Source organism: Roseomonas sp. SRI_022 (assembly GCF_057586215.1).
In genome coordinates, this window is the sequence record NZ_JBYCZL010000030.1 from 1 (window position 1) to 53,438 (window position 53,438).

The window sequence follows — 53,438 nt, forward strand, 5'->3', positions numbered from 1 at the left end:
TGCGCGGCTCGGGTCACGCGCAGCGGCAGGATCATGCCCTCATGCACCGCGGCGGCGATGGGGCGGCGCTCCTCGCCCGTCTCGCGTTCCGGCAGGAAGCCGGTCTCGCCCCCGGCCAGGGCGATGAAGGCCCCGGCCATGGCGGGCGCGACCGCCGAGACCCGGCCGCGATGCAGGTCGCCGACGCCGTCCGGGCGGGCGGGGCGTTCGACCCAGGCCTCGGTCAGCACGCCACCCTGCAGCAGCGCGGTGCGGACCTCGCCGGGCGAAGCGCTGACGATTACGGTCGCAGCCATCCGATGCCGCGCAGCAATTGCGCCGTCTCGAACAGCGGCAGGCCGACCACGTTGGAATGGCTGCCGGAGAGGAAGCGGATGAAGGCCGCGGCCCGGCCCTGGATGGCGTAGCCGCCCGCCTTGCCGCGCCATTCGTCGCCGGCGAGGTAGTCGGCGAGCTGCTGCTCGGTCAGGCGTTGGAAGGTGACAGCGCTTTCCACCATCCGCTTCAGCCGCCGCCCATCGGGCAGGGCGAGCACCACGGCGGTGGTCACGCGATGCCGCCGCCCGGACAGAAGCTCAAGGCAGTCGCGCGCCTGCTGCGCCGTCTCCGCCTTTGGGAGGATGCGGCGACCGACGCCAACGACCGTATCGGCCGCAAGCACCAGCGCATCGGGCGCAGCTGTTGCCGCCGCTTCGGCCTTGCCGAGGGCGAGGCGTGCCGCATGCGGGCGCGGCGTCTCGCCCCGCGTCGGGGTTTCGTCGATGTTGGTGGCGATGACCCGATCGGGCACGATGCCGAGTTGGGCAAGCAGATCGAGGCGCCGCGGACTGGCGCTCGCCAGCACCAGCGGCGGGCGCGGGTCGGGCACCGGCGCTTACTTGAATCGGAACGTGATGCGGCCCTTGGTCAGGTCGTAGGGCGTCATCTCGACATTCACGCGGTCGCCGGCGAGCACGCGGATGCGGTTCTTGCGCATCTTCCCGGAGGTGTGCGCGAGGACCATGTGGTCATTGTCCAGCTTCACGCGGAACATGGCATTCGGGAGGAGTTCAACGACCTGGCCGCTGAACTCGATCATGTCTTCCTTCGACATCGGGCCTCATTCATGGCGCGCAACGCGCGCAGGGGGTAACGCGGCGCGCAGCCGCGCCGCCGGAAATCGGCGGGAAAATGGTCCGCGAACCCCGCCGGGTCAAGCCGCGCGTCAGCCGCCGAGCCGCAAGGCGACGCTGCGGGCATGCGCGGTGAGGCCCTCCGCCTCCGCCAGCGCCACCGCGGAGGGGCCGACGGAGGCGAGCGCGGCCTCATCCGCCTCGACCCATGTGGTGCGCTTCAGGAAGTCGAACACCGACAGGCCGGAGGCGAAGCGCGCCGTTCGCCCGGTCGGCAGCACATGGTTCGGGCCAGCGACGTAGTCGCCCACCGCCTCCGGGCAGAAGCGACCCAGGAATGCAGCACCCGCATGGCGTACCTGGGCGAGAAGGGCGCGAGGTTTGGCCACCATGAGTTGCAGGTGCTCCGGCGCCAGCCGGTTGGTCAGCGCCGCGGCCTCCGCCAGGTCCCGCACCAGGATGACCGCGCCATGGCGGCGCCAAGATTCGCCGGCGATGGCGCTGCGCGGCAGGTGGCGCAACTCGGCATCAACCGCGGCAATGACGGCATCGGCCAGCGCCGCGTCAGGGGTGATCAGGATCGCCTGCGCGCTCTCGTCATGTTCGGCCTGGGCGAGCAGGTCCACGGCGACGTGGCGGGCATCGTTGCCGGCTTCGGCGATGACCACGACCTCGGATGGGCCGGCGATGGAATCGATGCCGACGCGGCCGAAGACCTGGCGCTTGGCCTCCGCGACATAGGCATTGCCCGGGCCGACGATGCGGTCCACCGCGCCGATCGACGCCGTGCCCCAGGCCATGGCCGCCACCGCCTGGGCGCCGCCGATGCGGAAGATCTCGGTGACCCCGGCGCGCTTGGCCGCCGCCAGCACCAGCGGGTTCAGCACGCCGTCCGGGGTGGGCACGCACATGGCGATGCGCGGCACCGCGGCCGCGCGCGCCGGGATCGCGTTCATCAGCACGGAGGACGGATAGGCCGCCTTGCCGCCGGGGACGTAGATGCCGACCGCGTCGATCGCGCCCCAGCGCATGCCGAGCGTCAGCCCGGCGGCATCCGTGGTCTCAAGGTCGCGCGGCAACTGTGCGCGATGGAACGCCTCGATCCGCTCGGCGGCGAGGTTCAGCGCGGCGCGCAGGTCCGGTCGGATGGAGGCGTCGGCGGCTTCGATTTCCGCTGGCGTGACGCACAGCGCGGCGGCATTGGCGGGCGTCCAACGGTCGAAGCGGGCGGTGAAGTCGATCAGCGCGGCATCGCCACGGGCGCGGATGGCGGCGATGATCTCGGCCACCGCGGCATCGACGCGGCTCGTCGTCTCGCGTGCCTCGTCGAGCAGGGCGGCGAAGGCCGGTTCGAAAGCCTGGTCGGCGGTGTTCAGGCGCTTCACCGCGCGTCGCGCCCCGCCAGCGCGGTGCGGAAGCGCGCGATCCAGGTGCCGATCGCCTCGGGCCGTGTCTTCAGCGCCGTGCGGTTGACGACGAGGCGGGAGGTGACGTGCGCGATCACCTCGCTCTCTCGCAGTCCATTGGCCTTCAGCGTCGATCCGGTCTGCACCAGGTCCACGATCAGCCGCGACAGGCCCATCGACGGGGCGAGTTCCATCGCGCCGTTCAGGTGCACGATCTCCGCCTGCACGCCGCGGGTGGCGAAGTGGCGCTGGGCGATGTTGGGATACTTCGTCGCCACCGTAACGCGCGACCAGCGGGTCGGGTCGTCCGGCTGCGTCACGACCGGCTCTGCGATCGACACCCGGCAGCGGCCGATGCCGAGATCGAGTGGCGCGTAGATCTCTGGGTAGTCGAATTCCATCAGCACATCGGCGCCACAGATGCCGATCTGCGCCGCGCCATGGGCTACGAATGTGGCGACATCGAAGGACCGCACGCGGATCACGTCCAGCGCTGGATCCTCGGTCGGGAAGCGCAGCCGGCGGCTGCTTTCGTCCGCGTAGTCGTCCGCCGGGACGATGCCCGCCCGCGCCAGCACGGGCCCGAGCTCCGACAGGATTCGCCCCTTCGGCAGCGCCAGCACGATCGGGCCGGCATCCTCGGGCGTGGCGGGGCTGATCGGGGTGGGAAGCGCGTGATCCATGGCGGAGCCTACAGCAAAGGGCGCCGAGTCGGCGTCATCGTGATTCCGTTTCAGCCCGGCAAACGTTCGATGTCGGCACCGACCGCGGCGAGCTTCGCCTCCACCCGCTCATAGCCGCGGTCGAGGTGATAGACGCGGTTGACGATCGTCTCGCCTTCCGCGGCAAGGCCCGCAAGGATCAGCGAAACCGACGCGCGCAGGTCGGTCGCCATGACCGGCGCGCCGGCAAGCCGGGCCACGCCGCGCACGATGGCGGAATGGCCGTGGTAGTTGATGCGCGCGCCCATGCGCAGCAATTCAGGCACATGCATGAAACGGTTCTCGAAAATCGTCTCGGTGATCATCGAGGCGCCCTCGGCCACGCACATCAGCGCCATGAACTGCGCCTGCATGTCGGTGGCGAAGCCGGGGAAGGGTTCGGTCACCACGTCGGTGCCGCGCAGCCCGTTCAGCCGCGACACCTTCAGCCCGCCATCCGTCTCCGCCACATCGACGCCGGCGTCGCGCAGGATGCGCACCACAGCGCCGAGATGGTCGAGCCGCGCGCCGCCCAGCACCACCGACCCGCCGGTGATGGCGGCGGCGCAGGCGAAGGTGCCGGCCTCGATCCGGTCGGGAATGATGGGATGCACGGCCGACCCCAGCGCATCGACGCCTTCGACCAGCAGGCGATCCGTGCCGAGGCCCTCGATCCGCGCGCCCATGCGCATCAGGCAGGCGGCGAGGTCGGAGATCTCTGGCTCACGCGCCGCGTTGACGATCTCGGTGGTGCCTTTCGCCAGGGTCGCGGCCATCAGGATGTTCTCGGTGGCACCGACCGAGACCTGCGGGAAGATGATGCGCGCGGCCTTGAGGCCGCCGGGCGCCTTCGCCTCGATATAGCCCGAGGTGATCTCGATCTCCGCACCCATCTGCTCGAGCGCCTTGAGATGCAGGTCCACCGGGCGGGTGCCGATGGCGCAGCCGCCGGGCAGCGACACGCGCGCCTGGCCGAAGCGGGCGACCAGCGGGCCGAGCACGAGGACCGAGGCGCGCATCTTACGCACCAGGTCGTAGGGCGCTTCGAGGTTCGTCGCCGCGCCGGACATGGTGATGGTCCGCGCGGACTTGTCCCGTTCCACCGCAAGCCCGTGCTGCGCGAGCAGCCCGGCCATGGTGGTGACATCGGCGAGGTCCGGCGCGTTGGTCAGCGTCAGCGGCCCGTCGGTCAGCAGCGCGGTCGCCATCAACGGCAGGGCGGCATTCTTCGCCCCGGAGATCGGGATGGTGCCGGACAGCGAGCGGCCGCCGCGGATGCGGATGCGGTCCATCTAGGAATTCAACCTTCTACAGACGGGGCAGCGCGACGCCGCGCTGTCCCATGTATTTGCCGCGGCGGTCGGCGTAGCTGACCTCGGGCGGTGCAGCGCCCTGCAGGAACAGGAACTGGCAAACGCCTTCGTTCGCATAGACCTTGGCGGGCAGCGGGGTGGTGTTGCTGATCTCGATCGTCACCTGGCCTTCCCATTCGGGTTCCAGCGGCGTGACGTTCACGATCAGCCCGCAGCGGGCATAGGTCGATTTGCCGAGGCAGATGACCAGCACATCGCGCGGGATTCGGAAGTATTCCACCGTGTGCGTCAGCACGAAGGAATTGGGCGGGATGATGCAGACCGGGCCTTTGCGGGTGACGAAGCCGTCCTCGCTGAAGGCCTTGGGGTCCACCACGGCGTTGTCGACGTTGGTGAAAATCTTGAACTCATCGGCCGCGCGCGCGTCGTAGCCGTAGGAGGACAGGCCGTAGGAGATCACGCCTTCGCGGCGCTGCGCCTCGACGAAGGGGTCGATCATGCCGTGTTCCGCCGCCATGCGGCGGATCCAGCTGTCGGGCATGATGGGCATGGGTTGTCGCCTGGCCTGCGGCGCGCTGCGCCGTGAAGGGGAGGGGGCGGGGGCCGTGGCGGCCCCCGGCGCTCCGGGGCCGTGGGATTAGCCCAAGGGCTTTTCGCCGGCAACCTTGGCGGGGGCAGCGGGCTCGTCCGCGGCGGCGTCACGGGCGCGGGCCTGGGCCTTGCGGCGCTTCAGGTTCTCCCGCAGGGCAGCGGCGAGGCGGGCGGCGCGATCGGCCGCCGGTTGCGGCTGGCGGGGCTGGTCGGGACGGTGGGCCATGGCGCCGGAAAAGTGGCGCCCGGCGGGGCCGGCCGCAAGAGCCGGGCGGCGCAGCGTGAGGGGCGCGCGCGCATCGGGGTTGCGCGGCGCAGGCCATCCGCTTAAGGAGGGCGCCGCGTTCGCGCCGGCGCTGTTGTAGCTCAGTGGTAGAGCACTCCCTTGGTAAGGGAGAGGTCGAGAGTTCAATCCTCTCCAACAGCACCATCCGAAGCCTCAATCAGCACACATTCCACGAGAAGCAGCACCCTGCCGGGCCGTGGCCGCGCCGCACCATTGACCGCAGGGCATCCGGAACGCACCATGAACCTCCGACTGGACGGAGGCGATTCATGACCTTCCCGCGGCTGGGCGGATGCCAATGCGGCGCCATTCGGTTCAAGGTGGACGCCCCTCCATCCGTCGTCTTCGCCTGCCATTGCACGGCCTGTCAGCGGCGCAGTGGGAGCGCCTTCGTCGTTTCCATGGTCGTCCGGGGCCGTGACTTCCGTCTGACACGCGGCACGCTGAAGCCCCAGACCCGGACCGGCGACAGCGGCGTGCAACTGACGCACTGGTTCTGCGGCGATTGCGGCACGTCGGTCCTCGGCGTGGAACGCGGCACCGCGCCGGACATCTACCAGACCATCCGGCTCGGCACGCTGGACAGCGTCTCCGGCCTGCGTCCCACCGTGCATGTGTGGACGCGCAGCGCCCAGGACTGGGTGGGGGTGCCAGGGGGGCCGCTGTCCTTCGCGCAGAACCCGCCGGTGCCGATCATCAGCCTGGCGGAGGACCCGTCCCCGTAGCCGCCGCAACGTGGGCGTCGGCGAATACCGGCCCCGCCGGACCGCCGCTCACGCCCCGCGGAACACCGGCGCCCGCTTCTCTCGGAACGCTGCGAGGCCTTCCTGGATATCCGCGCTGTCCTTGCAGGCCTTGGCCCGTGCCTCGCAGGCGGCGACGTCCAGCGCACCGTGGCCGATCTCGTTCAGCGCCTGCTTCATGCCCTGCACAGCGAGTGGTGCCATGACCTCCAGCGTCCCGGCCAACCGGTCCACCGCCGCATCCAGCGCCTCCGGCGCCACCAACTGCGTCAGGTAGCCAATGCGCAGCAATTCCTCCGCGCCGAGCTTCTCCGCCGTCAGGAACAGCCGCTTCGCAGTGTTCATGCCCAGGCGCGAGACGTAGCGCTGCAGCCCGCCCGGATAGTAGTGCACGCCCAGCCGCCCGGCCGGCATGAACATCTCCATCCCCGTGACACCGATGCGGAAATCCGCGGCCAGCGCGAGGTCGGTGGACCCGCCATAGACGCCACCCTGCACCCGGCAGATGGTCGGCACGCGCAGCTTTTCGAAGCGATCGACCATTACCTCGAAGCTCGGCGCGCGGGCGGCTGCCGCGCGATCCTCGGCGAAGCCGCCAAGGTGGAAGCCGGCGCTGAAGGCCGGTCCGCTCGCCGCCAGCACCAGCACGCGCAGGTCGCGGTTCGCATCCACCGTCTCGAAATGCTCGAGGATGCGGACGATGTCGCCCGGCTCGATGCGATTGCGATGCCGGGCGCGATGCAGGCGGATGGTGGCGCGGCGGCCCGCGATCTCAAGGCTCGGCGGGTCCAGGCGGGTGTCTTCGGTCATGGCGTCCCTCTCATCGGCGCCATGCTTCCCCAAAGCGGTGCGTCTGACCATGCCTGGCGGTGTATCGTCGCCGCGAGCGGCAGGGTCGATTGGCGCCGCACGTCACTCGCCGGCGCTTCCTACCGAGGTAGCAATCTAGGACAGATAGGCCCAGGGGCCCGCCGGGGCCCCGCCGAACACGGCCAGTGCGCCGGCACCGGCTGCCGCCAAGGCGAAGAAGCCGCCCGTCATCGCCACATGCGACAGGAACTGGTTGATGTCGCTTCTATGCGCGATGAGGGCCGTTATCAGGCACCAGATGCCCAGCAGGACGCTGGCCAAGCGTACCGGATAGCGGCCTCAGCGACGGCATCGGCCCAGCCATTGCGTTTCCTGACAGGGAGCGGTCGCGCGTGCGCATGCGGCGCCGCTCACCAGCCGCAGAGCTGCCGCCCCGTCATGTTGTGTGCCAGGATGGCACGCGCCGTCGCCTCCTCCAGCGGGTCCTCTGCCGAGACCAGGATCGGCCGCCAGGGCCCGCAGCCCTCACCGCCGCTGCCAATCCCGGCGCAGCCGCTCAGCAGCATCGCCAGACCGATCCAGGTCGCGTTCCACCGCATCGCGAATCTCCCGCGCGCGCGTCGCGCGCTCCAGCGTTGTTGTCCTTGATGCCAGGTGGCCGTCGCGCCGCCCGGTCGCATAGGCGGCAAGCAGCACCGTCAGTGCCGCGCCCGTCACCGCGATCCAACCCGCCGCCCGGGACCAGGCGGCGGCCAGCAGACCGGCAATCGCGCTCATGCCGACCGCCTGCCGCGCTGCCAGACGAACCAGGCGGCTGCCGCGACGATCGTCGCCGCAATCACCCAGGGACCAAGTGCGCGGGCCAGTTCCGCCAGGCCGCCGAGATGCGGGGCGGCCTGGGCCAGCACTTCCGTCACCGCGACGCCGCCGACGCCGGCTGCGGCGGTGCCTGCCGCGGCGCGGGCGGTGCCGCTGCGCGCGACGGCCGCGCGCCCCCCCGGCACCACGCCAGCCAAGCGGAGCCCGGCGTCGATCGTGGCGCGACCGTAGGGATTGCCGCCGAGCTCATGGGCAATGATCGCCTCCACCAGCGGGTGAAGATCCTCATGGCGATGCAGGTCGAGCTCGCCGCGCGGATGGCGCCCGGTCCGCCGCGCGACGGCGGCGATATAGGCCTCGGTGTCGTTCTCGGCACCCGGCGCCCAGCGGGTGACGATGCCGCGGATGGTCCGCAGCCCGTGCCGGTCCTGGTAGGTCGTCAGCAGCAGCGCCAGCGCCCGGATCCCGTATTCGTGGGAGACGAAGCGCGCGAAGCGGGCGCGGCCGCCAGGCGGGGCGGCTTCGATGGGTGGATCGTCCAGCCCCTGCCAGCGATTGGCCGGCTGGTGGTCGATATTGCCCGGGTTGCGGTTGCGGTAGCCGCGGGATTGGCGGGGGTCCATGGAGGCTCCTCGGGATGCGGAAGGCTGGCCCCGGGCTGTGCTTCCGGGGCATCCTCGTGTGACGGTCAGGGGGTGCGGATGGCGGCGAGGCGCGTGATGGCGGCGGCGATGCTGGGGCTGGTGGCCTCGGCCGGCAGTGCCGCGGCGTCCTGCATCCACGTCGTCCGCCATGCCGATGCGCGCGACGACGCGATCGCCTTCATCGGCGGGCTTCAGCGCGCGGTGCGCATGCAGATCGAGCGCAACGACAGTTGCACGCCCGACCTGCACATCAGCTTCATGGTGGTGGAGTTGGCGGTGATCGCCGGGCGGGCCGGGCGCGGCTACCTCGTCACCTACGCGGTCACGGATGAACGCGAAGGCGATATGCGCCCGCATATGGGTGCCACCTGGGCGATGGACCGCACCCAGGCGCTGCTGGATGCGGGCCGGTCGGCCGGGGCGGGGATCCGGTCGCGGTCGCCCGGTTATTAGTCGGCCAGCACGGTCAGGCTCTCCGCCGGGATGGTGACGCTGCCGGCCGCGCCCAGCGTCGCGGGGGAACCGAGTGCGGCCCAGGCCAGCGCATTGCCGCCGGCCAGGGCATCGAAGATCCCGACATGGGTCAGGGTGCCGGCCGTGGTCGTGAAGCCGAAGCGCAGCGCGGCGGCGTTGCGCTGCGTGCCACTGCCGGTGAAGGAGACCGGCTGCCGGGCATAGCCGGTGCCGGCGGCGGGTTCGCCGGTCAGGCCGGCGGCATCGGTGCCGCCGGTGCCAAGGGCGACCCAGACCGCCGTCGGCAGGGTTGGCTGCCGCCCGATCAGAGATCGGGCGAGCAGGTTCTTTGCGTAGTCGGTCAGTGCCGTCATCGCTGCATGTCCTTCGCTCGTGTTGCGTTCAGCTCACCACCGCGCCGTCCGGCCAGCGCCAGGAGGTCCCGTCGCTGATCGCGAAGCGCTTGTTCGCCGTGCCGTCCGACACGTAGATCAGGCAGCGGGCGAAGGTCGCGGCGGAGGGCAGCGTCGCGACGGTGTAGCTCGGCAGCCGGAAGGGCGCCGTGCTCTCGACGAAGGACGTGCCCTTTGGCGAGAGCTGCAGCGCGATGTTGGTGTCGCCGCCCTGAGCGATGAAGCGTGGCGCGCCGCCCGATGCGGCGGCATCGGTGCGGATGTAGTTGCCGGGCGTGCCGGTGGCGTTCACCTCGAACGCGGTCTGCCCGCGCGTCTGGAGCCGCACTGTCGAGGTGCCCTTGGCGGCGATGGCGAGCGCGATGTTGGCGTCGCTCCCCTGCGCCGCGACCGAGGGCGCGCCTGCGGTGATCGCGCTGGTCACGACGACGCGGTTGACGCTGCTCGCCGGCGTCGTGACGCCGAAGCCATGCGCGCCAGACGCACCGCCCAGCGTCACCGTCCCGGCCGAGGAGGCGCGCAGCACCTCGACCCCCGCGGCCGAGGCGGCGAGCTCGGTCGAGGATGGCGCGAAGAAGCCGTTGTTCTCGGTGCCGAGCATCACGCCCGGCCGGTCGATCCGCCCGGCCGGCGCGCCGAATGCCACATGACCGTTGGTGCCGCTGTTCATCAGTGGGCCGGCATTGCCGTTGCCGAGCAGCGCCGGGCAGCCGAGATGCACCGCATTCGGCGTGCCGGCGGCGACATTGGCGAGGTGGATCGCGGCCGAACCGTCGTTGAGCTGATTGTAGTACTCGGCACGGAAGGAGAAGATGTCGAGCCGGTTGCCGGAGCCGTTGACGCGGACTGCGTTGCTCTCCGCATCGTCGATGCGCAGATTGCCGATCTGCAGCCGGACGTTGTTGCTGTCGATGCGGATGCCGATGGCGCCGGGCAATGGTTGGCCGCCGGAGCTGAACAGTTCGGACTGCGTTGTGAGATTGGCGATCTGGCCGGTGACGCCGTTGCCTTCGATCCAGATCGGATAGAGTGCGAAATCGGCATAGAGGCTGCCGACATAAAGCTTGGTGGTGACGCCCGAGGCCGAGGGCGCGAGCCGCAGCACCGATCGCGCGCCGAGGGTGAAGACATCGTCGATGAAGATGCCATCGACCTTGCGCAGCACCACCGCATCGCAATTCTGCTGCTGCCAGCGCACCACATCGTCGTCCGATGTGGCGAAGGGCCAGAAATGGATGTGCTGGATGCGGCAGGTGTCGTAGGCACGATCGATCTCGATGCCGGTGGTGAAGACCTGGCCGCGCAGGCTCTCGATGTTCAGCCGGCCGGAATTGTCGCACCAGACCCCGCGGTTCACCGCGACCAGCAGCACGTTCTTGAACTCCACCGAGCCCAGGCAGTCCTGCACGCGGAAGACGAAGTCGTAGTTGGTCGGCGCCCAGCTCGCATCCTGGGTCGTGCTGTGGGTCTGGCGCACCGCGATGTCGCGCACCGACGATCCGCGCGCGCCAGTGCCGGTGAAGGTGAAGGGCGTGAAGCCGGTGGTGTCGATGCGCAGCCAGGTGCCGTCAGCGATGTTCGCACCCTCGGTAAAGCCCGCGCCCTGGAAGACGATGGACACGCTGTCCACCACGATCGGGCTGGCGATACGGTAGGACCGGGGGCCGAATTCCAGCGTGCCGCCGCCCGCCGCGTTCATCGCATCGATCGCCGCCTGGATCGCCGGCGCGTCGTTGGTCGTGCCATCGCCGACCGCGCCGAAATCCCGAACATGATAGGCACGGTCGGCGAGGATGCCGCCGCGCAGCTGCGCGAGCGTGGTGCGCCGTGTGACGGCCGAGCCGCCGCTGCCCTGGACGATGGGCAGCAGGTCGGCATCCGCCGCCGCGGCAATCGCCGGCAGCGCGCTGATCTTGGTGTCGGACATGGGGTCTTCCTCGGGGGCTCGGGACGGGGAGAGGAGAGGAGCCAGGGCGGCTCTAGAGAACCAGGATGACGCCGCTTTCGAGCAGCAGCGTGCCGCCCGCCTCGGTCAGCAGGCGCGGCGGCTGGGTCACGGCGAAGGGCGGCGACAGGCTGGCGTTCATTGGGTCGGCGGCATCGACGGCGAACAGCCGAAAGCCGCCGGCTGGCTGCGGCGCGGTGAAGCTGACCGTCGCGCGGCCGGCGAGCACCGGCACCGTCTGCGGCGGCGCCACATTCGTCCCGGTTGCGGTGCGAAAATGGATGGTGACCTGCACGATCGGGCCGGTGATCGCCGCGCCGGCCACCAGCGTATCGCCGGGCAGCAGCAGGGCGGGAGGCGGATCGAGCACGATGGCCCGCGCAATCGCCGCGGCGGCAACGGCGACATCGGTCAGGAGCGTGGCCGAACGCAGCAGTGCCGGCGCGCCGCCCGACCCATCCACCGTGACGCCGCCGCCGGCCACGGATCCGCCACGGATCGGCACCAGCGCTGTCGCATCCGCCGCCTGCACGATGACGATGTCGCCGGGCAGCAGCCGCGCTGCGGCGACGGCGAAATAGCCCGGCGCCAGCACGCTCGCGCGGTCATCCTGGGTGCGGTAGTGCCACAGGGTGAAGCCGTTCGCGGTGGTCAGCGCCGCAAGGCCGCTGGAGAGGAAGGGCATGCGTTGCTCCTCGCCCGCCGCGACGGAAGGCGCGGGCCTTCGGCCGAGGCGGGTGCTGTGGGTCGGGCTGTCGGAATCAGGGGCGAGGGTGGGATGCCGGACGCATCTCGCCCCTTGATGTGGGGTGAATACAGGAAACATTGCCGATAGTCAAGGCAATAAATCCTATTGAGGAATGAGCCGGCAGGGGATGGCAGGCGCCCTGCGCATGGCTAGTCTCGCCCGATCCGCCGATCGCCGCCCGAGGGACCCCGCGCCGATGTTCCGACGCCTGCTGCCGCTGCTCGCCCTGCTGTCCATGGCCCTGCCGGCCGCGGCGCAGGAACGGGTGTTGAACGTCTACAACTGGTCCGACTACATCGATCCCTATGCGGTCGCTCGCTTCACGCGGGAGACGGGCATCCGTGTGCGCTACGACGTCTATGACAGCCTCGAGACGCTGGAAGGTCGGCTGTCGGCCGGGCGGTCCGGCTACGACATCGTGGTGCCGACCAGCGAGCCCACCTTCGCCCGCCTGGTGCGCGCCGGCGCGCTGCGCCCGATCGACCGCGCGGCCGTGCCGAACTGGGGCAACCTCGACCCGGTGCTGATGGAACGGGTTGCGGCGATCGATCCCGGCAACCGGCACGGTGCGATCTATCTGTGGGGCACGGTTGGGCTCGGCATCCGGGCGGATCGCGTGCGTGCGGCGCTCGGTCCGGATGTGCCGCTCGACAATCTCGACATCCTGCTGAAGCCCGAGAATGCCGCGCGCCTCGCGCGCTGCGGCATCATGGTGATGGACAGCCCGACGGACGTGCTGCCCTCCGTGCTACGCTGGCTCGGCCGCGACCCCAACAGCAACGCCGCGGACGATTTGCGCGCCGCCGAGCAGGCACTGATGGGCATCCGCCGCCATGTGCGCGCGATCATCGCATCCTCCTCGATCCTCGATGCGCTGGCGACCGGGGAGGCCTGCGTCGCGCTGACCTATTCCGGCGACGTGATCCAGGCGCAGGCGCGCGCGCGGGAGGCCGGCCGCGGCGTCGAGGTCGGCTACGTCGCGCCGCGCGAAGGCGCGCAGCTCTGGTTCGACATGATGGCGATCCCGGCCGATGCACCGAACCCCGAGGCCGCGCAGCAATTCATCAATTTCCTGCTGCGGCCCGACGTGATGGCCGGCATCACCAACCATGTCCGCTACCCCAACGCGGTGCCGGCCAGCCGACCGCTGGTGGATGAGGCGGTGCGCAACGACCCCAACGTCTTCCCCTCGGCTGAGGCGCTGGCGCGCACATTCGTCGCCGGCACGCCGCCGCGGGAGGCCGAGCGCGCGCGCACGCGGCTGTGGTCGCGCTTCAAGGCGGGGCGTTGAAGCCGCTCCTTCAGACCGAGGCGATCACCAAGCGCTTCGGTCCGACGCTTGCGCTCGATGCGCTCGACCTCACCATCGCTGAGGGCGAGTTCTTCGCCCTGCTCGGCGGCTCCGGCTCGGGTAAGTCCACGCTGCTGCGCATCATCGCGGGCTTCGAGGCGCCGGATTCTGGGCGCCTGCTGCTCGACGGGACCGACATCGCCGCGACGCCGCCCTGGGCGCGGCCGATCAACATGATGTTCCAGTCCTATGCGCTGTTTCCGCATCTCAGCGTCGCGGACAACGTCGCCTATGGGCTGCGCCGCGCCGGGGTGGCCAAGGCCGAGGCTGCTTCCCGCGTCGCGGCAGCCCTCGCCATGGTCGGGCTGGCAGGCTTCGACCGCCGCCGCCCGCACCAGCTGTCGGGCGGGCAGAAGCAGCGCGTCGCGCTGGCGCGCAGCCTGGTGATGCGTCCGCGCCTGCTGCTGCTCGATGAACCGCTCGGCGCGCTCGATGCGGGCTTGCGCGAACGCACCGGCTTCGAATTGCGCGCCTTGCAGCGCGAGACCGGCGCCGCCTTCGTCATGGTCACACATGACCAGGAGGAGGCACTGGCGCTGGCCGACCGCGTCGCAGTGCTGGAGGGCGGGCGCATCGCGCAGCTCGGCGCGCCGCGCGCGATCTACGAACGGCCGGCCTCCCGCTTCGTCGCCCGCTTCCTGGGGGCGGCGAATGTGCTGGAGGGCCATGCAGCGGTCGGCGGCTTCGACAGCGCCGAGGCCGGCGTCACCTTCGCCGCGGCGATCCCCCCCGGCACCGTGGCGGTGGCGCTGCGGCCCGAACGCGTCCGTCTCGCGCCCGACGCGTCGGGACCGAACACCGTCCATGGCATGGTCGAGGACGCCGCCTTCCGCGGCGACGACACGCTCCTGCTGGTGCGCCTGCCCGGCGGCGCCGTGCTACGCGTGGCCCATGCCGAGGAAGATGGCGCGCCGCCCGGCCGCGGTGCGGAGGTGGTCCTCGCCTGGGATGCCGCCGACGTGGTGCCGCTCGCGTCATGACCGGGCGGCTCGCGGTCCTCGCGCCGGTCTGGGCCTGGCTGCTGGTCTTCGTCGCCGCACCGGCGGCGATCCTGCTCGCCATCGCGCTCGCCGAGGCCGATTCCGGCCTGCCGCCCTTCCGCCTGGCCTGGTCGATCACCGGCTTCGCGACGCTGTTCGAGGATGCCTACTACCTCGATGCGCTGGTCACCGCGCTGCGCATTGCGGCGATGACCGCCGCCTGCTGCCTTCTCGTCGCCTATCCCATGGCAATGGGCATCGCGCGCGCCGCGCCCGGTCGGCGGGTGCTGCTGCTGGCGCTGCTGATGCTGCCCTTCTGGACCGGCTTCCTGCTGCGCGTCGGCGCCTGGATCGGGTTGCTGCGGGACGAGGGCTGGATCAACGGCATGCTGATGGCGCTCGGCGTGACCGATGCGCCGTTGCCGCTGCTCTACACCGAAGGCGCGATGCTGATCGGCATGGTGCATGCCTATCTGCCCTTCGCGGTCCTGCCGTTGTTCGCCGCGCTGCTGCGGCTCGACCCGACGCTCGGGGAAGCGGCGGCGGATCTGGGTGCAAGGCCGGCGACGGCGTTCTTCACCGTGACGCTGCCGGTGACGGCGCCGGCGGCCGCGGCGGGGTTCCTGCTGGTGTTCATCCCGGCGGCCGGCGAATACGTCATTCCCGAACTGATGGGCCCTCCGGAGGCGCAACTCGTCGGCCGCGTCCTGTGGCAGGAATTCTTCCAGAACCGCGACTGGCCGGTCGCCGCCGCGCTCGCCGTCGGGCTGCTGGCGCTGCTGCTGGTGCCGATCCGCCTATTCCAGCGCCTCGAGGCGCGGTCGTGAGCCGCGGCCGCTTCATCTCCGTCGCGATGGCCGCGGGCTTCGCCTTCCTGTGGCTGCCGATCCTGCTGCTGGTCGGCTATGCCTTCAGCGCCGACCGCATCCCCTTCCAATGGGGCGGCTTTTCGCTGCGATGGTTCGCCGCGCTGGTGGCCAATGATCGGGTGGTGGAGGCGGCGGGGTTGTCGCTGCGCATCGCCGCCGGCGCGGCGAGCCTCGCGGTGCTGCTCGGCGGCGCGGCGGGCTGGGCGCTGGCGCGGTTCGGCCGGTTTCGCGGCCGGGCGCTGTTCGGGGCGCTGATCGGCGCGCCGCTTGTGCTGCCGGAGGTGGTGACCGGCCTGTCGCTGCTGCTGCTGTTCGTGGCGTTGGAGATCGCGACCGGCTGGCCGGCCGGCCGGGGTGCGCTGACCGTGCTGCTGGCCCATGCGACGCTTGGCGCGGCCTTCGTCGCCGTGGTGGTGCAGGCGCGCCTCGCCGAGACCGACCGCAGCCTCGAGGAAGCGGCGATGGACCTTGGCGCCACGCCCTTCACCGCCTTCCGCACCGTTACCCTGCCGCTGATCGCACCGGCGCTGGGGGCGGGGTGGTTGCTGGCCTTCACCCTGTCGCTGGATGACGTGGTGATCGCCTCCTTCGTCTCGGGGCCGGCGGGCACGACCCTGCCGATGGCGCTGTTCGCGATGCTGCGGCTGGGGCTGACGCCGGAGGTGAACGCGCTCGGCGCGGTGGTGGTGATCGGTGTCGGGGCCATGCTGGCGGCCGCTGCATTGCTGCTGCGCCAGCGCGGTGACTCCCGCTGATGTGGAAAGCACCCTAGCCTCTCACCCTGGAACGATCGGGTGGGAGAAACGCATGCGACGCAGACAGATGCTCGGCGCCCTGGCGGCGGCGGGCACCGTGGCGGGACCCAGGCTGGCGCGGGCCGCCTGGCCGGCGGACCGACCGATCCAGGTGCTGGTGCCCGGGCCGGCGGGCGGGGGCATGGACATCCTGGCCCGCACCATCCTGCCCTTCGTCCAGCAGCGCCTGTCGCGCGCGACCTTCGTCGTGGTCAACCGCCCCACCGCGGGCGGCCAGCAGGCCTTCGAAGGCATCGCCCAGGCCGCCCCGGACGGCTTCACCATCGGTGCCGCCCAGGCACCCAATTCCATCACCCTGCCGATCGAGCGCCAGGTGCGCTACCGCGTGCAGGACTTCACATTCCTCGGCAATGTCATCGAGGACCCCTGCGGGCTGTGGGTGAAGGCGGACAGCCCGATCACCTCCGTCGCCGACCTGGTTGCGGCGGCGAAGGCACGGCCGGGACAGGTCACGATCGGCACGGCCGGGGTCGGCAGCGACGACCACCTGCTGGTCCTCGCCCTGCAGGACGCCACGGGCACCGAGTATTCCCACGTGCCCTTCAACGGCACCCCGCCCATCGTCACCGGTGTGCTGTCCCGCAGCCTGGACGTCGGGTCCTTCAACATGAGCGAGGGGCTCGGCCTGATGCGGGAAGGGCTGGTCCGCGCCCTGGCCCAGGGTGGCCCCGAGCGCTGGTCCGGCACCGCGGCCGTGCCGACCTTCCGGGAACTGGGCTTCGCGGTGCTTGGCGGGTCCACCCGCGGGCTGGTCGCGCCGCCCAACCTGCCGGTGGCGATCCGCGACGAATTGCGCGCTGCCGTCGCCGCCGCCAATGCCGACCCCGCCTGGATCGCCGAGGCCACGCGCCTGAACCTGCCGCTGCGCCCCATGGCCGCCGAGGCGCAGGAGAGGCTGTTCCTGGAGGAGGATGCCCGGCTGCGCGCCATCTGGGCGCGCAAGCCCTGGCGCGACTGAGCGCCGGGCCGCGCGGTCCCGAGGAATGCGTGGCGTGCGCCCGCGGGTTGTCGCGAAGCCGGGTTGATGGGCGGGGGAGGCGGGATTAGGGTCCGCCCCCTCCGCCAGAACCCAGCCGGGACCGCCATGACCCTGATTGCCGACCGCCTCAACCGGATATCGCCCTCGCTGACCATTGCCATGACGGGGAAGGCGCGCGCGCTGAAGGCGGCGGGCAAGGACATCATCGGGCTGTCTTCCGGTGAGCCGGATTTCGACACGCCGCAGAACGTCAAGGACGCTGCGATCGCCGCCATCCAGCGCGGCGAGACGAAGTACACCGACGTCGCCGGCACGATGGAACTGCGCAAGGCCGTCTGCGAGAAGTTCAAGCGCGACAGCGGCCTCGATTACAAGCCGGAGGAGATCATCGTCTCCACCGGCGGCAAGCAGGTGATCTTCGACGCGCTGCTCGCCACCATCAATCCGGGCGATGAGGCGATCATCCCCGCCCCGTGCTGGGTGTCCTATCCGGATATCGTCGAGCTTGCCGAAGGCAAGCCGGTAATCGTCCAGTGCGGCCAGAATGCCGGCTTCAAGATGTCCGCCGAGCAGTTGGAAGCCGCGATCACGCCGAAGACCAAGTGGCTGATCCTGAACAACCCCTGCAACCCGACCGGCGCGGCCTATTCCGCCGCGGAGATCAAGGCGCTGACCGAGGTGCTGATGAAGCACCCGAACGTCTGGATCTTCACGGACGATATCTACGAGAAGCTGATCTACGACGGCTTCAAGGTGGCCACGATCCTCGAGGTTGAGCCGCGCCTGCGCGACCGCACGGTCACGATGAACGGCTGCTCCAAGGCCTATGCGATGACCGGCTGGCGCATCGGCTTCGCCGGAGCGCCGGTCGCGCTGATCAAGGCGATGGACAAGCTGCAGGGGCAGTCCACCTCGGGCACGTCGTCCATTTCCCAGGCCGCCGCGGTCGAGGCACTGGCCGGCCCGCAGGAGAGCATCGAGGCGATGCGCGTCGTCTATGAGCGGCGCCGCGACATGGTGGTGGACATGCTCAATGCCTGCGCCGGCCTGCGCTGCCACAAGCCGGAAGGCGCCTTCTACGTCTTCCCGGACATGCGCGGCTGCATCGGCAAGACCACTGCTGGCGGGAAGACGATCGGCACCTGCGAGGACTTCACCATCGCGCTGCTGGAAGAAACCGGCGTCGCCACGGTGCACGGCGCGGCCTTTCTCTCCCCGGGACACTTCCGCATCTCCTACGCGACGTCCGATGCCGCGCTGAAGGAAGCCTGCACGCGCATCCAGGCATTCTGCGCCGGGATGAAGTGAGCGCGGCCTTCACGCTGCGCCCGGTCGAGGAGGCTGATTTCGAGCCGCTCCTCGACCTTTCGGTCCGCGTCCTGCGGGCCGATCTCGACCGCGTCGGCCGCTATGACCCGGCGCGACGGCGCGCGCGGATGCGCGCCGGCTTCGACCCGGCGACGCTTTCGGCCATCGAGTGCGAGGGGCACCTCGTTGGCTGCGTCGCTGCGGCCCGCGCGGCTGATCACGTCGAAATCCACTCCTTCTACCTCGATCCCGATGCGCAGGGCCGTGGCCTGGGTGCTGCCGTCTTCGCCGCCGTCGCCGCGCGCCACCCCGGCCTGCCGGTGCGGATCGAGGTTCTGAAAGGCAGCCCGGTCCACCGGTTCTGGGAGAAGCAGGGCTTCGTCCGTACCGGGGAGCAGGATTTCGATTGGCTCTATGAACGCCCGGCCCGCCTTGGCGCCGTGCCGCACCCGGCCTAGTTTCGCGCCTCTGTTCTCCCGAAGGGACATAGAAAGAAAATGCCAGCTCTCGCCGCCCGTATGAGTGAGGTTTCCGTCTCCGCGTCCGTCGTCATGACGATGAAGGCGCGCGAGCTTGCGGCGCAGGGGATCAAGGTGATCAGCCTCGGCACCGGCGAGCCGGATTTCCCGACCCCGCCGCATGCGATCGAGGCCGCGCACAAGGCGGCGCTGGCCGGCGACACCAAGTACCCGCCGCAGGACGGGACGAAGGAACTCAAGGAAGCGGTGCAGCGCAAGTTCAAGCGCGACAACAAGCTCGACTACGCGCTGGACGAGATCATGGTCGCCAATGGCGGCAAGCAGTGCATCTACAACGCCTTCATGGCGACGGTGGATCCGGGCGACGAGGTGGCGATCCCCGCCCCCTACTGGATCTCCTATGCCGACATGGCGAAGGTCGCCGGCGGCAAGCCGGTGCTGGTGTCCTGCCCGCAGAACAACGGCTTCAAGCTGCGCCCCGAGGACCTGGAAGCGGCCATCACGCCCAAGACCAAGTGGGTGATGCTGAACTTCCCGAACAATCCGACCGGCGCGGCGTGTTCGCGCGACGAGATGAAGGCGATCGCCGAGGTGCTGAAGAAGCACCCGCATGTCTGGGTCATGACCGACGACATGTACGAGCACCTCGTCTATGACGGCTTCGAGTTCTGCACCATCGCCGAGGTCGCGCCGGAACTGAAGAACCGTACGCTCACGGTCAACGGCGCGTCCAAGACCTATGCCATGACCGGCTGGCGCGTCGGCTTCTGCGGCGGGCCGAAGGCGCTGATCAAGGCGATGGTCAACATGCAGGGCCAGGCGACCTCGGGCATCTCCACCGTGTCGCAGGCCGCCGCCGCCGCCGCTCTCGACGGCCCGCAGGACATCGTGCGCGAGCGCGCTGAGGAATACCGCCGCCGCCGCGACCTGGTGGTGGAGATGCTGAACGCTGCCCCGGGCATCGCCTGCCATAAGCCCGAGGGCGCCTTCTACGTCTTCCCGAACATCGCGGGCTGCCTCGGCAAGACCACCAAGGCGGGCAAGCGGATCGAGACGGACACCGACTTCTGCATCGCGTTGCTCGAGGAGAAGTACGTCGCCGCGGTGCAGGGCGCGGCCTACGGTATGTCGCCCTACATGCGCATCTCCTACGCGACGGACATGGAGAGCCTTCGCGAGGCCTGCGGGCGCATCCAGGAGTTCTGCCGGGAGCTTTCGTGATCCGTCCCGGACGGGATTCCGACGCCGAGGGCTTCATCGCCCTGATCGGCGCCTGCTGGGGCGAATATCCCGGCTGCATCCTCGATGTGGACGGGGAGGTGCCGGAACTGCGGGCGCTCGAGACCTATTTCCGCGACCAGGGCGGCACGCTCTGGGCCGCGGAACAGGCGGGGCGGATCGTCGGCATGATCGGCGCGCGTCCGTTGAAGGAGGACGCGGCCTGGGAAATCTGCCGCATGTATGTCGATTCTGCCGCGCGCGGCAGCGGCCTGGCGGCGCGTCTTCTCGACACCGCTGAATCCCATGCCCGCGCCGCTGGCGCTGAGCGCATGGTGCTGTGGACCGATACGCGCTTCACCCGCGCGCATGGCTTCTACGAGAAGCGCGGCTATGTCCGGCAGGGTTCCATCCGCATCCTCGACGACATCTCGCATTCGCTGGAATTCCGCTACGCCAAGCCGGCGGCGGGGCTGGTGGTGGAAGCCCTCGACGCCGCGGCGGCAGCCAGCGCGGAACGCCGCCTCGCCGAATTGCTGATCGCTTGCGTCGCGGATGGCGCGTCCCTGACCTTCATGCCGCCGCTGTCGCGCGACCGCGCGGTGGCCTTCTGGAAAACGGCCTCGGCGGCGGTCGCGGCCGGCAGCCGCGTGCTGCTCGCCGCCTGGCTCGACGGGCAACTCGCCGGCAGCGTGATCCTCGATCTCGCGACCGAGGAGACGGCGCCGCATGCGGCGTCGATCCGCACGCTGATGGTCGATCCCGCAATGCGCCGGCGCGGCATCGGGCGGGCGCTGATGCGCCGCGCGGAACAGGCGGCGCGCGCCCATGGGCGACGGATCATCACCCTGGATGCGCGCGCTGGCAGCGCGGCCGAGGCGCTGTACCGCACCGAGGCCTGGCAGGAACTCGGCCGGATCCCGGGCCTTGAGTTGAACGCGGCGCGCGAGGCCTGCGACACCGTTTTCTTCTGGAAGCAGGTCTGAGCGAGGCGTCGGCCCTTCCTCCCCCGGACCGAACTTGACCTTCGGCCGGTCCCTGGTCTCTGTGTCGGCGGGGCGGGACCGGCGCCGGCCCGGCCGAGGAGCAGCCATGATCTCGCCTGACTGGTGCCGCATGATGGCGGCCTACAATGCGGAGATGAATCGCCGTCTGTTCACCGCCGCTGCCGGGTTGGACGATGCCGCCCGGCGCGCCGAGCGCGGTGCCTTCTGGGGCTCCCTCCACGGCACGTTGTCGCATCTGCTCTGGGGCGACACGCAATGGATGTCGCGCCTCGATGGCGGTGCCAAGCCGTCGGTCGGCATGAAGGACAGCCCGCGCATGGTGGACGATTGGGCGGACCTAGCCGCCGCGCGCGCGACGATGGACGGCCGGATCGCCGCCTGGGCCACCGGGTTGACCACCGAGCGCCTCGCCGCCCCGCTGACCTGGTTTTCCGGCATCTCGGGCAAGGACGTCAGCCTGCCGCTCTGGATCGTCGCGACGCATTTCTTCAATCACCAAACGCACCATCGCGGCCAGGCGCATGCGCTGGTCACCGCCGCCGGCGCAGGGACCGGCGATACCGACCTGCCCTGGGTGGTGGATCTGCCGGCGCTGGGCCTGGTGCCGTGAGCAACGATGCCACCGAACGCCACGCGCCGGAGGAGGAGCGGACCATGGTCCGCCGCGCCGCGCCGGTCACGCCCGTGGAACCGATCGTCCACCTGTTCGATGTCGAGGCCGCCGAGGACGAGCCGGCCCGGCGCGTGGCGATCGGTCCCGCGCCGCTGACCATCGGGCGCGGCGCGCAGGCGGGGCTGGTGCTGCCCTCGGGCGATGTCTCGCGCGCCCATTGCGTCGTTGCGCTGGAAGCGGGCGCGCCGATCGTCACCGATCTCGGTTCGACCAACGGGACCATCGTCGATGGGCGGCGGGCGGATGGGCCGGTGCGGCTGGCGCCGGGGGCGCGGCTGACGCTCGGCCCCTTCACCCTGGTCTATCGCAGCGGGCGCGCCTCGGACTTCGCCCGCACCGAGGAGGCGGAGAAGGACCTCGCCCGCGCCGGCCGCTACGTCCAGGCGCTGCTTCCGGCGCCGATCGCGGATGGGCCGGTGCGTGCGGATTGGCGCTTCGTTCCCTCGGCCAATATCGGTGGCGACGGCTTCGGCTATGGCTGGCTGGACGAACACCGCTTCGCCGCCTGGCTGCTCGACGTGTCGGGCCATGGGGTGGGCTCGGCGCTGTTAGCGGCGTCGGTGATGAACCTGCTGCGCGTGCACAGCCTGCCGGGGACGGATTTCACCGACGCGGCCTCGGTGCTCGCCGCGCTGAACGACCGGTTCCAGATGGACCGCCAGGGCGGGCTGTATTTCACCATCTGGTATGGGGTCTATGACGCGCGCAGCCGCGTGCTCGGCTTTGGCTGCGCCGGGCAGCACCCGGGCTTCATGATCGTGCCGGGGGAGGCGGCAGCGCAGCCGCTCTGGGTGAAGAACCCGGCGGTTGGGCTGGCGCCGGACTGGCCCTATCGCCGGGCGGAGGTGGTGGTGCCGCCGGGTGGCCGGCTGCACCTGTTCAGCGACGGTGCCTTCGAGATCATCACCGCCGATGACCGGCAACTGACCATCGGCGACTTCCTGCCGGTGCTGGCGGCGCCGCCGCAGCCCGGCCTGCCCGAGTCCGAACGCTTGTGGCGCGCCGTGCGCAACGCTTCACGCCCCGGCCCACTCGATGACGATGTCTCGCTCCTGACACTCGATTTCGCCTGAGGCGCATGCGATGTCCCAGGGCATTGCGACGACGCGCCGGGATGAGGGGGAGACGGGCTGATGGAATTGCTGGTGGTGGACGGCGCCGATGCATCGAAGCGTCTGGTGCTGACCGGGCGGCTTGACGCCGCCGGAACCGAGAATGTTGAGGTCGCCTTCGCCGCGCAGACCCGCGCCGCGCGGGGCCATGCATTGGTGGACATGACGGCGGTCAGCTTCGTCGGGTCGCTCGGCATCCGCATGCTGATCTCCGCCGCCCGCGTCGCCGACCGCGCCGGCGTGAGCTTCGTGATCTTCGGCGCCCAACCGGCCGTCGCCGAGGTGTTCCGCACGACGGCCGTCGACGAGCTGATCTCCATCCTGCCGGATGAGGCGGCCGCGCTCGCGCAGCTCCGGGCGTGACCCCGGGGGACACGCTGCGGATCGTCCTGCGCGGCGGGGCGGAGGCGTTGCGCGAGGCCCAGCTCGCCACGGCGGGCTTCCTGCGTAGCCGCGGGGCCGGTCCCCGCACCACGGCACGCGCCGAATTGCTGCTGGAGGAACTGGCGCTCAACACGCTGCGGCACGGCTTCGCTGCCGGCGGAACGCCCGAATTGGTCGTGACCGCCTGGCATGACGGCGCCCGCTGCGGCCTCGACCTCGAGGATCGCGGCGCGCCCTTCGATCCGACGACGGCTGCGCTGCCGCCGACACCGGGCAACATCCAGGATGCGCGGATCGGCGGCCTCGGCGTGCCGCTGTTGCGCCGCATCGCTGCCGAGCTCGCCTATGAGCGCACCGGCGACGGGTGGAACCGGCTGCACCTGGTGCTGCCGGCGGAGGACGCGCCTATCGGCTGAGGAAGCCGTCGAGCCGCGCGAGCACCGCCTCGGGCGCCTCCTCGGCCAGATAATGGCCGGTAGGGACGTCGCCCGTCTCCAGCGGGCCGGCGGCGTAGCGTCGCCAGATCTCCGCCGCGTCATACCATTTCGGGATGCTGCCCTTCGCCCCCCACAGGGCGAGCATCGGGCAGCGGACTTTCTCCCCCGCGGCGCGGGATGCGCGGTCGTGTTCGAGGTCGATCGCCGTCGCCGCGCGGTAATCCTCGCAGATCGCTTCGATCGTGCCGGGCTCGTGCAGCGCGGCGAGGTAGTCGGCGCGCGCTTCGGGATGGAAGAAATCCGCCGGCTTCGGCTCACGGGATGTGTGGAAGTCGAACCAGGGGACGATGTCGGCACGGATCATGTTCTCCGGCCCCGGATGACGCTGGGCGAGGAAGAACCAGTGCCAGTAGCCCATGGCGAAGGCCATGTCGGTGCGATCGAAATGCTCGACGGTCGGGATGATGTCCATGGTGCAGAGCCGTTCGACCGCGTCAGCGTGGTCGAGCACCAGGCGGTGCGCGACGCGCGCGCCGCGATCATGCGCGACGATCTGGAACCGGTCGTGGCCCAGTGACCGCATCAGCGCGACCATGTCCGCCGCCATGGCCCGCTTGGCATAGGGCGCATGGTCGGCGCTGACCGGAGGCTTGTGGCTGAAGCCGTAGCCTGTGATGTCGGGGCAGATGACCGTGAAGCGCCGCGCCAGCACCGGCGCGACCCGGTGCCACATCGCGTGGGTCTGCGGATTGCCGTGCAGCAGCAACAGCGGCGGGCCTTCCCCGCCGCGGCGAAGGCGGAAGCGCTTGCCCGCCGCCTCCCGGAATTCGAGCGTGAAGCCTTCGAAGAACATGGGGCCGGTCCCTCCGGCCCCAAGCGTCGCACGGATGCGCGTGGGCGTCAGGCCGGCACGAGGCCGTGGCGCAGCATGATCGCCTTCATCTGCGCGACATCGGGCGGGCCGGGGCGGCTGACCAGTTCGGCCATCTCCTCGAAGTAGCGGCGGCCGACGGTGCCGGGCGCGATGACGATCATCGCCCGCGCGGTGCCCTCATGAAGGTTGGCGTGGTGGTGGACCTTGCCGCGCGGGACGAAAAGGACGTCGCCCGGGCCGACCTCGTGCACCACGCCGTCGAGCGTCGTCGTCATGGTGCCTTCGAGGCCATGGACGATCTCGTCGCAGGCCTCGTGGAAATGCGGCACCGGGACGCGCGCCTTCTCGGGTACCACGAATTCGAACATCACCACGTCGCCGGCGCCGTCCGTCTCGTCGACATGGAAGCGGAGCTCGAGGGCGCCGATGCGGATGATGCGCGGTTTCGGTTCCACAGCCGCTCTCCTCCATGTAAAATATCTTTACGAATAGAACGTAAAAAGTCTTTACGAATATGTCAACGGCAATCGCATTCCCGGACGCGGAGGGACCGCCCTATGTCGGCGCCCTGCTGCGCATGTGCCTGCAACTCGTCAGGGGCCGCATGCAGGCCGCGGCGCGCGAAGCCGGTTTCACCGACCTGCAGGACGCCCATTGGGCGATGATCACCTATCCGCCGGCCGATGGTGTGCGGCCTTCGGAACTCGCCCGGCGGGCGCGCATCTCGCGCCAGGCCGCGAACCACCTGATCACGCAACTCGAAACCCTCGGCTATTTTGAGCGCCGCAGCGCGGACGGTGCGGGGCGGCGTCTTGTCTTCCTCACACCGCGCGGCAGGACGCTCGCCGCGACGATCCATGCATGCCTGCGCGCGCTTCATGCCGAATGGGCGGCGGAGGTGGGCGCGGAGCGCTTCGCCATCATGCTCGACGCGCTGCGCGTGCTGTCGCGGCCTGAGGACCGCGCCGGCCCGGCCCGTTGACCGGCCTGCCGCGACGGGCCAGCGTGCGCCCCTCAATTCCGGAGGGAGGGACACTGGATGTCCGACGATCAGGCGCTGTTCGACAAGGGTCTGCCCATTCGCCGTGCGGTGCTTGGCGCCGACTACGTGGATTCGTCCATGGCCAAGGCCGACGAGTTCATGATGTCCTTCCAGCGCGCGACGACCGCCTGGGCCTGGGGCTGGGCTTGGGGCGACCCGACGCTGGACCGCAAGACGCGTTCGCTGCTGAACCTCGCCATGCTGACTGCGCTGGGCAAGATCCCGGAGGTGAAGCTGCACGTGAAGGGCGCGCTGAACAACGGCATCACGGTCGATGAGATCAAGGCGACGCTGCTGCACGCCACTGCCTATTGCGGCATCCCCGCCGGTCTCGACGCCTTCAAGGCGGCGCATGAGGTGCTGGTCGCCGAGGGCGCCATCCCGGGGAAGAAGTAAGCCATGGCCGTCATCAGGAAGGTCGCCTTCGTCGGCATCGGCAACATGGGCTGGCCGATGGCGGCCAACCTGGTGAAGGCCGGCTTCGACGTCACCGTCGCCGACGTGGTGCCGGGCCGTGCCGACGCCTTCGCCGCCGAAACGGGCGGCAAGGCCGGGACCAGCCCGGCAGAGGCCGCATCCGGCGCGGATGCGGTCGTCATCATCGTCCCGACGTCCAAGCATGTCGGCGAGGCAGTGGACGCGATGGCCCCGTCGCTGGCGGCCGGCATGCTGGTCATCGACATGACCTCCGGCCAGCCGGGCCGCACGCGGGAGATCGCGGCGGCGCTCGCCGCGAAGGGTGTGGCGATGATCGACTGCCCGGTCTCGGGCGGCGTGCCGCGCGCCAAGACTGGTCAGCTCGCCATCATGGCCGGCGGCGAGGAGGCGGATCTCGATCGCGCCGATGCCGTGCTGAAGGCGATGGGCACCTCCATCCATCGCTGCGGGCCGATCGGTGCGGGGCAGGCGATGAAGGCGCTGAACAACCTCGTCAGCGCCGGCGGCTACCTGATCGGTATCGAGGCGCTGCTGATCGGCCAGCGCTTCGGCCTCGATCCCGCGAAGATGGTCGATGTGCTGAACGCTTCGACGGGGATGAACAATTCGACGCAGAAGAAGTTCAAGGAATACGTGCTGTCGCGCCGCTTCGACGCGGGCTTCGGGCTGGACCTGATGGTCAAGGACCTGTCGATCGCGCTGGAAGTGGGGCGCGAGACGACGACGCCGACACCCTTCGCCGCGCTGTGCCGGGAGATGTGGGCCTCGGCGGCCGCGATGCTCGGACCGGGCGCGGACCACACGGCGGTCGCGAAATTGTCGGAACAGATGTCGGGCACCGTGCTCGGGGGGAACAAAGAGAAATGACCTGGGAAGCCTACGCCATCCGCTATGGGCGGCATGAGCGCACCGCGCAGTCCAACCACCTGCTGCCGTTGCCCGACCCGCATGAGGCGATGCCGCTTGACTACTATGTCTGGCTACTGCGTGGCCCCGGTGGCCGCGAGATCGTGGTCGACACCGGCTTCGACGCGGAACTGGCGGTGAAGCGCGGGCGCAAGCTGTCGCGTTCGGTCGGCGAGTGCCTGACCTCGATGGGCACCGATCCGGCCAAGGTGCAGGACGTCATCGTGACGCATCTGCATTACGACCATGCCGGAAGCCTCGGCATCTTCCCCGCCGCGCGCTTCCACCTGCAGGAACGCGAGATGCACTTCGCCGTCGGGCGGCACATGTGCGTCCACGCCATCCGCATGCCCTTCGAGGCGGATCACGTCGTCGCCATGGTCCGTGCGCTCTATGCCGACCGCGTGGAATTCCACGATGGCGACGCCGAGATCGCGCCCGGGGTTACGGTGCACCGGGTCGGCGGCCATTCGGACGGGCTTCAGGTGGTGCGGGTCGAGACGGCGCGCGGGCCGGTGGTCATCGCCTCCGACGCCATGCACTTCTACGCCAATGCGCTGAGCGGCAATCCCTTCCCGATCATCTTCGACCTCGGCGCCATGGCGGCGGGGTGGCGCACGGCGAAGAAACTGGCGGGCGGCGACGACAGCCGGGTCATCCCCGGCCACGACCCGGCGGTGCGCGATCGCTTCCCGCCCGTCGCGGGGCAGAATGGCGAAGTCGTCGCCCTGCACCTTCCACCGGTCGGCTGACCGGCGGCGCGGCGGGCTGCTACTGGAGGAAGACGACCACCCCGGACAGCAGCCCGGCGACGCAAAACATCAGCGACAGGCCGGGCCAGGTGCGCATCGGCCCGCGCATGGCGATCAGCGCGTTCACCGCGAGCGACACCATCACGGCGGCAACGGGCTGCGACCAGTGGTAGCGCAGGAATCCCCAGGCGATCAGGGCGACCCACATCAAGAAGGCCCCGCGCGCCGCCAGGCCCCAGACCATGTCCGATGCGGCGGAAGCCGGCCGCATCTCCGGCGCAACGGAACGCGTGCGGATGAAGCTGCCCGCCGAGAGCAGCATCATCGCCAGGAAATAGGAGGACATCGCCCTCACTTGCGTCGCGTACGCCTTCCGCGCAAGACCCCGGGCGCCGTGCCGCGGCATCGCGCTGTGAAGCAATTCATAGGATCAGGACCCTGACCGCATCCTCGCCCGCCATTCTCCAGGTGCTGCCCTCGCTCGTCTCGGGCGGGGTGGAGCGTGGCACGCTGGAGATCGCCGAGGCGCAGATCGCCGCGGGCTTCCGCGCCTTCGTCGCGTCAGCCGGCGGGCCGTTGGTGCCGGCGCTCGAAGCACTGGGCGCGCGGCACCTGACCCTGCCGCTCCGCACCAAGTCGCCCATGGGCATCTGGCACAATGCGGGGTCGCTCGCGGCGCTTGCGCGGGCGGAAGGAATTGACATCCTGCATGCGCGATCGCGCGCGCCGGCCTGGTCGGCGCTGCTGGCGGCGCGGCGGGTCGGCGCACGCTTCGTCACCACCTATCACGGCACCTACAACGAAGGTTTCCCGGGCAAGCGGCTGTACAACTCGGTGATGGCGCGGGGCGATCGTGTCATCGCCATCAGCCGCTTCATCGCCGGCGTGGTGCGCGACCGGCACGGCGTCGGCCAGGACCGGCTGCGCATCATCCCCCGTGGCGTGGATGAACGTCGCTTCGACGCCGCCGCCGTCGCGCCGGACCGGGTCGCGGCGCTCCGCGCGGCCTGGGGTGTCGTACCTGGCCGGCCCGTGGTGATGCTGCCTGGCCGGGTGACGCGGTGGAAAGGGCAGGGCGTGCTGGTCGAGGCCATGGCTCGCCTGCCCGGCGATGCCCAGGCCCTGCTGGTCGGCGACGCCGAGGGCAAGGCAGGTTTTCGCGAGGAACTTCAGGCCCGCATCGCCGCGCTGGGCCTTGGCAGCCGGGTCCGGCTGGTCGGCCATGCCGCGGACGTGCCGGCCGCACTCCTGCTGGCCGACGTGGTGGTGCATGCCTCCACCGATGCCGAGGCCTTCGGCCGGACGGTGATCGAGGCGCAGGCGATGGAACGCTGCGTCATCGCGAGCGACCTCGGTGGCCCGACCGAAACGGTGGAGGAGGGCGTCTCCGGCTGGCGCGTGCCGCCGGGCGACCCCGCGGCGCTGGCGGCGGCGATCGGCCGCGTGCTGGCGATGACGGCCGAGCAGCGCGCCTGCGCCGGCGCGCGGGCGCGGGCGGCCGTGCTGGCCGGCTACACCAAAGCGCGGATGCAGGCGGCGACGATCGCGGTGTACCGGGAATTGCTGTGATGCGGGTGCTGGTCATCAAGCTCGCGGCGCTCGGCGACTTTGCCCAGGCCTTCGGGCCTTTCGCGGCGATCCGGGCGCATCACCCGGGCGCGCGGATCACCCTGCTGACGACGAAGCCCTATGCGCCGCTGGCGCGGATGTCCCCCTGGTTCGATGAGGTGTGGGAGGATGGGCGGCCCGACTGGATCGACCTGCCCGCGGTGTTCCGCCTGGCGCTCCGGCTGCGCGGCGCCGGCTTCGACCGCGTCTATGATTTGCAGACCTCCTCCCGGTCGTCCCGGTATCGCTGGTTCGTCGGGCGGCGGGCGGAATGGTCGGGCATCGCGCCCGGCGCCTCCCACACCCACGCCAACCCGCAGCGCGACCTGATGCACACGGTCGAGCGGCAGCGCGAACAGTTGGAGATGGCCGGGATCAACGACTTCCCGGAGCCGGACCTGTCCTGGCTGGACGCCGATGTGCAGCGCTTCGGCCTGCCGCAACACTTCTGCCTGCTGGTGCCGGGCGCATCCCCCGGCCGCCCGGCGAAACGCTGGCCGGAGGACCGCTTCGGTGCCCTGGCGGCAGGGCTGGACCTGCCGGCGGTGGTGATCGGCGGGCCGGCGGAAGGCCCGCTCGCCGCAGCGATCGTGGCGGCCGCGCCGGGGACGGTGGACCTGACCGGACGGTCCAGTTTCGCCGATATCGCGGCCCTGGCCCGCCGGGCCGCGTTCTGTGTCGGCAACGATACCGGGCCGACCCACCTCGTCGCGGCCTGCGGCTGTCCGACGCTCGCGCTGTTCGGGCAGGACAGCGATCCGGCGCTCTGCGCCCCGCGTGGCCCGCGCGCCACCTTCCTGCGCCATGTGCCGCTATCCGGGCTGGATCCGGCCACGGTGGCGGCTGCGGCGGCCCGGCTGACTTGACCCGGCGGGGCGCGGTGCCCATGGTCCGCGCCCGCTTTTCCCCAAAAGGAGATGGACTTCCGATGCCCGCGATCACCCTGCCTGATGGTTCCGTCCGGTCCTTCGATGGGCCGGTGACGGGCACGCAGGTCGCGGCCGCCATCGGGCCGGGACTCGCCAAGGCCGCGCTTGCCATGCAGGTGGACGGGGCGACCCTGGACCTGGCGCGGAACATCGAATCCGACGCCTCCATCCGCTTCATCACCCGCAAGGACCCCGAGGCGCTCGACCTGATCCGCCACGATGCCGCCCATGTGCTGGCGGAGGCGGTGCAGGAACTCTACCCCGGCACCCAGGTGACGATCGGCCCGTCGATCGAGAACGGCTTCTATTACGACTTCGCCCGGAACGAGCCCTTCACCCCGGAGGATTTCGCCGGGATCGAGGCGAAGATGCGCGAGATCATCGCGCGCAACGCCGGCTTCGAGCGCATCGTCACCACCCGCCACGAGGCCATGGCGCTGTTCGAGGCCAAGGGCGAGAAATACAAGGTCGAACTGATCCGCGACCTGCCGCAGGGCGAGACCATCACGCTCTACAAGCAGGGCGACTGGATCGACCTCTGCCGCGGCCCGCACATGCGTGGCACCGGCGATGTCGGCGGCGCCTTCAAGCTGATGAAGGTGGCCGGCGCCTATTGGCGCGGCGACCACCGCAACGCGATGCTGTCGCGCATCTACGGCACCGCTTGGCGCGACCAGAAGGAACTCGACGCCTACCTCCACCAGTTGGAGGAGGCGGAGAAGCGCGACCACCGCAAGATCGGCAAGGAGATGGGGCTGTTCCATCTCCAGGAGGAAGCGGTCGGCTCGGTCTTCTGGCACCCCAAGGGGTGGCGGCTGTACCGCACCGTCGAAGCCTATATGCGCCGCCGGCTCGACATCGCCGACTACCAGGAGGTGAAGACGCCGCAGCTGGTGGACCGCAGGCTGTGGGAAGCCTCGGGCCATTGGGAGAAGTTCCGCGAACACATGTTCGTCGCGACGGTCGAGGACGAGTCCGAGAAGGACCGCGTCCTCGCGTTGAAGCCGATGAACTGCCCCTGCCATGTGCAGATCTTCAATCAGGGGCTGCGGTCCTATCGCGAATTGCCGCTGCGCATGGCGGAATTCGGCGCCTGCCACCGGTATGAACCCTCGGGTGCGCTGCACGGCATCATGCGCGTGCGCGCCTTCACCCAGGACGACGCGCACATCTTCTGCTCGGAAGACCAGATCGCCGATGAGACGGTGCGCTTCGTGGCGCTGCTGTCCTCCATCTATCGCGACTTCGGCTTCGCCGAGTTCCGCGTGAAGTTCTCCGACCGCCCGGCCAAGCGCGCCGGGTCGGACGAGGTGTGGGACCAGGCGGAAGGCGCGCTGAAGGAAGCCTGCCGCATCGCCGGCGTGGAATACGAGTTGAACCCGGGCGAGGGCGCCTTCTACGGCCCCAAGCTGGAATTCGTCCTGCGCGACGCGATCGGCCGCGACTGGCAGTGCGGCACCTTGCAGGTGGACTTCGTCCTGCCGGACCGCCTCGATGCCGAATACGTGGCCGAAGACGGGTCGCGGAAGCGCCCGGTCATGCTGCACCGCGCGATCCTCGGGTCCTTCGAACGCTTCCTCGGCATCCTGATCGAGCAGCATGCGGGGCGCTTCCCGCTATGGCTCGCGCCGGTGCAGGTGGTGGTGACGACCATCGTCTCGGACGCCGACGACTATGCGCGCCAAGCCGCCGCCGCCCTGCAGAAGGCCGGCGTGGCGGTCGCGCTCGACCTGCGGAACGAGAAGATCAACCGCAAGGTCGTGGACCACATCGACCAGCGCGTGCCGGTGCTGGCCGTGGTCGGCCGCCGGGAAGCCGAGGAGGGCACGCTGGTCCTGCGCCGCCTGCCGGGCCGCGAGCAGGAGACGCTGCCGCTGGCCGAGGCGGTCGCGCGGCTGAAGGCCGAGGCCACCCCGCCGGACCTCGCCGGCTGAGGCACGACCGCCACGCGCGCCGGCCCTGCGCGGCCGGCCGCGCATCACATGTTGCGGCGGCGTGAGCGCCGTTCCATATATCCGCGCTACTGAGCCCGAAACTGCGACAGGAGACGACCATCCCGCGACCCCCCATGCCCGCCGCCCAGGCCCCGACCCGTGACGGCCCGCGCATCAATGACGAGATCCGCGTCCCCCAGGTGCGCCTGATTGACCAGCACGGCGAGATGCAGGGCGTCCTGACCGCGCGTGAGGCGCTGATCCGCGCCTATGACGTCGGCCTCGACCTGGTCGAGATCTCCCCCAACGCGGTGCCGCCTGTCTGCAAGATCCTCGACTACGGCAAGTACAAGTACGAGCAGCAGAAGAAGGCGAACGAGGCGCGGAAGAAGCAGAAGGTCGTCGAGATCAAGGAAATCAAGGTCCGTCCGAACATCGACGACCACGACTACGATGTGAAGATGCGCCAGATGAAGACCTTCATCTCGGAAGGCGACAAGGTGAAGGTGACGCTGCGGTTCCGTGGCCGCGAGATGGCGCACCAGGACCTGGGCGCCAAGGTGCTGGAGCGCATCCGCAACGAGCTGACCGAGACCACCAAGGTCGAGCAGTTCCCGCGGATGGAAAACCGCCAGATGATCATGGTGCTGGCGCCGAAGTGACAGGCGGGGGAGGGGTCACCCTCCCCGTGTCATTTTTATCACTTTAGGTTTTAGGACTTTATCACTTTATCCGGCCATTGCCGCGCGAGGTTCGCGGGTGTGACCGTGATGGTATTCCTATGCGCGCATGACGTGGCCGATTCAAGCTGCGGCGTGGCTTCCCTGGACCGGGGAATGGCCGTGCCGGCAGGATGTCGCCATGTCCGTCGCCCTTGTTCTTCCTGGTCGGGCTGGGATGCACCGGAACCGCATTGGCGGCGCCTTACGGTGTCATGCGGCTTGCTCGATCGCGCGGAGGCCGCCGCGGCGGCGGGCGACATCGCTGCCGCGGCTCATTTCTTCCGCTTGGCGGATGTCCAGATCGATAAGGCCATCGCGCTGGCGTCGGCCGCGAACGCCCTGCCAGCGGATGGCGTGGCGCGATTGCGCGAGATCGCCTGGCGCCTCGCCGATGGCGGCCCTGAGCCGACGCGCGGCCATGCAATCGAGTTCCGATGCGCCGAGGATGGCGACGAGATCTCGGTCTGGCTGACGATCGGCCGGGTCGGTCCCGAGACCTGTGCCTTGCTTGGCGCCCTGATCGGACCGGACGGCCAATAGCCGTCACGGTCAATCGTCGTCGCCGAGCTGGTCGGCCGCCCCTTCGGTGACGACCCGGACCAGCCGGGCCAGCAAGGCGGCGAGCTGGGCGCGTTCGTCCGGCGTCAGCCCCTCGAGGAGTTGCGCCTCCACGGCCATGTCCTCGCGGAACGCCGCCTCGGCAAGCCTGCGCCCTCCCGGCGTCAGCTCGACGAGTAGGCTGCGGCCGTCATACCCGCAGCGCTGGCGCGCGATCAGCCCGGCCTTGCGCAGCCGGTCGAGCCGGTCGGTGAGTCCGCCCGAGGATATCATCAGCGAGCCGTAGAGGTCGGTCGGGCGCAGCGTGTAGGGCGGCCCCGAGCGCAGCAGCGTCGCCAGGACGTCGAACTCCCCGGCGTCCAGGCCGTGACGGGCGAAGACAGCCTCGATCGGCCCTCGTGCGAGGAGCGTCGCGAGGCGCGCGCGGCCCAGGATCGCCATGCCGATCGTGTCCACCTCGGGCAACTCGGCGCGCCATTGGTTGCGCCGTTGCTCAATATGGTCGGGGCGCGGGCTGTCCGGTTGTCTTGACATCGAGATAGTTCGCTGATTATCTTGGTGTCAAGATATCTCGACCCCGCCCGCCTCTCAAGCACGCATCGGCGAAGGATGACCCATGACCATTGGTGCCAAGTTCGGCTGGGGACTGACCGGCCTGTTCACCCTGTTCATGCTCGGCGCGTCGGTCGCGCCGAAGCTGACCGGCATGGCGGTGGCCGATGAGACGATGGTCGCGCTCGGCTGGGATCCGCGCTTCGTCCTGTTCATCGGCGTCTTGGAGCTGGCGCTCGTCGTGCTCTACCTGCACCCGCGGACGAGCATCCTCGGCGCGGTGCTGATGACGGCCTTGCTGGGCGGGGCGATCGCGACGCAGCTTCGGGCCGGGCAGCCGCTGTTCAGCCATGTGCTGTTCGGGGTCTATCTCGGCCTGGTCATGTGGGGCGGGTTGTGGCTCCGCGATCCGGCGGTGCGGGCCTTGCTGCCGGTCCGTGCCGGCTGATTGGGGAGCACGCGCCATGTCCTTCCAGGCTTACCTCGACAACATCGAGAAGAAGACCGGCACGACCCCCGACCAGTTCCGGCGGCTTGCCGAGGCCAAGGGTTTCGCGACATCGGAAGGCCTCGCCCCCGGCATCAAGGCGGGTCAGATCATCGCTTGGCTCAAGGCTGATTTCGGGCTTGGCCATGGGCACGCCATGGCCATCGTGGCGCTGCTCAAGGGATCAAAGGCCGCTTCCGGATCGCCCTGATCCGAGACCTCATGGATCAGGATTTCCAGAAGGTGCTTGGGATCGGCGCCACTCACGAGGTCTTTTCCCCGACTGCCGAACCGTCGAGAAACCTCCATATCTCGTCACCGATATCCGGTGGCCACGCCGCGAGCATGGCAGTCAGGCGGCTCCGCGCACCCGCGAACAGCGCACGGGTGGCCTCTTCGAAGCCAGGACGGTCCCCTGCCATGGCTGACATGAACCGGTAGGCGGCGTCGGTGCGTGCCTGGGCAGCGCTGGCGCCCCCTTTGCGGGCGGCCTCGACCAATCTTCGCAGGGTGATCGAAGCGCCTCCTGGTTGGCGCGCCAGCCAGTCCCAGTGGCGCGGCAGCAGTGTCACCTCACGGGCGACCACGCCGAGCTTCGGGCGACCACGTCTGGCGGGGGCGGCTTCGGAACGCGTGTATCGCGCCGCCACTTCCTGCTCGGTTCCACGAAGGTCGAGGTCTACGACCTCGGCCGTGTCCCGATTGAACACGACGATTGTCACACTCGGATCGTCGTCCTGAACTCGCCGGGCCGCGGCCGCCGTCTCGGCCAGTTCGCCGGCGGCAATGCGCGCAGATCCCGCGAACGCCACAAAGCGCGTTGGCGACGGTTCGATGTCCGGAGCGTCGTCGCTGTCGATCATTTCCTCTATTTACCCGGGTAAAATTGCCAGTCAATATCACCCGGATGAAAATAGGAGACGATCATGGACCGGCAAAGCCGAAAGGCAGCCATCGCCACCTTCAAGGAGCGCAAGTCGGCATGCGGCGTGTTTGCGGTCATCTGCAACGCGACGGGCGAGGCCTGGGTCGGCCACAGCCGCCACGTGCACAACCACCAGAACGGCCTGTGGTTCGCACTCAGGCTGGGCATGAGCCCGCACGCGTCGTTGCAGGCCGCCTGGAGGCAGTATGGCGAGCAGGCGTTCAGGTTCGAGGAACTCGAACGCCTCCGGGATGATTTCCCGGAGATCGCCCGCATGGACGAGTTGAGGAAGCGCCAAGCTCTGTGGGGATCCCGGCTCCAGGCGAAGGCGCTGTAAACGGCGGCCGGTTCACCGGCCAGTGGCTGCGGGGCGCCGTGTCCCGCGCGGGTTCTTGCGCAGCCCGAGGGGCGGCGCCCCTCCGGTTCTGCCTTGACCGCAGGGCTCCCCCCGCCGTAAACGCCCCATTCTCTCGGTTCGCCCTGAACCGTTGGTCCGGTCCCTCATGGGCTGGGCTCCGCCGCTCCGCGAAGGCTCGCGCAGCGGCGCGTAACCTTTTGGGGCGGCCGCAACGCGTTGTGAAGGACTGAGCGGGCGCCACGATGTTCGAGGCATTGTCCGGCAAGCTGAACGGGGTTTTCGACCGGCTGCGCCGCCGCGGCGCGCTGTCGGAGGCCGACGTGTCGGAGGCGCTGCGCGAGGTCCGCGTCGCGCTGCTGGAGGCCGACGTCGCGCTGCCGGTGGTCCGCGACCTCGTCAACAAGGTCCGCGAGCGTTCGGTGGGGCAGGAGGTCATCCGCTCCGTCTCCCCGGCCCAGCAGGTCATCAAGATCGTCAACGACGCGCTGGTGGAAGCGCTCGGCGGTGGCGAGGGCGATGACGGCAAGCGCGGCATCGACCTGAACGCGCCGTCCCCCGTGCCGATCCTGATGGTCGGGCTGCAGGGGTCGGGCAAGACGACCACCTCGGGCAAGATCGCGCTGCGGCTGCGGTCGAAGGACAAGAAGAAGGTCCTGCTCGCCTCGCTCGACGTGCATCGCCCGGCGGCGCAGCTGCAGTTGGCCACGCTTGCGCAGCAGGCCGAGGTCACCTCGCTGCCGATCATCGCCGGCCAGACGCCGATGCAGATCGCCATGCGCGCGATGGATCTCGGTCGGCGCGAGCTCTACGACGTCGTCATCCTCGACACCGCCGGCCGCCTGGCGATCGACGAGGCGCTGATGGAGGAGGTGGCGCAGGTCAAGCTCGCCACCAACCCGCACGAGACGCTGCTGGTCGTGGATGCCATGACCGGCCAGGACGCGGTGAACACCGCGAAGGCCTTCCAGGACAAGGTGGGCGTTACCGGCATCGTCATGACGCGCATCGACGGCGATGCGCGCGGCGGTGCGGCGCTGTCCATGCGCGCCGTCACGGGCGCGCCGATCAAGCTGCTGGGCGCGGGCGAGAAGCTCGACGCGCTCGAGGACTTCCACCCCGACCGCATCGCGTCCCGCATCCTCGGCATGGGCGACATCGTCTCCCTGGTCGAGAAGGCCGCGGCGACGATCGACCAGGCGGAGGCCGAGAAGCTCGCGGCCCGGATGCAGAAGGGCCAGTTCACGCTGGAAGATTATGCGTCCCAGCTGAAGCAGATCGGCAAGATGGGCAGCCTGCAGGGCATCCTCGGGATGCTGCCGGGTGTGGGCAAGATCAAGCAGCAGCTGAACGACGCGAACCTGGATACGTCCATCCTGGGGCGTCAGGCGGCGATCATTTCCTCGATGACGCCGCGCGAACGGCGCACGCCGGACCTGATCAAGGCGTCGCGCAAGAAGCGCATCGCCGCGGGGTCCGGGACCTCGGTTCAGGAAGTGAACAAGCTGCTCAAGCAGTTCGACGACATGTCCGCGATGATGAAGCGGATGAACAAGCTCGGCCAGAAGGGGCTGATGCGTGGCGGGCTCGCCGCGCTTCTTCCCGGTGCCGGTAACAAACGACCCTTCTAGAGACAGACGACGAAAGGAAGCCTCATGGGCCTCAAGATCCGCCTCGCCCGCGCCGGTGCGAAGAAGCGCCCCTACTATCACATCGTGGTGGCCGACAGCCGTTCGCCGCGCGATGGCCGCTTCATCGAGCAGGTCGGCTCCTACAACCCGATGTTGCCGGCCGACCATGCCGAGCGCATCCGCCTGAAGGATGAGCGCCTGAAGCACTGGCTGGGCCAGGGTGCCGTGGCGACCGACCGCGTCGCGAAGTTCCTCGGCAAGGCCGGCCTGGCGCCGATGCCGGTGTTCGCCGAGCAGCCGAAGCAGTCCGCGCCGAAGAAGAAGGCGCAGGAACGCGCTGCCGCCGCCGCCGCTGCCGCGGCCGGCTGAGGCGCGCCGGGCGGGGTGAGCTGACGTGTCGGTGAAGCGCGTGATGGTGGGGGAGATCGGCAGGCCGCATGGCGTGCGCGGCCTCGTGCGCCTGCGCGCCTTCACCGAGGACCCGGCTGCCATCGCCGCCTATTCCCCGCTGACCGACGAGGCCGGGACGCGGCGCTTCGTCCTCACGCTCAAGGGCGGCGACCTTGCCGCCATCGAGGGTGTCGCCGATCGCGATGCGGCGCAGCGCCTGACCGGGACACGGCTGTTCATCGAACGCGACCGCCTGCCGGCGACGGAGGAGGAGGAGTTCTACCTGACCGACCTGATCGGCCTGCCGGCCGTGACGGAGGCGGGAGAGCGCCTCGGCACCATCCGCGCGGTGGAGGATCACGGCGCCGGCCCCTTCCTGATCGTCGCGGGCGACCGCGCCGAGCACCTGCTGCCCTTCACCAAGGCCGTGGTGCCGGTGGTGGATGTCGCGGGCGGGCGGGTCACGGTGGTGCCGCCGGGCGAGATCATCGTCCAGCCGCAGCCGGGGGAGGACGCGGCATGACGTGGCATGCGTCGATCCTGACGCTGTTTCCGGAGATGTTCCCCGGGCCGCTGGGGCTGTCGCTGGCCGGCCGCGCGCTGGGCAACGGCACCTGGTCGATCGACACCCACGACATCCGCGGCTTCGCTACCGACCGTCATCGCACTGTCGATGACACGCCGGCCGGCGGTGGGGCGGGGATGGTGATGCGCCCGGATGTGCTGGACACGGCGATCGGCGGGGTGATGCCGCACGGCGACGCCCGTCCGCTGATCTACCTGACCCCGCGCGGACGGCTGCTGGACCAGGCGCTGGCCCGGTCGCTCGCCGAAGGGCCTGGCTGCGTCCTGCTCTGCGGCCGCTACGAAGGCATCGACCAGCGCGTCATCGAGGCGCGCGGCATGGTCGAGGTCTCGATCGGCGACTACGTGCTGAGCGGCGGCGAGACGGCCGCGCTGGTGCTGCTCGACGCCTGCGTCCGGCTGCTGCCGGGCGTGATGGGGGCGGCCGACAGCGCGGCGGAGGAAAGTCACGGCGCCGAGGGGCTGCTGGAATACCCGCACTACACCCGGCCCGCCGAATGGCAGGGCCGGGCCATCCCGGATGTGCTCCTGTCCGGCCATCACGCGGAGATCGCGCGCTGGCGCCGGGCGGAGAGCGAGCGGATCACGAAGGAGCGCCGACCCGACCTGTGGGCACGGCACGAAGCGAAACAACGCGGGGCTGGGGGCATGGACGGCCACCCCGCCGCCGCCTAAGAGAATCAAGGAAAGGATAGGGTCATGAACCTTCTGGAGCAGTTCGAGGCCGATCAGCTGGCCCGCCTCACCGCCGCCCGCGCCACCCCGGACTTCGCGCCGGGCGACACCGTCCGCGTGATGGTGAAGGTGCAGGAAGGCGAGCGCGTCCGCACCCAGGCCTATGAAGGCGTGGTGATCGCGCGCAACAACAAGGGCGTGCAGAGCAACTTCACGGTTCGCAAGCTGTCCTACGGCGAGGGTGTGGAGCGCGTGTTCCCGCTGTATTCGCCGAACGTGGCCGAGATCCAGGTGGTCCGCCGCGGCAAGGTGCGCCGCGCGAAGCTGTATTACCTGCGTGGCCGCACCGGCAAGTCGGCGCGCATCGCCGAGAAGCTGGGCACCAAGCCGGATGCCAAGGCCGCCCCTGCCGCGACGGCCGAGGGCTGACTATCTAAGGGGTGCTGCGATCCGCGCAGCACCCGCGGGTGACTATTCGGGAGAAAGCGATGTCAGCGCAGAAGCCGCGCACTTTGTTCGACAAGATCTGGGACGCCCATGTGGTGGACACCCTCCCGGACGGCACGGCACTGCTCTACATCGACCTTCACCTTACCCATGAAGTCACCACGCCGCAGGCCTTCGACGGCCTGCGCGCGGCCGGGCGCGGCATCCGCCGCCCCGATGCGACGCTCGGCGTGATCGACCACAACATCGCGACCGACGCGTCGCGCTATACCGGCATCGTCGATCCCGAGAGCGCGCTGCAGGTGGCGACGCTCGAGAAGAACGCCGCCGAATTCGGCATGCCGCTGATCCCGCTGCTGGATGAACGGCAGGGCATCGTGCATGTGATCGGGCCGGAGCTCGGCCGGTCGCTGCCGGGCATGACCATCGTCTGCGGCGACAGCCACACCAGCACGCATGGTGCGATGGGCGCGCTCGCCTTCGGCATCGGTACGTCCGAGGTGGAGCACGTGCTCGCCACCCAGACGCTGCTGCAGAAGCCGGCGAAGAACATGCGCATCAGCGTCGATGGCAACCTCGCCTTCGGCTGCTCGGGCAAGGACATCGTGCTCGCCATCATCGGCAAGATCGGCACGGCCGGCGGTACCGGCCATGTCATCGAATACGCCGGCGACGCGATCCGGGCGCTCGACATGGCCGGGCGCATGACGGTGTGCAACATGTCGATCGAGGGCGGTGCCCGCGCCGGCATGGTCGCCCCCGACCAGACGACCTACGACTACATCGCGAAAACGCCGAACGGGCCGAAGGGTGCCGCGTTGGCGCGCGCGATGGAGTGGTGGAAGACGCTGCCGTCCGACGCCGGCGCGCATTTCGACACCGAGCTGAAGCTCGACGCCCATGCGATCGCGCCGCAGGTGACGTGGGGGACGAACCCCGAAGCCGTGCTGCCGATCACCGGCGTGGTGCCGAACCCGGCGGATGTGTCGGATGAAGCCAAGCGCGTCCAGATGGAGCGCATGGTCCAGTACATGGGCCTCACGCCGGGCCAGCGGCTGCAGGACCTGAAGGTGGACGTCGTCTTCATCGGCTCCTGCACCAATTCCCGCATCGAGGACATTCGTGCTGCCGCCGCCATCGCCAAGGGCCGCCGCGTGGCCGATGGCGTGCGCGCCATGGTCGTCCCCGGCTCGGGCCTGGTGAAGAAGGCCGCGGAGGCCGAGGGCCTCGACCGCATCCTCAGGGAAGCGGGCTTCGAGTGGCGCGAGGCCGGCTGCTCCATGTGCCTCGGCATGAACCCGGACAAGCTGACGCCGGGCCAGCGTTCGGCGAGCACGTCCAACCGTAACTTCGAAGGCCGCCAGGGGCCCGGTGGGCGCACGCACCTGCTGTCGCCCGCCATGGCCGCGGCGGCCGCGCTGGCGGGGCATCTCGCCGATGTGCGCGACTATCAGCCGAAGGAGACCGTGTGATGCAGGCCTTCACGACGCTGACGGGCATCGCCGCCCCGCTTCCCAAGGCGAATGTCGACACCGACCAGATCATCCCGGCGCGCTTCCTGAAGTCGATCTCGCGCAACGGCTTCGGCAAGAACCTCTTCGCCAACTTCCGCTACAAGGAAGACGGCAGCGAGAACCCCGACTTCGTCCTGAACCAGGAACCGTACCGGCGCGCGGAAGTGCTCATCTCCTTCGAGAACTTCGGCTGCGGTTCCTCGCGTGAGCACGCGCCCTGGGCGCTGCTGGACTTCGGCATCCGCTGCGTCATCGCGCCGGACTTCGCGGACATCTTCCACAACAACTGCTTCAAGAACGGCGTGCTGCCGGTGCGGCTTCCGAAGGAAGTCTGCGCGCAGCTCATGGAAGACGCGAAGCTCGGCGCCAATGCCCGCATCACCGTCGATCTCGAACGCGAGGTGGTGGTGCGCCCGAATGGCGAGGAGATCCCCTTCAAGATCGACCCGCTGCGCCGGCACCTGCTGCTGAACGGCCTCGACGACATCGGCCAGACGATGCAGCACGCCCCGGCCATCGACAGCTTCGAAGCGAAGCAGAAGGCCGCCCAGCCCTGGCTCTACGCCTGAGCTGACCCTTTCTGCGGGCGGCGTCCACCCGGGGCGTCTCCCGACCGACCAGGAGACGTTCCCGAACATGCCTTCGAACAAGAAGCTTCTCATCCTGCCCGGCGACGGGATCGGGCCCGAGGTGATGCGCGAAGTCCGCCGCGTCATCGACTGGATGGGCCGGCGCCGCGCCGTGTCCTTCGACATCGAGGAACGCCTGGTCGGCGGCTCGGCGATCGACGCGGAAGGCACGCCCTGCTCCGACGAGACGGTGGCCCGCGCCAAGGCGGTGGACGCCGTGCTGTTCGGCTCCGTCGGCGGCCCGAAGTGGGACGGCCTGCCGTTCGAACAGCGCCCCGAACTCGGCGTGCTGCGGCTGCGCAAGGATCTCGGCCTCTTCGCCAACCTGCGCCCGGCGGTGGTGCTCGACCCGCTGGTGGAGGCCTCCTCCCTGAAGGCGGACGTGGTGCGCGGCGTGGACATCATGGTCGTCCGCGAATCCACCGGCGGCATCTATTTCGGCGAGCCGCGCGGCGTCGAGACGCTGGCCGACGGCAAGCGCCGCGGCTTCGACACCGACGTGTATCATGAGGATGAGATCGCCCGCGTCGCCCGCGTCGCCTTCGACCTCGCGCGCCAGCGCCGCAAGAAGGTGACGTCGGTCGAGAAGGCCAACGTCATGCAGTCCGGCCGCCTGTGGCGCGCCGTGGTGGGTGAAGTCCACAAGGCCGAATACGCCGATGTGGAGCTCGAGAACATGTACGCCGACAACTGCGCCATGCAGCTCTGCAGCCGGCCGAAGCAGTTCGACGTCATCCTCGGCAACAATCTGTTCGGCGACGTGCTGTCGGACCTCGCCGCGGCGCTGACCGGCTCGCTTGGCATGCTGCCCTCGGCGACGCTCGGCGCGGTCGATCCGGCCACCGGCAAGCGCCATGCGCTGTACGAACCGATCCACGGTTCCGCCCCCGACATCGCGGGCAAGGGCATCGCCAATCCGCTGGCGCAGATCCTGTCCTTCGCGATGCTGCTGCGCTGGTCCTTCGGCATGGAGGAAGACGCCACCCTGGTCGAGGCCGCGGTGGGTAAGGTGCTGTCGGGCGGCTTGCGCACGGCCGACATCATGCAGGCCGGCATGGCCCGCGTCGGCACCTCCGTCATGGGTGAGGCGGTGGTGCGCGAGCTCGACAAGCTCGCGGCCTGATACCGGTCAGCCTCGCGGCTGACTCGCTATCAGAATCCTGGTTTCGCGCGCAGCCGCCACACCAACCCTGCGCGCCATACCATGCCCGTATGATGCGGCGCTGCGGCCCCCGCGACGGGGCCGCAGCCCATCTCCTGACATCCTGTTCATATCGCGTCACGCGTTCACGATTTCGCGTGACTGCGAACCGCCGCGGGATCAATGTCCCGCGCGAAGATCGCGTTTCCGTCGCTCACCGCATTGATTGGCATTCACGGGTCGAATGTCGCCGGACCGCGCTCCCTGCGCGGCCGCTGCAATCGGGAGGAGGACCGCAATGGGCTACCATCTCAAGGGTGAGCTGCTCGAGGTCTGCGACTGCAACACCCTTTGCCCCTGCTGGATCGGCGAGGATCCGGACAACGGGACGTGCCGCTCCTCGCTCGCCTATCACATCGACAAGGGCGAGATCGAAGGGCTCGACGTCTCGGGCCTGAATTTCGGCGTCGCGGTCTTCATCCCGGGCAATGTCCTGGCCGGCAAGTGGCGCGTCATCCGCTATGTCGATGACCGCGCGACGCCGCAGCAGGAAGTGGCCCTGCTCAAGGCGTTCCGCGGTGAACTCGGCGGCCCGATCGCCGACCTGGTCGCCCTGGTGGGGGAGGAGGTGGCGGCACGCCGCGCGCCCATCACCTTCGAGGTCCGGCAGGGCAAGGGCACGCTGCGGATCGGCGATGCCGTGCATGCCGAGATGGAACCCTATCGTGGCCCGACCGGCGAACCCACCCGGCTGGTGGAGAGCATCTTCTCGACCATTCCCGGCTCGCCTGCCTATGTCAGCAAGGCCTCCGAGTTCCGCCTGACGCAGCCGGAACTCGGCATCGACCTGAAGCTGCAGGGCCACAACGCGATCCAGGGGCTGTTCGAGCTGAACGGCTGACCGGCCGGCAGCGGTGCACGGCCCTTCGACATCAGGCGGCCTGACGCCGCACGATCGCGTCTTCGTGCCGCTCTTCGCCGGCATGGTCGTGATGGCCTGGGCGGCACTGGGGGCGTGGGACCTCTCGCCCTATGCCCGCTACCTCGACCATGACTGGACGCGGCTCGGCCTGGCGGGGAGCCTGTGCAGCGCGCTGCCGGCTGGGGAGCTGGTCGCGCCGGCGCTGCTCTATGCCGGCGGCTGGGTGGTGATGACGGCGGCGATGATGCTGCCCACGACGCTGCCGCTCGCCATGGTGTTCCGCCGGATGACCGCGAATCGCCCCGATGCCGGGTGGCTGATGGCGCTGCTGTTCGGCGGCTACCTGCTCGCCTGGTTCGGATTCGGCCTCGTGGCGCATCTGCTCGGCATGGCGCTGCTGGCGCTGGCGCGCGGCTCCCTGTGGCTGACCTTCAACGGCTGGGCGGTCGGATTCGTCATCCTGCTGATGGCGGGGCTGTTCCAGTTCTCGCCGCTGAAATACCGCTGCCTCGATGGCTGCCGCTCGCCGCTCGCCTTCGTGCTCGCCCGCTGGATCGGGCGGCGGCCGAAGGCCGAGGGCCTGCGCATCGGCTTCGCCCACGGCGTCTACTGCGTCGGCTGCTGCTGGCTGTTGATGCTGCTGATGTTCGTGGTCGGCACCGGCAGCCTCGGCTGGATGCTCGCACTCGGCGCGCTGATGGCGCTGGAGAAGAACAGCCGCTGGGGACGGCGGCTGGCCGCGCCGATCGGCGTTGGCCTGCTGCTCGCGGCGGCTGGCGTCGCCATCACCGGCCCGGGGATATGAGGAAGCTGACAGGAAGGCGCCGGGTGGGGGTTGCGGAGGTTCGTCACCTCCGCTATTCCCCCGGCCTCGCCGCGGTGGCGGCACGGGCGCCCGTAGCTCAGCTGGATAGAGCACCAGACTACGAATCTGGGGGTCAGAGGTTCGAATCCTTTCGGGCGCGCCATTCCTCCCAACACCGCCGCGCCAGATGCGCCCGTAGCTCAACTGGACAGAGCACCAGACTACGGATCTGGGGGTTGGGAGTTCGAATCTTCCCGGGCGCGCCAGAATTCCGCCAATCCGGAACACGGCTGAGCACTCGGTTCCCGTGAATGGAACTGACGGTCGCGGAAGCCACGCCACAATCCCGACGTGACGTGCCGCCGACGCCCGCGATGCCGTGGCCCGAAGCCTTCCGTCTCATAAATCCAGCGTATTCGGGTTCACACCCTGAACCGGGCCAATGTAGTTTTCGAAGACGCCCTTGAGGCGTTCGACGCGCGCCCGGTCGCGCATGAACTCGCGAAAGCCGGCCGGTGATGTATTGGGATAGTGCCGGACGTGGCGGAAGCCGGCCGGAATGGCGACGTCCTCGCGGGCCGGCCACTGGAACACACTTTCCTGTTGGGAACGCGACAGCCAGAACGAGAGGTAGAGGCGCGCCGCCCACTTGTTGCGAGACGCCCTGACGATGGCACCCGTCTGATACCAGGATTGAAAGAAGGTCCGCTCCGGAATGCGGAAGCGCAGCGGGTTGCCGGGCTGATCGATGAGGGTGTTGTAGGTCGTGAAGGAAACCTTCTTCTTCCCGGTCGCGATCAGGTGCGCAGGGGTCTGCGTGCCACGCACCCATTCCACCTCCTGCGTCAGCAGCGCTTCCAGCCACTCCCAGCCAAACTGGCCGACCAACTGTTCGAACTGATAGAGAACGGCATCATCGTCATGGGGGTAGGTCAGGACAATCTGACCCTTCCACTTTGGATCGAGATAGTCCTCCGCCTCGATCGGCGCCTCCGCGTCAGTGACGGCACGTGAGTCGTAGACATTCGAGAAGGCGAACACGAACAACGGGACGAAGAATCCGTCCGGATCGATGAAGTGTTCCGGCGCGTGCTCCAGGCCCAGCGGCCGGTAGCGTTCAAGTGTGCCGTTATTTTTCCAATAGTCGAAATCCTGCAGCGACTGAAGGTGGATCACGTCGGGGACCTGGCGCTTCGTCCGCAGGCGATGATCCAGAGTCGCATCATGGTATTTGGAGAGCTCAACGACAGCCTTAATTGGTAATTTCGGAAATCGTCTTGAAAATGCAGTCGTGTACATCAGAGATTGGGATTTGGCGTCTCCACCCGCCCATACGAGCAAATCCTCCTTGCCACTGACCGCATTCTTGTAGAGATGATCGAGATGTTGTTGTTCGTTGGTCTCGACATCGCTCATGGCTTTCTTCCCATTGGAATGAGGCGTGGCGGTGATTATTGTTGGATTATAGGCCGATTTGGACTAGGCTATCCTCATCTCGATGACCGGGCCATCGAAATTGATGCACGCATCATGGAACGATCGACATGACGGTCATGCCTGCACTTTTCCTCGGCCACGGAAGCCCGATGAACACGCTGGAGGACAACGGCTACACGCGGGCGTGGAACAGGCTCGGGCAGGCGCTGCCGCGGCCGCGCGCGGTGCTGGTGGTGTCGGCGCATTGGTTCATCGGCGCGACCGCCGTGACCGCCATGGCCCGCCCGCGCACGATCCACGACTTCTACGGCTTTCCCGATGAGCTGTTCGCCTTCGACTATCCCGCACCCGGCCTTCCGGAACTGGCCGGCGAAGTGGCCGAGGTCGTCAAGCCGCATTGGGTTGGCGCCGACCATGATCAATGGGGGCTCGACCACGGCGCTTGGAGCGTCCTGGCGCATGTTTTTCCGAAGGCCGATGTCCCGGTGGTCCAACTGTCGATCAACGCACTGAAGCCTCTGGACTATCACCTCGACCTTGCCAGGAAGCTGAACCCGTTGCGCAAGCGGGGCGTGATGGTCGTTGCGAGCGGCAACGTCGTGCACAATCTGCGCCGCATCGAGTGGAACCGCCCGGATGCCGGTGCTGACTGGGCGCATCGCTTCGATGATATGGTGGCCCGCCAGATGGCCGAGGCGCCAGCCGATATTCTCAAGGCTGTCGAGCATCCCGACTATGCTATGGCGGTCCCCACGCCCGACCACTTCATCCCTCTGCTCTATGCGGCGGGGCTTGCGGCAGAAGACAGCGACGCGCGGGCTTTGCTGCGCGGCTATGCAATGGGATCACTGTCCATGACCTGCTACGGCGTGGGCATGAAAGGCGTGCCATGCGAAGAAGGGAACGGCGCCGCCCGGCTGCCCGGGGGGATACCGCCGGATCAGACCAATACCTAGGCCTGCCGGAATTCATCGAGCGCCGGCAATGACATGGCGGTGCCCTGTTTCATCCTGACAGGCGCGCCAAGCCTTCCGCCCCCGGTGATTCGATCCACCGGCCCCGGCGGCTGCCCCATTCCTGCCAGAATTACAAGACTGCAATTTGCGGTTGTGCCGCCTAGATCCCGTACATGACTACCGATGCTGTTCCCGAGATCGAGGCAGGCTGGGCGCTGTTCCTGGACCTCGATGGCACCCTTCTCGATCTGGCGCCCACACCGGATTCGGTGATCGTCCCACCCGGGCTTCCCGCCGTTCTGAGCCGGCTCGCCGCTGGCCTCGGCGGTGCCCTGGCGGTTGTGACCGGACGGGCGCGCGAAACGGCGGACCGCCTGTTGCGGCCCTGGCGCCCGGCCGGCGGCTTCAGCCATGGGGCCGAACTGCGCGACGCGGCGGGCCACCTCCTCGATGACGGCACGCTCGCATCCGTTCCGCCCGATTGGGTCGCGCATCTGGACCGGCAGGCCGCCGGTTGGCCCGGCGTGCTCGTCGAGCGCAAGCCGCACGGCGTCGCATTGCATTTTCGTGCCGCCCCGCAGCATGCGGACCAGTCGCGCGCGGCGATCGAGGCGCTGGTCGCCAGCCGCCCCGCGGAATTCGAGATGCTGCCCGCGCACATGGCCATCGAGATCCGCCCGCGCGGCGCGACCAAGGCCCGGGCGGTCGAGGCGCTGATGGCCACGCCGCCCTTCCTTGGCCGCCGCCCGGTCTTCGTCGGCGATGACGTCACCGATGAGGACGGCATGCGGGCGGCCCGCGGGCTTGGCGGCATGGGGCTGCAGGTCGGGCGCGACTTCCATGGCGGGCCGGCGGCGGTGCGCGATTGGGTCGCCCGCGGACAGGCACGCCTGGCGAAGGAGGCGACGCATGCCGGGACTTGATCTCGCCGCCATCGGCAACTGCGCCGTGGCCTCCCTGATCACCACCACCGGGCGCCACGCCTGGTTCTGCTTCCCGCGCCTGGATGCGGAGCCGGTGTTCAATGCCCTGCTGGGCGGGGAGGATCCGGAGCGCGGCTTCATGGATGTGCTGCTGCGCGACCAGGCCGGCAGCCGGCAGCGCTACCTGCGCAACACCGCGATGCTGGAGACGGTGCTGACCGATGCCAGCGGCGGCGGCATCCGCATCGTTGATGCCGCGCCGCGCTTCAGCCGCTTCGGGCGCATGTACCGTCCCCCGGCGCTGGTGCGGCGGATCGAGCCGGTCTCGGGCCGCCCGCGCATCCGCATCCGCATCCGGCCGTCCTTCGCCTATGGCAGCGACCCCGGCACCATGACGATCGGCAGCAACCATGTGCGCTACCGCGGCGCGGACCTGGTGCTGCGCCTGACCACCGATGCGCCGCTGAGCTACGTGACGGCGGAGGCGGAGTTCGGCCTCGACCGCCCGATCAACATCATCATCGGGCCGGATGAGAGCGTGCCGGAAGCGCCCGACACGGTCGCGCGACAGGCGCTGGCGGAGACCGAGGCCTACTGGATCGAATGGGTGCGCGGGCTGAACCTGCCCTTCGACTGGCAGGAGGCCGTGATCCGCGCCGCGATCACGCTCAAGCTCTGCTCCTTCGAGGATACCGGGGCGATCGTCGCGGCGCTCACGACCTCGGTTCCCGAATCCCCGCGCAGCGGGCGCTGCTGGGACTACCGCTTCTGCTGGCTGCGCGATGCCTTCTTCACGGTGGGCGCGCTCAATCGGCTCAATGCGACGCGCACCATGGAAGGCTTCCTGCGCTTCATCCTGGACACCGTGCCGGATGGTTCGGCCGGGCCGATCCCGCCATTGTTCCCCATCGCGCCGGGCACCCCGACCGATGAACGGACCGCCACCGCGCTGCCGGGGTTCCGCGGCGACGGGCCGGTGCGCATCGGCAATGCGGCGGTCTCGCAGCGGCAGAACGACAGCTACGGCGCCATCGTCATGGCGGCGACGCAGATGTTCTGGGACCAGCGGCTGAGCCGCACCGGCGATGTCGCGCTGTACCGGCAACTCGCCCGCATCGGACGGCATGCCGAACGCGACGCCTTCGAACCCGATGCCGGCCTGTGGGAATATCGCGGCCGCGCGGCGCCACACACGCATTCGGCGGCGATGTGCTGGGCGGCGCTCGACCGGCTCGGCGCCATCGCGCAGCATCTCGGCCTCGATGCCGAGGCACGGGATTGGGACCGCCGCGCCCAGGCGCTGCGCGGCCGCATCCTGGAGGCGGCGACGGTGCCGGGGGAGGGCTGGATCTCCGGCGTGCTGAACGGCGATTGCGTCGCCGATGCCTCGACCTTCCTGCTGCCGGAACTGGGGCTGATCAAGGCGACCGACCCGCTGTTCCTGCGCACGGTGGAGGTGCTGGAACGCCGCCTGGTCCGCGACGGCATCGTGCTGCGCTACGATCATGCCGATGATTTCGGCACGCCCGAGGTCGGCTTCCTCGTCTGCACCTTCTGGTACATCGACACCCTCGCGCGGATCGGGCGCAAGCAGGAGGCGCGCGCGGTGTTCGAACGCGCCCTGGCCTGGCGCAACCATGTCGGGCTGCTGTCCGAGGATGTGGACCCGGTCACCGGGGCGCTGTGGGGCAATTTTCCCCAGACCTATTCCCAGGTCGGGCTTATCCTGTCGGCAATGCGCCTGTCCCGCAGCTGGGAGGAGGGGTTGTGGCGCGCCTCGTGATCGTCTCGAACCGCGTGCCGCCGCCGCGCCGGAATGGCGGCGCGCATGCCGGCGGGCTCGCGGTCGCGCTGCAATCCTTCGTCGAACCCGGCACGCTGTGGTTCGGCTGGAGCGGGCGCGTCGTGGACAAGCCGTCCGACACCGCCCGCGCCACCGAGTCAGATGGGGTGACCTACGCGACGATCGACCTCGATTCGGAGGATTACGATCGCTTCTATGTCGGCTTCGCCAATTCCTCGCTGTGGCCGCTGCTGCATTTCCGGCTCGGCCTGATGCGCTACCGGCGCGAGGATTTCGAGGGCTACCTCGCCGTCAATCGCGACTTCGCCGATGCGCTGCTGAAGATGCTGCGCGAGGACGACATGGTGTGGGTGCACGACTACCACCTGATCCCGCTGGCGGCGGCGCTGCGCGAACGCGGCTTCACCGGGCGGATCGGCTTCTTCCTGCACGTCCCCTTCGTCCCGGCATCGGTGCTGGAGGCGCTGCCGCCGGCGCGCGAGCTGCTGTGCGCGCTGTGCGCCTATGACGTGGTGGGCTTCCAGACCGGCACGCATCTGCAGGACTTCCTCGGCTGCGCGCAGCGCTACACCGGCTTCACGGTGGAAGGCGAGGAAGTGGTCACGAACGGCCGGCGCCTGCGCGCCATCGCCGACCCGATTGGCATCGACGCGACCGGGTTCCACCGCGTCGCGGCGCGATCGGCCGGCACCGCCTATATCCAGCGCTTGCGGGACAGCCTCAGGGGCCGGGCGCTCGCGATCAGCGCGGAACGGCTCGACTATTCCAAGGGGCTGCCCAACCGCTTCGAGGGCTTCGCCCGGCTGCTGGCGCGCTTCCCGCAGCAGCAGCAGCGCATCTCCCTGCTGCAGATCGCCGCCCGGTCGCGGGAAGATGTGGCGGAGTACCAGGCGCTGCGGCATGAGCTCGATCGGCTTGCCGGGGACATCAACGGGCGCTTCTCGCGCTTCGACTGGATGCCGCTGCGCTACATGACCCAGACGGTGCCGCGCACGAAGCTCGCTGGGCTGTTCCGCATCGCCCGCATCGGCCTGGTGACGCCGCTGCGCGACGGGATGAACCTGGTGGCGAAGGAATTCGTCGCCGCGCAGGATCCGGCAGATCCCGGCGTGCTGATCCTGTCGCGCTTCGCCGGCGCGGCGGAGGAATTGACCGACGCCCTGCTGGTCAACCCCTATGATCCCGACGCCATCGCCGAGGCGATGAACGCCGCGCTCGAGATGCCGCTCGACGAACGCCGTGAACGCCACACGGCGCTGCGGCGCGCGGTGTTCGAGGTGACGGCGGCGCGATACTGCAACGTCTTCGTGGAGGCGCTGAAGGCGGCGTGAGTGCGGGCCGGGGCCGTTTCCGCGTGAGCGGAACATGCCTCGGCGCCGCCGTCACCCGCCGCGCAGCGTCTGCGGGCTCACCTGTCCAAGCTCCGACAACAGCAGCGGCCAGGCCCGCAGGCCTTCCTCCAGCGACGAAAGCCTGAAGAACTCGTTCGGCGCATGGACGTCCTCGTCGGGCATGGCGAAGCCGAAGGTAAGGGTGTCGAGGCCGAGCCGCTCCTTGAAGATCGCCGTGATCGGGATGGTCCCGCCGGCCCGCGCGCGGACCGGCGCGCGGTTGCGGGTGCGGCGGATCACCGTCTCGGCCGCGGCGAGCAGCGGGTGCCCTTCGCGCAGCGTGAAGGCGGGGGTGCCGTTGTCGGATTCCTCGAAGGTCAGGGTCGTGCCGCGCGCGGCCTTGGCGATCAGGTGGTCGCGCACCAGGGCCTGGGCGCGCACGGGGTCCATGTTCGGGCCAAGCCGCATGGTCAGCTTCGCATGGGCCTCGCAAGGCAGGACCGTCTTGGAGCCCGCGCCGATATACCCGCCCCACATGCCGTTCACCTCGATGGTCGGCAGCAGGGTGATGCGCTCGCGCACGCTGAAGCGCGTGTCGCCATAGGGCGCCGCGCCGACCGCGCCGTAGAACTCGGCCTCATCCACCGGCAGGGCGGCGGCGTCCTCGGCCTCGCGCGCGGTGATCGGGGACATCGCCTCCATGTAGCCGGGGACGATGATGCGGCCGTCCTCATCATGCAGCGTTGCGATCAGCCGGGCCATTTCGTGATTCGCGTTGCGCACCGACCCGCCATAGCGGCCGGAATGCATGTCCTTCGACGCCGTGCGCAGCGTGAAGCGCAGCGCCGTCAGCCCGCGCGACCCGACGCTGACGGTCGGCAGCGTCGTGCTGGCCCGCCCGCCATCGGCCGAGATCATCGCATCGCCCACCAGCGCATCCGCGTGGCGGTCGATGATGCTGCGCAGCGATGGGCTGCCGATCTCCTCCTCCCCTTCCAGGAAGAAGCGGATGTTCACCGGGCAGCCGCCGGCGCGGATGAACTCGATCACCGTCTCGACCGCGATCAGCGTCGATCCCTTCACATCCGACGCGCCGCGGGCATAGAGCCTGCCGTCGCGGATGGTCGGCTCGAAGGGCGGGGACTTCCACAATTCGAGCGGATCGGGCGGCTGCACGTCGTAATGGCCGTAGATGATCAGCGTCGGCTTGCCGGGTGCGCCGTTCCAGGCGGCGGTGACCGCCGGCTGGCCGCCGCCATCCAGCAGCCGCACATCGTCCAGGCCGCCTTCCTTCAGCCGCGCCATCAGGAAGTCGCGCGTCGCCTTCATACCGGCCGCATAAGCCGGATCCGTGCTGACGCTCGGCAGGCGCAGCAGCGCCTTCAGCCGTTCCAGGATCTCGTCCTTGCGCCCCACCAGGGCCTCGGCCACCGCGTCGCTCATCACGCACCCCTTCCATGTCCGGGGGCAGCCTAGACCGGCGCGGCGCCCGGTTGCAGAGTGCCGTCCGACGAATTCGAGGAAACCGGGATGCAACGTCCACCGAGCACGGCGCAGCGCCGCGCGTCCTTTCGCGCGATCCTGGCGGGCGGCGCCTGCATCCACCCCGCTTCCGTGCACGACCCGATCGCCGGGCGCATCGCTTCCGACCTCGGCTTCGAGGCGGCGATGTTCGCCGGTTCCGTCGCCTCGCTCACGGTGCTCGGCGCGCCGGACATCATCGTGCTGACGCTGTCCGAATTCGCCGACCAGGCGCGGCGCATCTGTCGTGGCGGTGCGCCGCCGCTGCTGGTCGACGCCGATCACGGCTACGGCAATGCCCTGAACGTGATGCGCACGGTCGAGGAGCTGGAGACCGCCGGCATCGCCGCCCTGACCATCGAGGACACCGACCTGCCCCGCGCCCATGGCGGCGGCGAGCCGGGGCTGCTGAGCCTCGAGGCGGGCCTGGGCAAGATGCGCGCGGCGGTCGCGGCGCGGGAGGATGCCGGGCTGACCGTCATCGCGCGGACCTCCGCGCTGAACCTCGTCAACCTCGACGAGGCGGTGCGGCGGGCGAAGGCCTATGCGACCTGCGGCACCGATGCGCTGTTCTTCACCGGCGTGAACGATTGGGACCAGCTCGCCGCGCTGCGCGATGCGGCGGGTGGCGTGCCGATCATCCTCGGCGGCACACCGGCCTCCATGGCGGACAAGGCGCGGCTCGCGGCGCATGGCGTGCGCGTGGCCCTTCAGGGCCACCAGCCCTTCGCCGCCGCGGTCGCTGCGATCCACGCGACGCTGAAGGCGCTGCGCGACGGCACCCCGCCGGCCGATCTCAAGGGCGTCGCCCCGGCATCGCTGATGAAGCAGGTCACGCGGGAAGCCGACTACGCCGCCTGGACCCGCGACTTCCTCTGAGACGGACGAGACAGCGCCATGACGATCGAACCCGAAGCCCTCGCCGAGACGCAGACCAAGTACCTGGCGCTGCATGAATTCGTGAAGGCGGCGAGGAACCGCCTCGACGCCAACATGTGGGACTACCTGGTCGGCGCCACCGAGACCGAGACCACCATGCGGCGCAACCG

At 69.5% G+C, this 53,438-nt stretch carries 63 protein-coding genes, 3 tRNA genes and 1 pseudogene (1 of these 67 running past the window's edge); 46 read left to right on the forward strand and 21 right to left on the reverse strand.

The annotated features are described in order from the left end of the window. From AC2YHJ_RS23060 to dcd, 7 genes and pseudogenes are all read right to left on the reverse strand, one after another. A pseudogene (locus tag AC2YHJ_RS23060) lies at positions 1–296 on the reverse strand (ribonuclease E/G); the annotation flags it as partial. Further along, positions 281–868 carry a Maf family protein gene (locus AC2YHJ_RS23065; RefSeq protein WP_487398530.1) on the reverse strand — a complete coding sequence of 196 codons (588 nt, stop codon included), beginning with the start codon at positions 866–868 and terminating at the stop codon, positions 281–283. The gene AC2YHJ_RS23065 and the pseudogene AC2YHJ_RS23060, both read right to left, overlap by 16 nt. A gap of 6 nt (positions 869–874) precedes the next feature. After that, positions 875–1,093, reverse strand: a complete 219-nt coding sequence (gene infA, locus AC2YHJ_RS23070) for a translation initiation factor IF-1 (protein ID WP_026033499.1) — start codon at positions 1,091–1,093, stop codon at positions 875–877. A gap of 111 nt (positions 1,094–1,204) precedes the next feature. Further along, complete coding sequence (gene hisD, locus AC2YHJ_RS23075; RefSeq protein ID WP_487398531.1) at positions 1,205–2,497, reverse strand: histidinol dehydrogenase; 1,293 nt, start codon at positions 2,495–2,497, stop codon at positions 1,205–1,207. Further along, positions 2,494–3,201, reverse strand: a complete 708-nt coding sequence (hisG, locus tag AC2YHJ_RS23080) for an ATP phosphoribosyltransferase (protein WP_487398532.1) — start codon at positions 3,199–3,201, stop codon at positions 2,494–2,496. The genes hisD and hisG overlap by 4 nt, the downstream gene beginning before the upstream one ends. Positions 3,202–3,251: 50 nt before the next feature. Next, positions 3,252–4,511, reverse strand: coding sequence for a UDP-N-acetylglucosamine 1-carboxyvinyltransferase (gene murA, locus AC2YHJ_RS23085; RefSeq protein WP_487398533.1), 1,260 nt, complete (start codon positions 4,509–4,511; stop codon positions 3,252–3,254). Between the two features lie 16 nt (positions 4,512–4,527). After that, on the reverse strand, positions 4,528–5,082 hold the full coding sequence (gene dcd, locus AC2YHJ_RS23090) for a dCTP deaminase (protein ID WP_487398534.1): 555 nt from the start codon (positions 5,080–5,082) through the stop codon (positions 4,528–4,530). A gap of 396 nt (positions 5,083–5,478) precedes the next feature. Between dcd and AC2YHJ_RS23095 the strand changes: the two genes are divergently transcribed. Both AC2YHJ_RS23095 and AC2YHJ_RS23100 read left to right on the forward strand, forming a co-directional pair. After that, a tRNA-Thr gene (locus tag AC2YHJ_RS23095) sits at positions 5,479–5,553 on the forward strand. A 125-nt stretch (positions 5,554–5,678) separates the two neighbouring features. Next, a complete protein-coding gene (locus AC2YHJ_RS23100; protein WP_487398535.1) occupies positions 5,679–6,134 on the forward strand; it encodes a GFA family protein in 456 nt (151 codons plus the stop codon). Positions 6,135–6,182: 48 nt separating this feature from the next. Here AC2YHJ_RS23100 and AC2YHJ_RS23105 read toward each other — a convergent pair whose 3' ends face one another. From AC2YHJ_RS23105 to AC2YHJ_RS23120, 4 genes are all read right to left on the reverse strand, one after another. Next, the gene (locus AC2YHJ_RS23105; RefSeq protein ID WP_487398536.1) at positions 6,183–6,962 is read right to left on the reverse strand and encodes an enoyl-CoA hydratase/isomerase family protein; all 780 of its coding nucleotides are present in this window, start codon (positions 6,960–6,962) and stop codon (positions 6,183–6,185) included. A gap of 135 nt (positions 6,963–7,097) precedes the next feature. Then, entirely contained in the window at positions 7,098–7,283 is a 186-nt protein-coding gene (locus AC2YHJ_RS23110; protein ID WP_487398537.1) for a hypothetical protein, read from the reverse strand. A 204-nt stretch (positions 7,284–7,487) separates the two neighbouring features. Beyond that, positions 7,488–7,739, reverse strand: coding sequence for a hypothetical protein (locus tag AC2YHJ_RS23115; RefSeq protein ID WP_487398538.1), 252 nt, complete (start codon positions 7,737–7,739; stop codon positions 7,488–7,490). Continuing rightward, positions 7,736–8,404, reverse strand: a complete 669-nt coding sequence (locus AC2YHJ_RS23120; RefSeq protein ID WP_487398539.1) for a structural protein — start codon at positions 8,402–8,404, stop codon at positions 7,736–7,738. The genes AC2YHJ_RS23115 and AC2YHJ_RS23120 overlap by 4 nt, the downstream gene beginning before the upstream one ends. 78 nt (positions 8,405–8,482) lie before the next feature. Between AC2YHJ_RS23120 and AC2YHJ_RS23125 the strand changes: the two genes are divergently transcribed. Beyond that, positions 8,483–8,878, forward strand: a complete 396-nt coding sequence (locus AC2YHJ_RS23125; protein WP_487398540.1) for a hypothetical protein — start codon at positions 8,483–8,485, stop codon at positions 8,876–8,878. On the opposite strand, the gene AC2YHJ_RS23130 is transcribed toward AC2YHJ_RS23125, so the two are convergent. Genes AC2YHJ_RS23130 through AC2YHJ_RS23140 form a run of 3 tightly spaced genes read right to left on the reverse strand, consistent with a single transcriptional unit; the run spans position 8,875 to position 11,921 of the window. Further along, positions 8,875–9,252 carry a phage tail fiber protein gene (locus AC2YHJ_RS23130; protein ID WP_487398541.1) on the reverse strand — a complete coding sequence of 126 codons (378 nt, stop codon included), beginning with the start codon at positions 9,250–9,252 and terminating at the stop codon, positions 8,875–8,877. The two genes, AC2YHJ_RS23125 and AC2YHJ_RS23130, sit on opposite strands and share 4 nt — an antisense overlap. A 28-nt stretch (positions 9,253–9,280) precedes the next feature. Next, positions 9,281–11,218 carry a glycosyl hydrolase family 28-related protein gene (locus tag AC2YHJ_RS23135; protein ID WP_487398542.1) on the reverse strand — a complete coding sequence of 646 codons (1,938 nt, stop codon included), beginning with the start codon at positions 11,216–11,218 and terminating at the stop codon, positions 9,281–9,283. 52 nt (positions 11,219–11,270) lie between these two features. Then, positions 11,271–11,921: a hypothetical protein gene (locus tag AC2YHJ_RS23140; protein WP_487398543.1), complete on the reverse strand. Its 651-nt coding sequence runs from the start codon at positions 11,919–11,921 to the stop codon at positions 11,271–11,273. A 259-nt stretch (positions 11,922–12,180) separates the two neighbouring features. Here AC2YHJ_RS23140 and AC2YHJ_RS23145 point away from each other — a divergent pair, with 259 nt between their 5' ends. The 13 genes from AC2YHJ_RS23145 (at position 12,181) to AC2YHJ_RS23205 (ending at position 23,575) form a co-directional block, all read left to right on the forward strand. Continuing rightward, positions 12,181–13,275: a polyamine ABC transporter substrate-binding protein gene (locus AC2YHJ_RS23145; RefSeq protein ID WP_487398544.1), complete on the forward strand. Its 1,095-nt coding sequence runs from the start codon at positions 12,181–12,183 to the stop codon at positions 13,273–13,275. Continuing rightward, positions 13,272–14,315 carry an ABC transporter ATP-binding protein gene (locus AC2YHJ_RS23150; protein ID WP_487398545.1) on the forward strand — a complete coding sequence of 348 codons (1,044 nt, stop codon included), beginning with the start codon at positions 13,272–13,274 and terminating at the stop codon, positions 14,313–14,315. The genes AC2YHJ_RS23145 and AC2YHJ_RS23150 overlap by 4 nt, the downstream gene beginning before the upstream one ends. After that, positions 14,312–15,142 (forward strand): ABC transporter permease, encoded by an 831-nt coding sequence (locus AC2YHJ_RS23155; RefSeq protein WP_487398546.1) that lies wholly within the window; start codon positions 14,312–14,314, stop codon positions 15,140–15,142. The genes AC2YHJ_RS23150 and AC2YHJ_RS23155 overlap by 4 nt, the downstream gene beginning before the upstream one ends. Beyond that, complete coding sequence (locus tag AC2YHJ_RS23160) at positions 15,139–15,939, forward strand: ABC transporter permease subunit (RefSeq protein ID WP_487398547.1); 801 nt, start codon at positions 15,139–15,141, stop codon at positions 15,937–15,939. Before AC2YHJ_RS23155 ends, AC2YHJ_RS23160 begins: the two co-directional genes overlap by 4 nt. 52 nt (positions 15,940–15,991) lie before the next feature. After that, positions 15,992–16,957 (forward strand): Bug family tripartite tricarboxylate transporter substrate binding protein, encoded by a 966-nt coding sequence (locus AC2YHJ_RS23165; protein WP_487398548.1) that lies wholly within the window; start codon positions 15,992–15,994, stop codon positions 16,955–16,957. Between the two features lie 126 nt (positions 16,958–17,083). Next, entirely contained in the window at positions 17,084–18,286 is a 1,203-nt protein-coding gene (locus AC2YHJ_RS23170) for a pyridoxal phosphate-dependent aminotransferase (protein ID WP_487398549.1), read from the forward strand. Beyond that, the gene (locus AC2YHJ_RS23175) at positions 18,283–18,744 is read left to right on the forward strand and encodes a GNAT family N-acetyltransferase (RefSeq protein WP_487398550.1); all 462 of its coding nucleotides are present in this window, start codon (positions 18,283–18,285) and stop codon (positions 18,742–18,744) included. The genes AC2YHJ_RS23170 and AC2YHJ_RS23175 overlap by 4 nt, the downstream gene beginning before the upstream one ends. A 39-nt stretch (positions 18,745–18,783) precedes the next feature. Continuing rightward, positions 18,784–19,986 (forward strand): pyridoxal phosphate-dependent aminotransferase, encoded by a 1,203-nt coding sequence (locus AC2YHJ_RS23180; protein ID WP_487398551.1) that lies wholly within the window; start codon positions 18,784–18,786, stop codon positions 19,984–19,986. Next, positions 19,983–20,969, forward strand: coding sequence for a GNAT family N-acetyltransferase (locus AC2YHJ_RS23185; RefSeq protein WP_487398552.1), 987 nt, complete (start codon positions 19,983–19,985; stop codon positions 20,967–20,969). Before AC2YHJ_RS23180 ends, AC2YHJ_RS23185 begins: the two co-directional genes overlap by 4 nt. A gap of 106 nt (positions 20,970–21,075) precedes the next feature. Then, the gene (locus AC2YHJ_RS23190) at positions 21,076–21,600 is read left to right on the forward strand and encodes a DinB family protein (RefSeq protein ID WP_487398553.1); all 525 of its coding nucleotides are present in this window, start codon (positions 21,076–21,078) and stop codon (positions 21,598–21,600) included. Beyond that, positions 21,597–22,736, forward strand: a complete 1,140-nt coding sequence (locus AC2YHJ_RS23195) for a PP2C family protein-serine/threonine phosphatase (RefSeq protein ID WP_487398554.1) — start codon at positions 21,597–21,599, stop codon at positions 22,734–22,736. Before AC2YHJ_RS23190 ends, AC2YHJ_RS23195 begins: the two co-directional genes overlap by 4 nt. Before the next feature lie 60 nt (positions 22,737–22,796). After that, the gene (locus AC2YHJ_RS23200; RefSeq protein WP_487398555.1) at positions 22,797–23,138 is read left to right on the forward strand and encodes an STAS domain-containing protein; all 342 of its coding nucleotides are present in this window, start codon (positions 22,797–22,799) and stop codon (positions 23,136–23,138) included. After that, complete coding sequence (locus AC2YHJ_RS23205; RefSeq protein ID WP_487398556.1) at positions 23,135–23,575, forward strand: ATP-binding protein; 441 nt, start codon at positions 23,135–23,137, stop codon at positions 23,573–23,575. The genes AC2YHJ_RS23200 and AC2YHJ_RS23205 overlap by 4 nt, the downstream gene beginning before the upstream one ends. Here AC2YHJ_RS23205 and AC2YHJ_RS23210 read toward each other — a convergent pair. Both AC2YHJ_RS23210 and AC2YHJ_RS23215 read right to left on the reverse strand, forming a co-directional pair. Then, complete coding sequence (locus tag AC2YHJ_RS23210) at positions 23,565–24,449, reverse strand: alpha/beta fold hydrolase (RefSeq protein WP_487398557.1); 885 nt, start codon at positions 24,447–24,449, stop codon at positions 23,565–23,567. The two genes, AC2YHJ_RS23205 and AC2YHJ_RS23210, sit on opposite strands and share 11 nt — an antisense overlap. A 47-nt stretch (positions 24,450–24,496) precedes the next feature. Next, positions 24,497–24,925: a cupin domain-containing protein gene (locus AC2YHJ_RS23215; protein ID WP_487398558.1), complete on the reverse strand. Its 429-nt coding sequence runs from the start codon at positions 24,923–24,925 to the stop codon at positions 24,497–24,499. A 59-nt stretch (positions 24,926–24,984) separates the two neighbouring features. Here AC2YHJ_RS23215 and AC2YHJ_RS23220 point away from each other — a divergent pair, with 59 nt between their 5' ends. Genes AC2YHJ_RS23220 through AC2YHJ_RS23235 form a run of 4 tightly spaced genes read left to right on the forward strand, consistent with a single transcriptional unit; the run spans position 24,985 to position 27,608 of the window. Beyond that, on the forward strand, positions 24,985–25,452 hold the full coding sequence (locus AC2YHJ_RS23220) for a MarR family winged helix-turn-helix transcriptional regulator (protein WP_487398559.1): 468 nt from the start codon (positions 24,985–24,987) through the stop codon (positions 25,450–25,452). Between the two features lie 57 nt (positions 25,453–25,509). Then, on the forward strand, positions 25,510–25,908 hold the full coding sequence (locus tag AC2YHJ_RS23225) for a carboxymuconolactone decarboxylase family protein (protein WP_487398560.1): 399 nt from the start codon (positions 25,510–25,512) through the stop codon (positions 25,906–25,908). A 3-nt stretch (positions 25,909–25,911) separates the two neighbouring features. Further along, positions 25,912–26,817 carry an NAD(P)-dependent oxidoreductase gene (locus AC2YHJ_RS23230; protein WP_487398561.1) on the forward strand — a complete coding sequence of 302 codons (906 nt, stop codon included), beginning with the start codon at positions 25,912–25,914 and terminating at the stop codon, positions 26,815–26,817. After that, a complete protein-coding gene (locus tag AC2YHJ_RS23235) occupies positions 26,814–27,608 on the forward strand; it encodes an N-acyl homoserine lactonase family protein (protein ID WP_487398562.1) in 795 nt (264 codons plus the stop codon). The genes AC2YHJ_RS23230 and AC2YHJ_RS23235 overlap by 4 nt, the downstream gene beginning before the upstream one ends. 19 nt (positions 27,609–27,627) lie before the next feature. Here AC2YHJ_RS23235 and AC2YHJ_RS23240 read toward each other — a convergent pair whose 3' ends face one another. After that, complete coding sequence (locus AC2YHJ_RS23240) at positions 27,628–27,954, reverse strand: multidrug DMT transporter permease (protein ID WP_487398563.1); 327 nt, start codon at positions 27,952–27,954, stop codon at positions 27,628–27,630. Between the two features lie 122 nt (positions 27,955–28,076). Here AC2YHJ_RS23240 and AC2YHJ_RS23245 point away from each other — a divergent pair, with 122 nt between their 5' ends. The 5 genes from AC2YHJ_RS23245 to AC2YHJ_RS23265 all read left to right on the forward strand — a co-directional run bounded on the left by AC2YHJ_RS23245 (position 28,077) and on the right by AC2YHJ_RS23265 (position 33,341). Further along, positions 28,077–29,177, forward strand: a complete 1,101-nt coding sequence (locus AC2YHJ_RS23245; protein WP_487398564.1) for a glycosyltransferase family 4 protein — start codon at positions 28,077–28,079, stop codon at positions 29,175–29,177. Then, on the forward strand, positions 29,177–30,082 hold the full coding sequence (locus AC2YHJ_RS23250) for a glycosyltransferase family 9 protein (protein ID WP_487398565.1): 906 nt from the start codon (positions 29,177–29,179) through the stop codon (positions 30,080–30,082). The genes AC2YHJ_RS23245 and AC2YHJ_RS23250 overlap by 1 nt, the downstream gene beginning before the upstream one ends. 62 nt (positions 30,083–30,144) lie before the next feature. Further along, a complete protein-coding gene (thrS, locus tag AC2YHJ_RS23255; protein ID WP_487398566.1) occupies positions 30,145–32,079 on the forward strand; it encodes a threonine--tRNA ligase in 1,935 nt (644 codons plus the stop codon). A 134-nt stretch (positions 32,080–32,213) separates the two neighbouring features. Continuing rightward, on the forward strand, positions 32,214–32,741 hold the full coding sequence (gene infC, locus AC2YHJ_RS23260) for a translation initiation factor IF-3 (RefSeq protein ID WP_487398567.1): 528 nt from the start codon (positions 32,214–32,216) through the stop codon (positions 32,739–32,741). A gap of 279 nt (positions 32,742–33,020) precedes the next feature. Continuing rightward, positions 33,021–33,341, forward strand: a complete 321-nt coding sequence (locus AC2YHJ_RS23265; RefSeq protein ID WP_487398568.1) for a hypothetical protein — start codon at positions 33,021–33,023, stop codon at positions 33,339–33,341. Positions 33,342–33,350: 9 nt separating this feature from the next. On the opposite strand, the gene AC2YHJ_RS23270 is transcribed toward AC2YHJ_RS23265, so the two are convergent. After that, entirely contained in the window at positions 33,351–33,893 is a 543-nt protein-coding gene (locus tag AC2YHJ_RS23270; protein ID WP_487398569.1) for a MarR family winged helix-turn-helix transcriptional regulator, read from the reverse strand. Between the two features lie 82 nt (positions 33,894–33,975). Here AC2YHJ_RS23270 and AC2YHJ_RS23275 point away from each other — a divergent pair, with 82 nt between their 5' ends. Both AC2YHJ_RS23275 and AC2YHJ_RS23280 read left to right on the forward strand, forming a co-directional pair. Further along, a complete protein-coding gene (locus AC2YHJ_RS23275; protein ID WP_487398570.1) occupies positions 33,976–34,359 on the forward strand; it encodes a DoxX family protein in 384 nt (127 codons plus the stop codon). A gap of 16 nt (positions 34,360–34,375) precedes the next feature. Further along, a complete protein-coding gene (locus tag AC2YHJ_RS23280) occupies positions 34,376–34,609 on the forward strand; it encodes a DUF4287 domain-containing protein (protein ID WP_487398571.1) in 234 nt (77 codons plus the stop codon). A 52-nt stretch (positions 34,610–34,661) separates the two neighbouring features. Here the strand turns inward: AC2YHJ_RS23280 and AC2YHJ_RS23285 are convergent, their stop codons facing one another. After that, on the reverse strand, positions 34,662–35,261 hold the full coding sequence (locus AC2YHJ_RS23285; protein ID WP_487398572.1) for a DUF2239 family protein: 600 nt from the start codon (positions 35,259–35,261) through the stop codon (positions 34,662–34,664). A gap of 63 nt (positions 35,262–35,324) precedes the next feature. Here AC2YHJ_RS23285 and AC2YHJ_RS23290 point away from each other — a divergent pair, with 63 nt between their 5' ends. The 13 genes from AC2YHJ_RS23290 to AC2YHJ_RS23350 all read left to right on the forward strand — a co-directional run bounded on the left by AC2YHJ_RS23290 (position 35,325) and on the right by AC2YHJ_RS23350 (position 44,683). Further along, positions 35,325–35,660 (forward strand): GIY-YIG nuclease family protein, encoded by a 336-nt coding sequence (locus AC2YHJ_RS23290; protein ID WP_487398573.1) that lies wholly within the window; start codon positions 35,325–35,327, stop codon positions 35,658–35,660. 263 nt (positions 35,661–35,923) lie between these two features. Then, the gene (ffh, locus tag AC2YHJ_RS23295; RefSeq protein ID WP_487398574.1) at positions 35,924–37,309 is read left to right on the forward strand and encodes a signal recognition particle protein; all 1,386 of its coding nucleotides are present in this window, start codon (positions 35,924–35,926) and stop codon (positions 37,307–37,309) included. A 24-nt stretch (positions 37,310–37,333) separates the two neighbouring features. Continuing rightward, positions 37,334–37,678 (forward strand): 30S ribosomal protein S16, encoded by a 345-nt coding sequence (rpsP, locus tag AC2YHJ_RS23300; RefSeq protein WP_487398575.1) that lies wholly within the window; start codon positions 37,334–37,336, stop codon positions 37,676–37,678. A gap of 43 nt (positions 37,679–37,721) precedes the next feature. Next, entirely contained in the window at positions 37,722–38,222 is a 501-nt protein-coding gene (gene rimM / locus AC2YHJ_RS23305) for a ribosome maturation factor RimM (RefSeq protein ID WP_487398597.1), read from the forward strand. Next, positions 38,219–38,959 (forward strand): tRNA (guanosine(37)-N1)-methyltransferase TrmD, encoded by a 741-nt coding sequence (gene trmD / locus AC2YHJ_RS23310; RefSeq protein WP_487398576.1) that lies wholly within the window; start codon positions 38,219–38,221, stop codon positions 38,957–38,959. The genes rimM and trmD overlap by 4 nt, the downstream gene beginning before the upstream one ends. A 24-nt stretch (positions 38,960–38,983) precedes the next feature. Then, positions 38,984–39,388 (forward strand): 50S ribosomal protein L19, encoded by a 405-nt coding sequence (gene rplS / locus AC2YHJ_RS23315; protein WP_487398577.1) that lies wholly within the window; start codon positions 38,984–38,986, stop codon positions 39,386–39,388. 59 nt (positions 39,389–39,447) lie between these two features. Then, positions 39,448–40,878 (forward strand): 3-isopropylmalate dehydratase large subunit, encoded by a 1,431-nt coding sequence (gene leuC / locus AC2YHJ_RS23320; protein ID WP_487398578.1) that lies wholly within the window; start codon positions 39,448–39,450, stop codon positions 40,876–40,878. Next, positions 40,878–41,489, forward strand: a complete 612-nt coding sequence (gene leuD, locus AC2YHJ_RS23325; protein ID WP_487398579.1) for a 3-isopropylmalate dehydratase small subunit — start codon at positions 40,878–40,880, stop codon at positions 41,487–41,489. Before leuC ends, leuD begins: the two co-directional genes overlap by 1 nt. Before the next feature lie 67 nt (positions 41,490–41,556). Further along, entirely contained in the window at positions 41,557–42,672 is a 1,116-nt protein-coding gene (gene leuB / locus AC2YHJ_RS23330) for a 3-isopropylmalate dehydrogenase (protein ID WP_487398580.1), read from the forward strand. Between the two features lie 316 nt (positions 42,673–42,988). Beyond that, positions 42,989–43,591, forward strand: a complete 603-nt coding sequence (locus AC2YHJ_RS23335; RefSeq protein ID WP_487398581.1) for a DUF1326 domain-containing protein — start codon at positions 42,989–42,991, stop codon at positions 43,589–43,591. 64 nt (positions 43,592–43,655) lie between these two features. Continuing rightward, positions 43,656–44,417, forward strand: coding sequence for a DUF2182 domain-containing protein (locus AC2YHJ_RS23340; protein WP_487398582.1), 762 nt, complete (start codon positions 43,656–43,658; stop codon positions 44,415–44,417). Positions 44,418–44,503: 86 nt separating this feature from the next. Then, positions 44,504–44,580 (forward strand) — tRNA-Arg (locus AC2YHJ_RS23345). 26 nt (positions 44,581–44,606) lie between these two features. Then, positions 44,607–44,683, forward strand: a tRNA-Arg gene (locus tag AC2YHJ_RS23350). A 133-nt stretch (positions 44,684–44,816) separates the two neighbouring features. Here AC2YHJ_RS23350 and AC2YHJ_RS23355 read toward each other — a convergent pair. Then, on the reverse strand, positions 44,817–45,833 hold the full coding sequence (locus AC2YHJ_RS23355; protein WP_487398583.1) for an ABC transporter substrate-binding protein: 1,017 nt from the start codon (positions 45,831–45,833) through the stop codon (positions 44,817–44,819). Between the two features lie 128 nt (positions 45,834–45,961). On the opposite strand from AC2YHJ_RS23355, the gene ygiD reads away from it, so the two are divergent. From ygiD to AC2YHJ_RS23375, 4 genes are all read left to right on the forward strand, one after another. Further along, a complete protein-coding gene (gene ygiD / locus AC2YHJ_RS23360; RefSeq protein WP_487398584.1) occupies positions 45,962–46,810 on the forward strand; it encodes a 4,5-DOPA-extradiol-dioxygenase in 849 nt (282 codons plus the stop codon). Positions 46,811–46,983: 173 nt separating this feature from the next. Continuing rightward, positions 46,984–47,733 (forward strand): trehalose-phosphatase, encoded by a 750-nt coding sequence (otsB, locus tag AC2YHJ_RS23365; protein WP_487398585.1) that lies wholly within the window; start codon positions 46,984–46,986, stop codon positions 47,731–47,733. Further along, positions 47,720–49,516: a glycoside hydrolase family 15 protein gene (locus AC2YHJ_RS23370; protein WP_487398586.1), complete on the forward strand. Its 1,797-nt coding sequence runs from the start codon at positions 47,720–47,722 to the stop codon at positions 49,514–49,516. Before otsB ends, AC2YHJ_RS23370 begins: the two co-directional genes overlap by 14 nt. Continuing rightward, complete coding sequence (locus AC2YHJ_RS23375) at positions 49,501–50,868, forward strand: alpha,alpha-trehalose-phosphate synthase (UDP-forming) (RefSeq protein ID WP_487398587.1); 1,368 nt, start codon at positions 49,501–49,503, stop codon at positions 50,866–50,868. The genes AC2YHJ_RS23370 and AC2YHJ_RS23375 overlap by 16 nt, the downstream gene beginning before the upstream one ends. 51 nt (positions 50,869–50,919) lie before the next feature. Here AC2YHJ_RS23375 and AC2YHJ_RS23380 read toward each other — a convergent pair whose 3' ends face one another. Continuing rightward, the gene (locus tag AC2YHJ_RS23380; protein ID WP_487398588.1) at positions 50,920–52,311 is read right to left on the reverse strand and encodes a M20/M25/M40 family metallo-hydrolase; all 1,392 of its coding nucleotides are present in this window, start codon (positions 52,309–52,311) and stop codon (positions 50,920–50,922) included. A gap of 87 nt (positions 52,312–52,398) precedes the next feature. On the opposite strand from AC2YHJ_RS23380, the gene AC2YHJ_RS23385 reads away from it, so the two are divergent. Together AC2YHJ_RS23385 and AC2YHJ_RS23390 are read left to right on the forward strand one after the other, a co-directional pair. Further along, positions 52,399–53,268 carry an isocitrate lyase/PEP mutase family protein gene (locus AC2YHJ_RS23385; RefSeq protein ID WP_487398589.1) on the forward strand — a complete coding sequence of 290 codons (870 nt, stop codon included), beginning with the start codon at positions 52,399–52,401 and terminating at the stop codon, positions 53,266–53,268. A gap of 18 nt (positions 53,269–53,286) precedes the next feature. Further along, positions 53,287–53,438: the 5' portion of an alpha-hydroxy acid oxidase gene (locus AC2YHJ_RS23390; RefSeq protein WP_487398590.1), read on the forward strand. The gene runs 973 nt beyond the window's last position; 152 of the gene's 1,125 nt are visible here — the first part of the coding sequence; its start codon is at positions 53,287–53,289; its stop codon lies off the right edge, out of view.

Coding starts and splice junctions, on each gene's coding strand:
- infA (WP_026033499.1), bottom strand. CDS start 1,093: ATGTCGAAGGAAGACATGATCGAGTTCAGCGGCCAGGTCGTTGAACTC.
- hisG (WP_487398532.1), bottom strand. CDS start 3,201: ATGGATCACGCGCTTCCCACCCCGATCAGCCCCGCCACGCCCGAGGAT.
- murA (WP_487398533.1), bottom strand. CDS start 4,511: ATGGACCGCATCCGCATCCGCGGCGGCCGCTCGCTGTCCGGCACCATC.
- dcd (WP_487398534.1), bottom strand. CDS start 5,082: ATGCCCATCATGCCCGACAGCTGGATCCGCCGCATGGCGGCGGAACAC.
- AC2YHJ_RS23100 (WP_487398535.1), top strand. CDS start 5,679: ATGACCTTCCCGCGGCTGGGCGGATGCCAATGCGGCGCCATTCGGTTC.
- AC2YHJ_RS23105 (WP_487398536.1), bottom strand. CDS start 6,962: ATGACCGAAGACACCCGCCTGGACCCGCCGAGCCTTGAGATCGCGGGC.
- AC2YHJ_RS23115 (WP_487398538.1), bottom strand. CDS start 7,739: ATGAGCGCGATTGCCGGTCTGCTGGCCGCCGCCTGGTCCCGGGCGGCG.
- AC2YHJ_RS23120 (WP_487398539.1), bottom strand. CDS start 8,404: ATGGACCCCCGCCAATCCCGCGGCTACCGCAACCGCAACCCGGGCAAT.
- AC2YHJ_RS23125 (WP_487398540.1), top strand. CDS start 8,483: ATGGCGGCGAGGCGCGTGATGGCGGCGGCGATGCTGGGGCTGGTGGCC.
- AC2YHJ_RS23130 (WP_487398541.1), bottom strand. CDS start 9,252: ATGACGGCACTGACCGACTACGCAAAGAACCTGCTCGCCCGATCTCTG.
- AC2YHJ_RS23135 (WP_487398542.1), bottom strand. CDS start 11,218: ATGTCCGACACCAAGATCAGCGCGCTGCCGGCGATTGCCGCGGCGGCG.
- AC2YHJ_RS23140 (WP_487398543.1), bottom strand. CDS start 11,921: ATGCCCTTCCTCTCCAGCGGCCTTGCGGCGCTGACCACCGCGAACGGC.
- AC2YHJ_RS23145 (WP_487398544.1), top strand. CDS start 12,181: ATGTTCCGACGCCTGCTGCCGCTGCTCGCCCTGCTGTCCATGGCCCTG.
- AC2YHJ_RS23155 (WP_487398546.1), top strand. CDS start 14,312: ATGACCGGGCGGCTCGCGGTCCTCGCGCCGGTCTGGGCCTGGCTGCTG.
- AC2YHJ_RS23165 (WP_487398548.1), top strand. CDS start 15,992: ATGCGACGCAGACAGATGCTCGGCGCCCTGGCGGCGGCGGGCACCGTG.
- AC2YHJ_RS23170 (WP_487398549.1), top strand. CDS start 17,084: ATGACCCTGATTGCCGACCGCCTCAACCGGATATCGCCCTCGCTGACC.
- AC2YHJ_RS23180 (WP_487398551.1), top strand. CDS start 18,784: ATGCCAGCTCTCGCCGCCCGTATGAGTGAGGTTTCCGTCTCCGCGTCC.
- AC2YHJ_RS23190 (WP_487398553.1), top strand. CDS start 21,076: ATGATCTCGCCTGACTGGTGCCGCATGATGGCGGCCTACAATGCGGAG.
- AC2YHJ_RS23200 (WP_487398555.1), top strand. CDS start 22,797: ATGGAATTGCTGGTGGTGGACGGCGCCGATGCATCGAAGCGTCTGGTG.
- AC2YHJ_RS23210 (WP_487398557.1), bottom strand. CDS start 24,449: ATGTTCTTCGAAGGCTTCACGCTCGAATTCCGGGAGGCGGCGGGCAAG.
- AC2YHJ_RS23220 (WP_487398559.1), top strand. CDS start 24,985: ATGTCAACGGCAATCGCATTCCCGGACGCGGAGGGACCGCCCTATGTC.
- AC2YHJ_RS23225 (WP_487398560.1), top strand. CDS start 25,510: ATGTCCGACGATCAGGCGCTGTTCGACAAGGGTCTGCCCATTCGCCGT.
- AC2YHJ_RS23230 (WP_487398561.1), top strand. CDS start 25,912: ATGGCCGTCATCAGGAAGGTCGCCTTCGTCGGCATCGGCAACATGGGC.
- AC2YHJ_RS23235 (WP_487398562.1), top strand. CDS start 26,814: ATGACCTGGGAAGCCTACGCCATCCGCTATGGGCGGCATGAGCGCACC.
- AC2YHJ_RS23240 (WP_487398563.1), bottom strand. CDS start 27,954: ATGTCCTCCTATTTCCTGGCGATGATGCTGCTCTCGGCGGGCAGCTTC.
- AC2YHJ_RS23250 (WP_487398565.1), top strand. CDS start 29,177: ATGCGGGTGCTGGTCATCAAGCTCGCGGCGCTCGGCGACTTTGCCCAG.
- thrS (WP_487398566.1), top strand. CDS start 30,145: ATGCCCGCGATCACCCTGCCTGATGGTTCCGTCCGGTCCTTCGATGGG.
- infC (WP_487398567.1), top strand. CDS start 32,214: ATGCCCGCCGCCCAGGCCCCGACCCGTGACGGCCCGCGCATCAATGAC.
- AC2YHJ_RS23270 (WP_487398569.1), bottom strand. CDS start 33,893: ATGTCAAGACAACCGGACAGCCCGCGCCCCGACCATATTGAGCAACGG.
- AC2YHJ_RS23275 (WP_487398570.1), top strand. CDS start 33,976: ATGACCATTGGTGCCAAGTTCGGCTGGGGACTGACCGGCCTGTTCACC.
- AC2YHJ_RS23280 (WP_487398571.1), top strand. CDS start 34,376: ATGTCCTTCCAGGCTTACCTCGACAACATCGAGAAGAAGACCGGCACG.
- AC2YHJ_RS23285 (WP_487398572.1), bottom strand. CDS start 35,261: ATGATCGACAGCGACGACGCTCCGGACATCGAACCGTCGCCAACGCGC.
- AC2YHJ_RS23290 (WP_487398573.1), top strand. CDS start 35,325: ATGGACCGGCAAAGCCGAAAGGCAGCCATCGCCACCTTCAAGGAGCGC.
- ffh (WP_487398574.1), top strand. CDS start 35,924: ATGTTCGAGGCATTGTCCGGCAAGCTGAACGGGGTTTTCGACCGGCTG.
- rpsP (WP_487398575.1), top strand. CDS start 37,334: ATGGGCCTCAAGATCCGCCTCGCCCGCGCCGGTGCGAAGAAGCGCCCC.
- rimM (WP_487398597.1), top strand. CDS start 37,722: ATGGTGGGGGAGATCGGCAGGCCGCATGGCGTGCGCGGCCTCGTGCGC.
- trmD (WP_487398576.1), top strand. CDS start 38,219: ATGACGTGGCATGCGTCGATCCTGACGCTGTTTCCGGAGATGTTCCCC.
- rplS (WP_487398577.1), top strand. CDS start 38,984: ATGAACCTTCTGGAGCAGTTCGAGGCCGATCAGCTGGCCCGCCTCACC.
- leuC (WP_487398578.1), top strand. CDS start 39,448: ATGTCAGCGCAGAAGCCGCGCACTTTGTTCGACAAGATCTGGGACGCC.
- leuD (WP_487398579.1), top strand. CDS start 40,878: ATGCAGGCCTTCACGACGCTGACGGGCATCGCCGCCCCGCTTCCCAAG.
- leuB (WP_487398580.1), top strand. CDS start 41,557: ATGCCTTCGAACAAGAAGCTTCTCATCCTGCCCGGCGACGGGATCGGG.
- AC2YHJ_RS23335 (WP_487398581.1), top strand. CDS start 42,989: ATGGGCTACCATCTCAAGGGTGAGCTGCTCGAGGTCTGCGACTGCAAC.
- AC2YHJ_RS23355 (WP_487398583.1), bottom strand. CDS start 45,833: ATGAGCGATGTCGAGACCAACGAACAACAACATCTCGATCATCTCTAC.
- ygiD (WP_487398584.1), top strand. CDS start 45,962: ATGACGGTCATGCCTGCACTTTTCCTCGGCCACGGAAGCCCGATGAAC.
- otsB (WP_487398585.1), top strand. CDS start 46,984: ATGACTACCGATGCTGTTCCCGAGATCGAGGCAGGCTGGGCGCTGTTC.
- AC2YHJ_RS23370 (WP_487398586.1), top strand. CDS start 47,720: ATGCCGGGACTTGATCTCGCCGCCATCGGCAACTGCGCCGTGGCCTCC.
- AC2YHJ_RS23380 (WP_487398588.1), bottom strand. CDS start 52,311: ATGAGCGACGCGGTGGCCGAGGCCCTGGTGGGGCGCAAGGACGAGATC.
- AC2YHJ_RS23385 (WP_487398589.1), top strand. CDS start 52,399: ATGCAACGTCCACCGAGCACGGCGCAGCGCCGCGCGTCCTTTCGCGCG.